Origin of the sequence: Cryobacterium sp. Y29 (assembly GCF_002929825.1) — a bacterium.
Lineage (GTDB): Bacteria > Actinomycetota > Actinomycetes > Actinomycetales > Microbacteriaceae > Cryobacterium.
The window spans coordinates 1-57,671 of sequence record NZ_PJJN01000027.1 but is presented as its reverse complement, the minus strand read 5'-3'; the positions used below and the strand labels follow the sequence as shown (position 1 = coordinate 57,671).

Here is a 57,671-nt window from a genome sequence, read left to right as displayed (position 1 = left end):
CCGCGCCGAACCCATTCGGCACGAATGGAACGTAGTTCTGGGTGTTGATGTAAAAGAATCCAAGAACGATGATTGCAAGGATCAGCAACACCTTGAGCCCGACGGCGACGAGCTCAAAGCGGCCGAAGGTCTGCGTTCCGCGGCTGAGGATGAAGGTCACGAGCACGCAGACCACGATGGCGGGCAGGTTGATCAGGCCACCGTCGAGAGTGTCGGGGGTGCCCTGCATCCAGGTCGGAACGTCGATGCCGATGCCGCTCATGAACTCGGTGAAGTACCCCGAGATGCCGATCGCGACAACGGCGACGATCGCGATGTACTCCAGCAGCAGGTCCCAGCCGATGAACCAGCCAATAATCTCACCGAGGGCGACATAACCGTAGGTGTACGCCGAGCCCGCGCGGGGGATCATCCCGGCGAACTCTGCGTAGCTGAGGGCGGCGGCCGCGCTCGCGAGTCCGGCGATGAGAAATGAGATGAGCACGGCCGGACCGGCGCCTTCGCCGTCGGGACCGCCGTTTGCAACGAGTCCAGCGAGAGTGAAAATACCGATTCCGATGATGCCGCCGACGCCGATCGCGGTGAGCTGCCAGAGTCCGAGGCTCTTGAAGAGACCGTTCTTGGCGGTCTCGTCGCCGATGTCGGTAATGGGTTTGCGCCTCATGACCGAATTGGAATTGCGCTCGTTCATTTAGCCTCCATTGGCTTGGCTTCGACCGTTTTATGCGCGCTTGCGCCTAGTTTCGAGCGGGCTCCGTGCGCACGGCCCGGAGCTCTCACCAGTCCTAAGGGTGGCACATGCGTGAGCTAACGTCATGCAACTCGCGCAAAGAGTAATTTAGCGGACTGACTGCCGCACGGGTCAGCGGATGCAGCAGTGCGGCAAGTGAGAGGCTTTCAGACCTGCCGGTAGGAACTCGGGACCGCGGCCAAATCACGCGCCCAGCGGGTAGGCGAGAGCATTCTGGCGCACCCCGAGGGTTAGCCGGTCGCCGATGCGGGGCAGGTCGGGGGCCGCCACTCGGGCTCGCACGGTGAGGCCTGCCGGGAGGGCGAAGCTCACCAGGGCGTCGTGGCCGGCGTAGGCGATGGCCGTGGTGACGGCACCCGTTTGTCGCTCGGTCGATGGCAGAGCCAGGGTCAGCCATTCCGGGCGAAGCAGCACGAGCACCGGCGTTCCGTCGGCGGGGGCGGATGCCGCGCCCATCCAGTCCGCCGGGAGAGCGCCGAGGGCGCACTCCACCTTGCCGTCCCTCCACTGGCCGTCGAGTTCGACGGTGTCGCCGACGAATCCAGCGACCCAGGGGTCGACCGGGCGCTCATAGACATCCGCTGGGGTGCCGAATTGCAAAATCTTTCCGCCGCGCATCACGGCCACGAAGTCGGCAAGGGAGAGCGCCTCTTCCTGGTCGTGCGTCACGATCACGCTCGTGTTGTGCTGGCCGCGCAGCAGGGCAGCGACCTCGGTACGCAGGGCCGAACGCAGCAGCGGGTCGAGGGCCGCGAACGGTTCGTCGAGCAGTATGAGGTCGGGGCGAGGAGCGAGCGCCCGGGCCAGCGACACCCGCTGGGCCTGGCCACCGGAGAGCTGCGAGGGGGCGCGATCCACGAGTTCGGCTAGGCCCACAAGGGTAGCGAGCTCCGCGATGCGGGCCGCGCGGCTGGTCTGGCGTCCGCGGTCGGGGCTGATCGGTACTGCAGTGAGGGGGCTCGCGTGCGCCGCTGTACCGGCCAGAACGGACACCGGTCGAGCGCGGTTGGCGCGACCACGCCGGGTGAGTCCGGCCAGCAGTCCGCCGACTCCGCCGGAAGTCTCGCCGGGTTCGCAGTAGAGGTCGTCGTTCTGCCTCGTGCGTGGCAGACCGAAGCCGATGTTTTCGCCCACCGACAGGTGCGGAAACAGGGAGGCATCTTGCGGAACCCAGCCCATGCCGCGCTTCTCCGGAGCTCGCAGCACGCCGGGGCCGGTCACGAGGCGCCCACCGACGGTGATCGTGCCCGAGTCGACCGGCAACAGACCCGCAACCGCGCGCAGGAGCGTGGTCTTGCCGCATCCGCTGGGACCGAGGACGGCCACGAGCGAGCCGCGCGGAATGTGCAGGCTGACGTCGTCGAGCACACGCGTGTCACCATAGGAGACGCTCAGCGCCTCGATCGTTACCCAGCCCACTAGTTCTCCCTTGCCGTGCCGCGAATGCCGGACAGCAGCACCGCGGGCACCATCGCCACGAGCACGAGCGCCGCCGCGTATGGCGCCGCAGCGCCGAACTCGAACAGGGCCGTGCGACTCCACAGCTCGGTCGCGAGCGTCGAAATGCCCGTCGGCCGCAGCAGCAGCGTCGCTGGCAATTCTTTCATGGCTGAGATGGCAACGAGCAGTGCGCCGATCGCGATGCCCGGCAGGGCGAGGCGTGCGGTCACCCGCCACCAGGCCTGAAACGGTGATAGGCCGAGCATGCGCGACACGTCGCCGAGGCTGGTCGGTACCGCCGCGATGCCGCTGCGCACGCTGCCGATGGCGCGCGGCATGAACAGGACAACGTAGGCGAAAACGAGCACGAGCGAGGTTTGGTAGAACATCGGAACCGCAGCGAGCGCGAAGAACACGAGGGAGAGGCCCACGACGATACCGGGCAGGGCATGGCCGAGAAAGCCGACGGCCTCGATTGCCGCGACGAGCCTTCCGCGGTATCGGGCGGCGAGCGCGGCGATCGGCAGTGCCACGAGCACCGCGATCACGGCAGCCGTTAGGGCCAGCCCGAGGGTCGCGCCGATCGCCTCGACCAAACGCGACACGTCGATTGCGCGCAGCGTTTCAGCCTCGAGCAGGCGACTGAGCAATCCGACCACCGGAACCACGACCCCGGCGAGCGGCGCGGCGAGGAGCAGCGCGACATAGACGGGCCAGATACGGCCGGGCGAGCGCATCGGCATGGTACTGCGACCGGGAACACTGGAGACTTGGCGGCGGCTACGACGTTCGCCGGCCACGACCACGAGCGCGAGCACGACCAGCACGAGGGCAAGCAGCGCGGCCTGGTTGCGGTCGAAACTCGCACCATACGCGGCATTGATTCCCCAGGTGAGCGTCTGAAACCGTAGCATCGCGACGAGCCCGAAATCGCTCAGCGAGTAGAGGCATACCAGTAGCGCCCCGGCGATCGCGGCCGGGCGAATCTGCGGCCAGGTCGCGGCCGCGAACGCGCGAAACGGGCCACGACCGAGGGTGCGGGCCACCGATTCCAAATCTGCGGATGCGCCGCGCAGCGCCGCCGCGACCGGCAGCGTCACGTAGGGGGTGCAGACCACGGTCATGACGAACCAGCTGGCCCAAAACCCGTTGAGGTGGGGAAACCAGACCAGCCAGCCGTAAGCGGCCAGGTAGCTTGGAACCGCCAGTGGCAGCGCGGAAACCAGCAATAACGTGCGCTGCAGAGGCAAGCGGATGCGCGTGAGAACCCACGCGCAGACCGTGCCGAGCACGAGGCACGACAGGGTGACGGCCGAAGCGAGCAGCACCGTGTTGATCGTGAGCTGCAGCACGCGCTGGCGCATCAGGGTATCGAGCAATTCGGTGAGCCCTGCCTCGGTCGTGCGCGCCACGAGGTAGACCAGCGGTATGGCGGCAGTCGCCGCGCAGAGCGCGGCGAGCACCAGCAGCCAGGGTGGCGCGCCGAAGCGGTGTCGGCCGGGCGCGCGCGGTGGCAGTGGCGCATCCGTTTCGAGCGGTGGAATGAGCAGCTCGGTCACGAGAGACTCCCGGCGCAGGGTAGGGCACGGCCACCGACCCGAGCCCACAACCGCGCCTTCACTACTGCAATGTTAGATCAGGCCGTGCTTGCCGAGCAGGGCCTGGGTATCGGCGAGGGTGTCCAGGTCGGCCAGGTCGAGGTCGGGGTTGACGAGTGAGTCGAGCGCGGGCAGTCCGGCCGGGGCGTCGATGCCGGCGATGAGCGGGTACTCGTAGGTCTCATCGACGAAATACTGCTGGGCATCGGTGCCGACGAGATAGTCGATGAACTCGAGCGCGTCGGCATCCGCTGTGGCACCTGCGAGCAGTCCGGCCCCCGTGACGTTCACGATCGATCCGGCATCGCCAGCCTCGGGATAGGAGAGCTGCGCGCGCATGTTGGCCTCGCCGGTTTCGGCGGCCTGAGCAAACCAGTAATAGTGGTTGATGAGTCCGGCCTCGATGACCCCGTCGTTGACGGCGGCGAGGATCGCGCGGTTGTTGTCGAAGATGACCGGGTCGTTGGCGGCGACGGCGGCGACCCACTTGTCTGCGGCCTCTTCGCCGTTCAGCACCCGATAGGCGGTGACGAAGGCTTGAAAGCTCGCGTTGGCCGGCGCGATGCCGAACTTTCCAGACCACGCGGGGTCGGCGAATGCATCAACGCTTGAAGGCACCTCGGCCGCACTCATCACTTCGCTGTCATAGGTGATCACGCGAGCACGGCCGGTGACGCCAACCCAGGTGTCGTCGGTCGAGGTGAATCCGTCTGGGACCTTGTCGGTGGTTGTTGCGGGCAACGTCGCGAACAGGTCGGCGTTGCTCAGCGCTCCGAGCGCTCCGGCGTCTTGCGCGAGAAACACCTGGGCTGGAGTGGCCTCGCCCTCTTCGAGCAGCAGGGCGCCGAGCTCGGCGGTGTTGCCGTAGCGCACCTCGACGCTGATGCCGCTTTGCTCCTCGAACTGGTCGATGAGCGGCTGGATGAGCGCTTCGTCACGCCCCGAGTAGAGGGTGAAGGCGCCGTCTGCGGAGCTTGCTGCCGGCTCGGCGGCCTGCGTGCACCCGGCGAGGGCGAAAACGGTGGCGCCGGCAACGAGTGCGGCGACAGAGAAGGGAATGCGCATGGGACTCCAGAGACGTGGCGAACGATTGCTAAGGTAAGGCTACGCTAACTTTGTCGACGGGGCGAATCGTGTGTCCATTCGACAAGGGCAAACCGAGGCCTAGCTGGCCACGACGCCCGATGCATGGCGCAGCACGCGGGGAATAGCCCGCGTCAGCAGGCCGTTGGCCCCAATGATCACTGCGAGTCGAGTGCTCGCTGCCCGTCTCGCCTAATTCGAAGGAATGACCATTGTGGATCTAACTAACCGATACGGCATTATCACCGGCGCAGGGCAGGGAATAGGGCGTGCCCTGGCTGTCGAATTCGGATCGAGAGGCGCCCACCTGCTCCTGGTCGGCCGGAAAGAGTCAACGCTCGTCGCGACAGCTCGGCTGGTCGAAGCCGCCGGCGGCACGGCCGAAGTTCTTACGCAGGATCTCACCCTGCTCAATAGTGTTGACCGCGTTGCTGAGGCCGTAGAGTCGTGGGCCACCGTGGACCTGCTCGTGAACAATGCCGGCAACGTGCGCGCCGGGCGGCTCGAATTGACCAGCGAGGCCGACATTCGATCCATGATCGAACTCAACCTCGTTGCCCCCGTGCTCCTGACCCGGGCCCTGCTGCCGCGTCTTCGTGCCGGCGCCGACCGAGACAGCATTGTCTTGAACATATCCAGCGGAATCGCCCTCGTCGGCATGCCATTTTATTCGGTCTACGCCGCGACTAAGGCTGGCCTCGCTCGTTTCGGAGAATCCCTGCGGCGCGAATTGACCGGATTGGGAGTGCACGTGACGACTGTCTACCCGGGCGCGACGGATACCGACATGATGTCATCTCAGAACGCCGGCGCCGACTTGGGCTGGGAGCGTCGATCCCTCGACGACGTCATTGCCGATGTGCTGGCCGGGCTAGAGGCTGGCGACCACGAAATCAACACGGCCCCCGAAGACCGGCGCGGCATGCAGGAGCTCAACATCTCCGACCCCCTGGCCGTCGATGCCGCGATGGCCCCCGGGCTCGCAGATTTGGAATCCGCGGTCCGAGACCACCGCAGCATCTAGGCAAATCGTTCGGGTCGCACTCGTTGTACCTTTGACCTGTCCGCCCGTCTCGAGTCGAGGCCGTCCGCCCCCGTTCAGGAACCGTGAGGCCAATTGTGGCTAACCCCGCTGACTCCAGCGTCGCTCTTGACGCCGTCGGCAGTGCGCGCCCCGCCCTGCTCGGCTGGCGCAATGCCGTATTCGCGGCGTTCTTTGTGTCGGGCCTCGGCCTCGCGAGCTGGATGTCGCGGGTTCCCGCCGTGCGCGACGGTCTCGGGCTCGACACTGCTCAGGTCGGCCTGCTCATCTTTGGACTCTCCGCCGGCTCGGTCATCGGCCTGTTGATCGCCGCGGGCCTGCTCAATCGCCTCGGCGCCCGCCGGGCCATGCTGCTCAGCGTCTCGTTGTCGGCCTCCGGGCTCGTGCTCATGGGCGTCGGTGTCAGCGTCGTGCCCTCGGCACCGTTCGTGTTCGCCGCCCTCGCCGTTTTCGGAATCGGCATGGGATCCGTCGACGTCATGATGAACGTCGAGGGCGCCGCAGCTGAACGCGCCATCGGTCGCACGCTCATGCCGCTCATGCACGCCTGCTTCAGCCTCGGCACGGTGGTCGGCGCACTCGGTGGCGCCGCCGCATCCGCTGGGCAGGTGTCGGTGTTCTGGCACCTGATGATCGTGGCGGTGCTCGTTCTGAGCACGATCGTCGTGGCCGTGCGCTTTCTTCCGGCGCCCGTCACCAACACTGAAGCGGATGCCCCCACACCAGCCTGGCGCAACCGCCTGCGAGATAGTCTCGCCGTTTGGCGTGACCGTAAACTGCTTCTGATCGGCGTCATCGTGCTCGGCATGACCTTTGCCGAGGGCTCGGCCAACGACTGGCTCGCCCTCGCCTCGGTCGATGGTCACGGCCTCAGCAACACCGACGGTGCAATCGTCTTCGGCGTGTTCGTGGCTGCAATGACCGTGGGCCGCGTCATCGGCGGGCCCGTGCTTGATCGCTTTGGCCGGGTTCTGGTACTACGCGCCTGCGCGGGAATCGGCATCGCGGGGCTCGCGCTGTTCATCCTCGCGCCGAACACTCCGCTCGTGATCGCGGGCACGATCCTCTGGGGCATCGGCGCGTCGCTCGGTTTTCCGGTGGGCATGTCCGCGGCCGCCGACGACACCAAGAACGCCGCGGCCCGGGTGAGTGCCGTTGCCATCATCGGCTACTTCGCCTTTCTGGTCGGGCCTCCCGTGCTCGGCCTGCTCGGCGAGGCCTGGGGCATCCTCAATGCCCTGTACCTGATCTTGGCGCTGATGGTGCTGGCCGGGCTGGCGGCCCCGGCTGCGCGGCCGGCGGCATCCACCCCGGTTTGACCGAACGTCTCCAAATAAACCAGTTGGCGGCCGCGCGTGCGGGTCACCAAGCTGGACCGATGGCGAGATCCTGACTGTCACGAACGACCTGAGGCCGTAAACTCGACCAGTGCGCCTTGTAATTGCGAAATGCTCCGTTGACTATGCCGGGCGTCTCAGTGCGCATCTGCCGCTGGCCACCCGCCTGCTGATGATCAAGTCCGACGGGAGTGTGCTCGTGCACTCCGACGGTGGCTCCTACAAGCCGCTCAACTGGATGAGCCCGCCCTGTTCGGTCACCATCTCCGAACCCGACAGTGATCAAGCGGATGCCGGCATCACCGCCCTCTGGACGGTCACCCACGCCAAGACCGCCGACCAACTCGTGGTCAGCGTCTATGACGTTCAGCATGACTCCGCGCACGAGCTCGGCATCGACCCCGGGCTGATCAAGGACGGCGCCGAATCGCACCTGCAGAAGTTGCTGGCCGAGCATATCCATCTGCTCGGTGAGGGCTTCACCTGTGTGCGCCGCGAATACATGACGGCGATCGGGCCGGTCGATATTCTCGCGCAGGACGCGAGCGGCCGATCGGTCGCGGTCGAACTCAAGCGCAACGGTGACATCGACGGCGTCGAACAGCTCACCCGCTACCTCGAATTGATGAACCGTGACCCGCATTTGGCGCCGGTCAGCGGGGTTTTTGCCGCGCAAACGATCAAGCCGCAGGCCCGCAGGCTGGCCGAAGATCGCGGTATTCGCTGCCTGCTGCTCGACTACGACGCCATGCGCGGACTCGACGACACGGCCTCGAAGCTCTTCTAACCCGCCGCGCAGCCCAAGCGGGCACACACTAACCGGGCAAAAGCTGAGAAAAAATGGGCAAATGGGGGAACTACGTGGTGATCGCCTAGGCTCTTTTAAGTGAATCCCACCTTAACGCGCACCTGGAGCGCCATCCTCTTCGACCTCGACGGAACCATCACCGATTCCGCCCCGGCAATCACCAGCTCTCTGGCCCGCACCTTTACGTTGCTCGGCCGCCCCGTTCCCTCGGCTGCCGAACTGCTCGCCTACGTGGGCCCGCCCATGCTCGATGCCTTTCAAGAATACGCGGGCATGACCCCCGACGAAGCCCACGAGGCCATCGCGGTCTACCGCGCCGAGTACCACGGTGCCGCCGCACTGGATACAGCTGTCTTTCCCGGCGTCGCCGGCCTGCTCGAGCGTATCCATGCGGCGGGCATCCCCCTCGCCCTGGCCACCAGCAAGCCCGAGCTGAGCGCGATCGCCATTCTCACGCACTTCGATCTTGCGAAGTACTTCACGGCGACGGTCGGTGCCTCCGCTGACGAGACCCGCAGCCACAAGTCCGACATCGTCGCCGAGGCCCTGGCCCGTCTCGCTGCGACCGGCGTCGACACCAGCGGCGCCGTCATGGTCGGCGACCGCAGCTACGACGCCATCGGCGCCCAGGCCAACGGCATTCCCGCCATTCTCGTGGAGTGGGGCTACGGCTCTCCCGCCGAAGCCGCAGCCGCGACAGCCGTGGTGTACTCGTCCGACCAGCTGGGTCGGTTACTGCTCGGCTGAGCCTGGCGCCTAGGAGTCGAAGCCGAGGCCCAACGCGTCGAGGGTCTTGAGCAGGGCGTTGCGCTTGCCGCGGTCGTGGTCGGCGCGGTTGAGCGCCCACCGGGTGGCCTGAATTCCAGCGGATGCGATCGGCTCCGGCGGAAACGAAAGTGGACGCCCCCGCACCATGGCCAGTTCAGTGCGTTCCGTGGTGCGGCCAGCCAGCTGGTCGAGTACTACCCGGGCGGCGAAGTGCGTCGCGCCGACGCCCAGACCGGTGAATCCGGCGGCGTAGCTGATGCGCCCGCCGCGAGCCTGCCCGAAAAAAGCGCAAAACCGGGTTGAGGTGTCGATGGCGCCAGCCCATTTGTGACTGAACCGCACCCCGGCCAGCTGCGGAAAGGTCGTGAAGAAATGACTCGCGAGCTTTTCGAAGCTTTCGGGTCGGTTCTCGTAGGCACTGCGCACCCGGCGGCCGTAGTGATAGACGGCGTCGTAGCCGCCGAACAGAATGCGGTTGTCGGCACTCAACCGGTAATAGTGAAAGTGGTTGGCCAGGTCGGCGAGTCCCTGCCGGTGCTGCCAGCCGATCGACGCGAGCTGGCCGGCATCAAGCGGCTCGGTCATGAGCACATAGTCATAGACCGGCACTGTGGCGAGCTTGTTGCGCCGGAGCAGAGAGGGAAACACGTTTGTGGCGAGGACCGTCTTGTGGGCGGTCACGGCGCCGCCGGCCGTCACGACCCGGGTGCCCTGCGCCGCGCTGCGCCCGGCCGTGTCGAGAGCCTGTACGAGCGAATGCTCGAAAATCTCGACCCCGAGGTTGGTGGCCACCCGCGCCAGTTCGGCGGCCAGCTTGCCCGGATGCACGAGGGCACTGCTGCGACGATGCCAGACCCCGGCGAGATAGGTTGGCGAGGCTACCTCGGCCTGCACGGCCGTCGCATCGAGAAACACCGTATTCTCGTCGGTGCTCTCCTCGTGCAGCCACTGAACCTGGTGTTCCTCGATGGCCAGGTCGATGGTTCCGGTGCGTTCGAACTGGCAGTCGAGTTCGAGGTCGGCCACCGCCCGCTCAATGTCGTCGAGGTTTTTCTGACCGAGTTCGATCAGCCGGTCGATCTCCAGCGGCCAACGGCGGCGCCCGTTCTCTTCGCCGTGCGTGAGACTCGCCTCGCAGAAACCACCATTGCGGCCGGATGCTGCCCAGCCAACCGTGCGCGCCTCCAGTAGTACGACCCGCGCCGCCGGATTCTGCTGCTTGGCCAGCACCGCGCTCCACAGGCCCAGGTAGCCGCCGCCGACGACCGCGAGGTCGCAGCTGAGGGAGCCCGAGAGAGGCGGATGATTCGCGCGCGGAGCGAGGTCATCGAGCCAGAAGGAGCCCTGCCGGGTACCGACGAACGAATCGCCGATGATGGATGCTGCGGGCCGGGCGCGGTCGAAAATCGTGCTGCTCATGCGTGGCGGCTCGTCATGCTGGAGTCCTCTCGCGGCAACGGTGCCGCCGACTGTCTCGGGTGCCACCAGCCTAGCTGCGCCCACCGACCGGCGGCGCGCCGGCATCCGTTTCGCGCATGAGTGCATTGCGCAGGTAAGCCGGTGCGCAGGTTCGTCTCTGGACGGGGCCCGGGCCCCGTCCACGGGCCCAGTTTATAAACTGGGCCCACGGACGGGGCCCGGGCCCCGTCCGTGTTTGCAGGCGGGTGTGGGCATCCGTTTAACGCGACAGTGCCGCCCCGCAGAAGCGGGACGGCACCAGATTAAACGCTGGGACTAGATGATCGCGGCGCGCAGGGCGGCAGCGGCAGCGGCCGGGTCCTCGGCGCCGTAGATTGCTCCGCCGGCAACGGCAACCGTTGCTCCGGCGCGCTGCACTGAAGAGATGGTCGACAGGTTCACGCCACCCGCGAGGGAGAAGGGAACCTTGGCGGTCTCGCCCTGGTTGAGCAGTGTTGCGAGCGAGAAGCCGGGCTCGGCCTGCTCGTCGAGACCGGCGTGCATCTCCACGAACTGCGCGCCGAGCGCGGTGACCTCGCGGGCACGGGTGACCTTGTCGGCGACGCCAATGAGGTCGACGACGATGCCCTTGCCGTGCTTGGTTGCAGCGGCGACGGCTCCGATGATGGTGCTGTCACCAGCCGTGCCGAGCACGGTCACGAGGTCGGCGCCGGCGACGAACGCGATGTCGGCTTCAAGCTCGCCGGCATCCATCGTCTTGAGGTCGGCAAAGACGATCTTGTCGGGGTGCGCGGCCTTGATCGCGGTGACGGCGCGCAGGCCCTCTGCCTTGATCAGCGGGGTGCCGAGCTCGATGATGTCGACGTACGGGGCGACCTGAGCAGCCAGCGTGAGAGCCGCTTCGGTGGTCAATACGTCCATTGCTACCTGGAGCTTCATGGGTTTCTGCTTTCTTTTAGTAACTAAGGATGGAAAGTTTTTGGAAGGGTGCGCGCCCTATTCGAGGTTGGCGTGACGCGGCCAGAGCTGTTCCGCCGTGGCCCCGCTCGCTTGCCAGAGCGTGTGAAACAGGGAATCGCCAACGAGCAACACGGCCTGCTCAAACAGACCGCCCGAATACTGGGCCGACACCTGTCCGGCATGGTCCTGCTTGGCCGCGGCCGGAATGACCACGATCACCGCAGCAAGCCGCCCGAGCGGCGACTCGGGAGCGGTGGTGAGCGCGAGAATGTTCGCGCCCACACTCTGCGCGGTCTCGGCGGCTCGCACAATGGCGCCCGTCGTCCCGGAGCCACTGGCGACCAGCAACAGGTCGCCAGAAGCGATCGCCGGGCTGGTCACATCGCCGACAACGTGCACGTCGAGTCCGAGGTGCATCAGCCGCATCGCGGTCATCTTCAGCGCCAGTCCGGAGCGACCAGCGCCCAGCACGAATATGCGGGGAGCCGCAGCGAGCGCGGTGGCCGCCTCGTCGAGCGAGGAAGCGGATGCAGACCGCAGCGCGTTCACGACGTGACTGTTCTCGGCAAAAATGAGGCCAAGAGCATCCGCTGCAGAGGGGGTGGTTGTCGATTCGGTCATGGATCAATACTCCACTCCTTCGAGCGGGAGCGCTGCCCACCAAAAGGACGGTTTAACTATCCAAACGGATAGCTACGAGCGGGCATCAGGGATGGCCCGGGTAGGCTGGATTTATGACGATCTTTGCAACCTCCCGAGAGCCCGGCACCCACCCTGCCGGTTCCTCCGCACAGACCGCACAGACCTCGCAGACCTCACGAACCGCGGCGGCCGAACGCTCCAAACTCATCGCCGACCTAACCGACGCGCACGCAACCACGCTGGAAACCCTGCTGGCCGTGCTGCGCTCGAAAAGCACGAGCGACACGGCCGCCCGCCAGAAAGCCACCGAGCTAGCCGCCGCGGCGATGGTCGCACTGCGCGCGGTGAGTGACCTGGATCGCAGCCTTACCGAGGAACCCGTCGCCCAGGCCTTCGAACGCCTGCGCGACGATCTACGCCCGCTCGTACGTTTCGGCGATCTCGACGTGCAGTTCATCGAGCCACCGGTGAATGGGCGCGCCCTTCCCGGTGAGGTCGCCCACGAAGCCCGCGCCATCGTGCGCGGCGCCGTGCTCGCCCTGGTCGAACAGGCCGGGGTCGCCCGAGTGCGTGTGCAATGGGACTGCGACGGCAGCAACCTGCTCATTCACATTCGCGACGACGGACCGGGCGACCTCACGGGGGAGGTTCCCAGTGTGCGCCAGCTCGCCGCTCGTGTCGTCGCGCTCAGCGGCACCCTGAACGTCGAGGCGACCGCCGGCTGGGGGTCCGAGCTGGCGGTGTCACTTCCACTCGACGCGCCCACGGCATCCGTTTCTGCCGCTGCGACCTGGGGGCTCAGCCCGCGCGAACGCGGCGTGCTCGAGCTCGTGGCGTCGGGCGCACGCAACAAAGCGATCGCCGAGGCGCTGACCATCAGCGAGAACACCGTGAAATTTCACGTAGCCAATCTGCTGCGTAAGGTGGGCGCCTCGACCCGCGCCGAGTTGGCCGCTCTCGCGCGCTGAGCGATACCCCGCGCTCGTTCACCGCGCCAGCTATCACTGCTCGCGCCCTCTGAAACTGGCGCGCCCACCCGTATCTGGCGCCGCGACCCGTGCTCCGCGCTATGGTGATCGATTCAGAAGACACACATCACCACGGGAGCACGCACCAGCGAGCTGAGAGAACGGCCAGGGCCGACGACCCGGGCCGGATGGAAGCATCCGCTGCCCATCGATGAAGCGGCGACCCAGCTGGTCTGGGCTCCCGCGGGTAGTATCACGCGTGAAATGGCCTACATCGCCGCCCGCGAGGGCGTTTCAGTTGAGCTCGTGCGTCACGAAGTGGCACGCCGGCCTGTTGCTGCGCTACATGCCACTCACCGCCAACCGAGTCACCGGAATCGTCTCGCGTGGCGGCTCAATCCTGGCCGCCTGGTGCCTCGCCCACCACCAGGTGACCTTTCTCAACACCCACTTCGTTGAGCTATGCGAGATTCTGCGCCGCTACGACGTGACCTTCTCGCTCGGCGACGGCCTGCGACCCGGCTCCATCGCCGACGCCGACGCCAACGACGCGGCCCAATTCGCCGAACTATGCACTCTGGGCGAGCTGACCGAGGTCGCGAAATCCCATGGCGTACAGGTGATGATCGAGGGACCCGGCCAAACAGCATCCGCGTGCCCAGGAACGCGATGACGCCCTCTGCCGGGCCCGGTTCGAGTTTCGTTGGACCGACCCGTTCGCGCTCTCTCTCGACCCAGACACCGCGCAGAGCTTCCACGACGAAACGCTTCCGGCTGGCCCGGCCAAGGCCGCCCAGAAATCGGCCGAGTTTGCCCGATTGAGCAGGTCGGTCTACCTGCCACTCCGGGTGCTCACGACGCACGAACCCTGATGCTGGCTAAAGGCTGATCGCGAAAGCAAGAGCACGCGCATCCGCCTCCGCCTGCGCGTGCGCGTGCTGCTCGGGCTCACCGGGAGCACGTTTATCTCTTGGAGCCGGGCACCACACGGCCCTCTGAGAGGGCCTCCCTCAAATTGGGGGTAAACGTCTACTCCACACGCGGCTACCCCGCCCATCGACACGCGGGCACCATGGTCGTATTCCAACAGTGGAGGTCGTAATGACAACCAGATTCGACATACGAAAACAACCAACCGCGACAACCATGATCCACCTGAACGTGCACGTGTTTGGAAACCTCAGCGTTCGACGGGGGCCGACCGTGCTACACGCTCACCAGCTGGGCGGACCCAAGCCCCGCCAAATCTTCGAAATTCTGCTCGTTCACCTTGGGCTGCCAGTTTCCAAAGACCGCCTGATTGAAATGCTCTGGGGCGCGAATGCTCCGGTCGAGGCGCTGCCCACCCTCGAAAGCTACGTGAGTGTTTTGCGTCGGCATCTGCAGCCGGGCGCGGGAAAATTTGGTCCGCTAAAAACCACGACTGGCGGCTACGTATTGGACCGGGACCTGGTCGACGTCGACCTGGACCAGTTCGACGTACTGTTGCAGCGAGCGCAGAGGGCCGACCCCACCCTCGCGTACCCTCTATTGTTGCGGGCGTTGGACCTCGCCGACGCACCGCTTCTCGGCGACGAACTCGTTCCGGCCTGGGCGTCAGAAGCCCGCAACCTGCACGCCGCTCGCCTAACCAGCGCTCGCATTCTCACCTCGGAAATCGCCGCCGTCCTGCACCGCATCGATGACACCCTCGTTTTCGCGAATCTCGCGCTGTTCGACGAACCACTGAACGAGCGGGCATGGACGGCCCTCATCCTGGGATTAGAGACCAGCGGGCGTCACGCCGAAGGGCTTCAGGCCTATGAGCGGTGTCGCCGTGCCATGCAAGATGAGTTGGGCTGCGCTCCTGGCCCGATTCTGCGCGCCGCCCAGTTGCGGCTACTGCATGCGACAGCCGATGGGGACGGCGACCTGGCCAACGTGCTCTCCGCCCTGATCACGTTGCACGACCAACTCCGAGTGTCATCCGACAGCGGCTCGGCCTTACGCCGTGCCACCACTAATCATCCTCGCCTAGAGCCGGTCGAGGATTCCCTCCGAGAGGCTACTGATGTTGTCACGTCATTTCTGCGACGCGCCGTCGCTCACGCTTGAGCTGGCCGCGCCTGCGTGCGTCGACCTACCATATGGGGGGGCAAAGAGTAAGCCCTCGACAAAAACTGCGCTTCTCCTGATACTAATTTCGTCAATTGGAAAAGCACGGCGTCTTCCCACAGCACGGAAGCGTACGAACGGGCAGAGAGGTCTCCGCAAATGACCGCGCAGATGTCCCCGATCGAACCCAGCGCGCAGGGGACTACCGCTACCGCATCGCTGACGGGATCCATCCCGGTGGTTGAAACGACGACAGGACAAATCCGTATACTCATCGTCGATGACCACACTACGTTCGCCGAGCTGTTCATCGGGTCCCTCAATCGCGAAACCGATTTGTGCAGCGTAGGTTCGGCCAACAGCGTAGCCAGCGGCATCGCCGCCTGTTTAGAGCTGCTCCCCGACGTCGTCGTCATGGACTACCACCTGCCCGACGGCAGTGGCCTCGTCGCGGCCGCCGCCATTCTTGCCCGCGCGCCGAGTACCCGCATTGTCATCCTCACAGGCGACCCTGCCCTCGAGGCCCTTGAGCAGTCCGCCGCGATCGGAGTGTGCGCGTTCCTGCCCAAGGACGGATCGCTCGCGACGGTTCTTGACACCCTGCGGCACGCGCGCAACGGTGGCTTCATCGTGCATCCGTCCCTCGTCGGGCTGCTCAGCGCCCGGCGCCGCCAGCGCAGCGAAGAGATCCCCTTTCCCGAGCTGACCAAGCGCGAGTTCGCCGTGCTTCGGCTCATGGGCGAGGGCTCCGACGTGCGCGCCAACGCCAAAGTTCTGGGCATCTCGGAGAACACCTGCCGTGGCTATGTCAAGGCAATCCTGGGCAAGCTCGGCGCACACTCGCAGTTGGAGGCCGTTGTGATCGCGACCAGACTCGGATTGGTACCGGCCCAGCATGTCTAAACGGCGGCCGGGCTCGTCGCTGCTCAATTGGCACGACGACGCTCAGGCCGCCGAACGCTCCGGGGTTCGCGCCGCGGTTCAGCGATTTCTGCTCATGGGGCTCATCGCGATGGTGCTGGTCGCTGTGCCGGTGTCGCTCTGGGTACGCGCGCAGTCCGCACACAACGCCATGGTCAATGCGGTGCTGCTCACCCAGCGGCTGGCCGACTATTCGATCGGGCCGCTCATCACCGATGCCGTCATTGCCGGCGACCCCGGTGCGCGTCGGCAGCTCGACGAACGGCTGGCCCCGCGCATCGCCGACGGTTCTATGGTGCGCGTCAAGGTGTGGAATACCAGCGGCACCATCGTCTATTCCGATCTGCCGTTGTTGATCGGTCAGACCTTCTCCCTGCCCAGCTGGGCCCCCGAATTACTGGCCGATGGCAAGGGGCGGGCCACTCTGGAGACGCAGACAGCTCCTGATGACCGGTATGAATCCAATTCGGGCGAACTCGTCGAGGTCTACGTGCGGACAATCGCCGCCACCGGCGAAACGTTCATTCTTGAGGCTTACTTCAACGACGATGGCGTGCGTCAGGAACAGGATTCCGTTCTGTTCGGGCTCATCCCGGCGTTCCTGCTTGCGCTGGGTGCCCTGCAACTTGCCCAGCTCGTTCCGGCGGTGCAACTGGCTCGCCGCATCCAAAAGCATCAATCGACCAAGCGTGAATTGTTGCAGCACGCGATCGACGCTTCCGATCTCGAACGCCAGCGTATCGCGCGCGACCTGCACGACGAAGTCATCCAAGATCTGGCCGGTTTGTCTTATGCCCTCGAGGCCGAGGAGATGCACTGCTCGCCCGAGAATCGTCCATTGTTCAGCCAGGCTAGAGCTATCCTCCAGAAGAACGTGCGCACCCTCCGGGCCATGACGACCGAACTTTATCCCCCCGACCTGGAAGAACTTGGGCTGCCCGAAGCACTGGCCCGCCTCACCGCCCCGCTGCTCGAGCAGGGAATTCAGGTGAAGCTACACGTGCCCTCCAGTTGTAACCTTGACCGCGACCGGTCAGCGATGTTCTATCGGGTGGCCAGGGAGGTGCTCGCCAACACTGTTAAACATGCCAAGGCCGGCATTCTCGAGCTCACCCTGATGCAAGACGATGATCGCACCATCTTGCTCATTCATGACAACGGCTGCGGCTTTGATTTGAGTGCCGATCCCCCAGGCAACCATCTGGGCCTGCGCATCATGCGCGACACCGTCCATGTTGCCGGCGGCTCGCTTGAGGTTCGCTCCTGGGCAGGCCGCGGTACCTCCGTCATGGCTACTCTCGATCGTGCAGTTCCGGTTCGCGCGCGTTAGTCGACTGCCCGGCGCTGGCTCGTAGAAAGCGTGACCCCGACCAGCGACGGCTACCTCGAGCGGCTCGGGCTCTGTGGCCATGTCCACGCCGCCTCCACCCGGCGTTCCGGCACCGATCAAACTGCCATAGTCACCGAGATCATCCATTCCGACCAGACCAAGCATACGGAATGCGCCCCGCTGGAGAGCGTCCCTGCCTGATGTCATGACATCTCCTCAAGGCTTTCCACTGATGTTCGTTGTACTGCAGAACATGGGGAAAGCCGGCCGGCGACTGAGATCCAATCGCCGGCCGGCTTCGAGTTGTTACTGGTGGTCGGTTAGAGCGCTGCGCCGGTCGTGAAGGTCCACGTACTCGTCACCAGGGGGTTACCCGCCAGGTCCCGAACGCCCGTGTTGCCGCCGGTAATTGTCACGCGGTATTGAACGTTGGAGCTGAGGCTCACCGAGGGATTGATCGTCAACACGTTGGTGGTGGCATTGAACGCTGCCGCCGATGTGACGACCGCCCCGGTGGAGACCCGCGTAATACGAACCGTGGTGGCGTTGACTCCGGTGATGTCTTCACTGAAGGTTGTGATGACGTTGGCGTTTCGTCGTACCGCGACAGCTCCGGGTGCGGGAGTCCTATTAAGGATCCTCGGAGCCGGGCCTGTGATGAAGGTCCACGAGCTAGCCACCATCGTGTTGCCCGCCACGTCACGGATACCCGAGAGGGTGGCCGTGTAGGTGCGGTCGGCGAGCAGGGTCGCGCTCGGGTTCAGCGTCGCGACCTGAGTCGTGGCGTTGTACGACACCGAGGCGGAGACCGCCGTGGCGCCAAGCCGAAGAACGAACGTCGTGCGGCTGACGCCCGTGACCGGTTCACTGAACGTTGCCGTCAGGTTGCCGGTCTGGCTGACCGAACGAGTATCCGATGCCGGGGTGCGCGTTGTCACGGTCGGCAGCACGAACTCCGTGCGCGGCGTGGCGACAATCGAGCGAGCCGAGGCAGCTCCGGTACCGACCGCGTTGATCGCGGCGACATCGAAGGTGTACCCGGTTCCATTGGCCAGTGACCCGATCACCGCGGTGGTCACGTTCGCCACCGTTGTGGTGCCCGTGGCAGTGGCGCCGGCGCCGATGAAGGTGCGCACCTCGTAGCCCGTGATCGGTTCCGCATTGGCGACCGGTGCCGGGGCAGCCCAGTCCACGGTGACCGACGCATTCCCCGCGACCGAACTTCCGATCGTCGGAGCTCCGGCGACCACTTGGACAACCGGCGCGGTTGGCGTGACGACCACCGACCGAGCTGAGGGCGCTCCGGTACCGACCGCGTTGATCGCGGCGACATCGAAGGTGTAGCCGGTTCCGTTGGTTAGCGACCCGATCACCGTGCTCGTGACATCAGCCACGGTCGTGGTGCCGGTAGCCGTCGCGCCCGCTCCGATGAAGGTACGAACGACGTAGCCGGTGACCGGCGGGGCGTTGGGAACCGCGCCCGGTGCCAGCCAGTTCACGGTGACCTCGGCATTGCCAGCGACCGAGGTACCGATCGTTGGTGCGCCGGGCACGACCGGCACGACCGGAGCCGACGGTGTCACTGCGTTGGACGAAGCCGAGAATGCACTTGTTCCTTCCGCGTTGGTCGCCGACACTTGGAAGGTGTAGCTGGATCCGTTGGTCAGCCCGGTCACAATCAGGGTGACCGCTGTTCCGGCCGCGGAACGCAGTGCGCCCACCTGGTTTCCCGCCGCGTCGAGCACCTTCACCGAGAAATTGGTAACGGTGCCGCCAGCTGCCGGGTTCCAGTTCACCGTCGCCTGCCCGTCACCGGCAGTGGCAGCACCGATGGTCGGGGTTCCCGGGGCCACGGTGTCACTGAACTGCAGGCGATCGATGTTGCGCAGGGTGTCGGTTCCGTCGATGCCGGCACCGTTGTGTACGACCGTCGTCGTCGATCCGGACGAGCCCAGAGCGGCGCCGACCGGGGTCGTCGTGACCGTGTAGTTCGCCGCGATATCGGTGAACTGCGCGGTATCGACGGCCGACCCGTTAGCCGGGGTGAGAATCTCCCGGACGATGCGGAGCTGCCCCGGCTTGATCGTGCCCGCGAGGACACGTGCCTGAACTCCCGCCATGGTGTCGACGCTTTCGATCTCGACGGCGCTGTTGGCCGCGTCGCGCACGCTGATGCGTACGTTCAGGTAAGCATCGCCGTCGATGATGTCATCGCCGCCGCGACCCTCGATCAGGTCGCTGCCGGCACCACCCATGATGATGTTGCCGCCGGTGAACGACGTGGCACCAGAAGGGAGCAAACCAGCCGCGCCGTCGACCCGTGCAATACCGGCCGCATTGAGTTCGTGGCCGACCATCGCACCAGCGTCACGCGAGTCGCCGCGCAGGACGTCATTCTTGTCCCAGCCGGACAGGCTCTCCACGACGTCGAACCGGTCCCTGTTGGTCTCCACGCTCGGGGGGAGCAGACCGGTGACCAACATGTCGGAGTCCGCCGCCGTCGGGTCGGCCTTGTGAGTGACCCAGTCGAAGCCGAGCATGCCCTCGTTGCGCTGGAGGCCCGGACCGGCGAGCATGATGTCGTCGCCACCCTCTGAGTCGTAATCCTGCTCACCGCCGTAGCCAATCAGCACGTCGTGGCCTCCCGTTGCGTCGTCCTGGAACGGCGCGCCGTTATCGCCCTGGAGCAGGTTGAAGTTGCCGCGGCCGGCTTCGAGCCAGTCGTTGCCTTCATCCCCGAACACGGTGTCGTCCGCATCGCCAGCAAAGACGAAGTCATCGCCGTGCCCCGCGAACGTCTCGGTGATGTCGTTGCCCCCGGCGATGAAGTCGTTGCCACGGCCACCCTGGTTGAGGTCCCCGCCAAAGCCCTGACCGGACGACAGGACGTCGTTTCCATCGCCGCCCTTAAGGGTGTCGTCACCGGCCGAATCGAGAAGGGTGTCGTCGCCGAGTCCTCCAATCAGGTTGTCGTTGCCGTCACCGCCCTGCATCCAGTCGCTGCCGTCGTTACCTCTGACGGTGTCGTCACCCTCGCTCGACCACACGCGGTTGTTATCCGCGGTGCCGTTGAAGACGACGTGCGCCGGCCCGCCGTAACGAATGGTCCCGTTCGACATCCGGATGAGCAGTGTCGATTCGTTGTATTCCGTCGTGGCAGGGTCGTCCAGTATCGGACCGCTGGTCCCGAGCGCACCGACGTCGAAGACGAGGTCCGGCCGGGAGAACGAGTCGGCCGGCAGGCCACTCACGTCCGTGTTGCGCTGGATCAACTCAGAAAACGAGTTGCCCTCGAGCTGGGTCAGCATGTTCAGGCTCACGGTGCGCGACAGGTAGTAGAACCGGTCACCGTTCTGCAAGTCCTCCATCTGCTGCTCAAACACGTGGTTGAAGGTTGAGCCCAGGAGGCCGCCGAAGACCATCTGTTTCTCGGCCAAACCGCCCGTCCAGAGGTCGATCGTGTCAACGCCCGTGGTGGTCACACCGTTGGCACCGCTGGCGAAAGCGCCGATGCTGTTGAGGAAGTCCTCACGGTCCGTCGGGATAGTCCCGGTGGGATTGTCGGCTTCCTCATTTTTGGGTGTGACCGGATTATCCACCAGCACTCCGTCTGCGCCGACGTCGCCGTGCACCAGCGCGACCGCCGCGTTCCGCTTGCCGGCCAGGGTCGACTGGGCCGTGATCAGGTCGTGCGTGCCATAGGCCGCAACGAAGTTGACCAGCGACGACTTGTTCTTGAGGTTGAAGTTGAAGTCAACCCAGCTTTCGTAGGGCGTCAGGGCGGAGTTGTTCGTCGACGCGTAGAACAGCCGCCGAGCCGCGTTCAGGCTCGGGGTGCCGGTGTCACGCGCACGCGCTATGTTGAGTGCTGGAAGATCGAGGGGCAGCCCCAGCAGCTCGTTACGCACCGCCTCGGTGACGAATTCATCGATCTCGTTGCCAACCTGCCGGGTCATTCCACGGACGACGTCGCCCGCCGCTTGCTCCGCAGTCTGGCCCCCCGTCATGAACGACGGCGGGTTGAGGAACGCGTCCAGCAAGGGGATATCCCTGCGAGCGCCGGTCGCGCTGATCCGGTCGACGGACTCGTTCAGCATCGAGTGCCCAAAACGGTATACCGCGTTGGCGAACTCTCCGCGGATCGACGGGTTGATGCTGGTGTTGTATCCGGTACCGCCCTCGCCGAAGAGGTTCACCATCGGCTGGACCTTGCGAGTGAACTCCTCGAAGGCCAGGTGCTGGTACTCCATTTCGGTCACGAACCGGGCCGCCTGGAACAGGCGCTCGCCGTTCCACTCTCCGTCGGCGCGCTGCCAGTCGGAAAGCGCGAACATCGGGTTAGTGGCGCCCGATGCCGCATAGTCCCGAATGACGGTCTTGAGGTCGCTCTGGTCATCGGTGTCGGCCTCGTTGAGCAGTCGGTTGTGCTCGGCGTGGAAGACGTGGTGCACCGAGGTCAGTCCGATGTTCTCGTTGACTCGTCCGTCTCCGGCGATGAAGTGGGCCCCGAGCATCTCGTCGTCGTAGGTCGCCGGGTTATTGTCGTTCGTTGTGCCCGGGTCGGAGTCGGCGGTCAGCGGGCCCCTGGGCAGCGGGCCGTGGCCATCGGGGTCACCGACGGGAACGGCGGTGTGCGCGATGTCGTCGAGGAACGCGGTGCCCGTCGGCACGGCGTTCGCCGTGGTGATCGGAGCGAGTGGGTTGCCCTCGACCAGCACGTTGCCGGTCTTGACCATCTGCGGGTAGCCGTTGGGACCGCGGGTGAACTTTCCGTAGGTGTCGGTCGCCAGGAGCGGAACGCTAAGGACGTCCGCGTCGGTGAGGGCGATACCCAGTTCGGTCAGCGCCTGTGCCTTGACGGTGGTCCAGTCAGCCATGCCGCCCCCCGGGCCGGTGATCAGCTTGCCGGTTGCTTGGGGCTTGCTCGCTCCGTCGTTCGCGTAGTCGCGCAGGAAGACCTGGTGCGACGGGTGCGAGCTGTAGGTCTGGCTCTGGTCGACGAACGAGGACGTCTGGTTGATGATATTTCCGGACCCGTCGGTCGTCGCGCGGGTGAGCACCATGAAGTTGGGGCCATCGTCGGCGTTGCCGGCGATATTGTCCGCGCCGTCGTTGAACAGGGGGTCGTCCGTCTTGAGCGGAACGAAGACGCTGCCCCGACCGCCCTTGCTGGTCAAGTCGAGGCCATGGTCGAAGAACTGGCCAAATAGGGTGAACCAGGAGTTGTACGGCGCGGACAGTCCGACGTCGGGCGCCACGTTGGGGATGCCGAAGGCCCCGGACGGAGTCACCGTCGGGTTCTCACCGGCTGCCTCGACGGCCGCCGGGTTGCCTGCCGTCTGGTCAACGACGAGGTTGCTGATGATTCGCGGCTGGCTGTCGAAGACGACTCCGCTGTTCTGGGCGTAGCTGGTCGCGCCGCTGGGTGCCGGGCCGGGGCCGTCGGGATCGCCGGACTCGGCCGGCTTGAACACCGGGGCGGCCAGGCGCGGGAAGGCCTTGCCGGCCGTGCCGAAATATTCCTGGCCGGCGAGGAGGTTATTGCAGGAACCGTCCACGCTGCGCAGGCCCCAGGGGAGCTCGACGCCCTGCCCGGTGCCAGGAATCTGGTCGGGTCCGCTGCCCAGCAAGGTCCCGCACGGGTTCGCCGCCGTCGCTGTCGCGGCGTGCCGCTCGGCAATCTTGATCTGCTTGAGGATGAAGCTCAGGTCACGGGCATCAACGTTGAAACCCTGGCCGACCGGGGCAACGGCGGCCTGGGCTGGTAGTGCGGCCGATAGGCCGAGCCCGGCGTAAAGCACGGCGGCCATGCCTGCGGCGAGCACGCGCATGGGTTTTCCAAAGACGTGCGGGGGTCTTCCACCGTCCTGGGGAGGTGGACTACCTCGCATTCCGCTGGCAGTGCTGTTGCTGCGAACGATTCCTTTGCCTTCGAACCTGCTCATGACGGACCTATCTCTTCAGGGTGAGCGAATGCTGTAAGCGTGCGACGCGTGCCTTGGGGAAACCTTGTGCCTTGGCCAGTCGGCCGTTCCTCGATTCCTTCCGCTGATTCCGTGCTAATTTCGCCAGACCATGTCTGATCCGTCTGCAGTCTCCGCGCGACCCGATTTCACCCTCCCGCTGGCTGCTCGGCAGGCGGAGGCCCGCAGCCGCGTCGACGTCGCTGACATCGCCGTTCGCCTGTTTCAGGCCCAGGGCTACGAAGCCACGAGCACCGCCCAGATCGCCGCCGCTGCGGGGGTGTCCCGCAGCACCTTTTTTCGTCAATTCAGGTCGAAGGACGACGTGATCTTCGCCGACCACGATGAATTGCTCGAGCAGATCACCGACTATTTCACCGCCAGGCACGATGATCCGTGGCTGGCCGTGTGCGAAGCGGCCACACTCGTGTTCGCACGGTTTCAGGAGCGCCTCGAGATCGTGCGGGTGCGAGATCTGGTCGTGCGCCAGACATCCGTTCTTCGTGACCGCGAAACGGTGATGGTCTCGCGCTACGAAAAGACCTTTGCGGCATACCTGCGGCTTCAGCTGCCCGGGGTCGACCCGGTTCTTGCGATTCAGTTCGCCGCGGCCGTGACGGCCACACACAACTATGCGCTTCGCCGCATGATCCGCGCCACCAAATCGACCGAGCTGCTCGATTCGGCAGGCCTGGCGGCCCAGCTGCACGCGGTGCGCCAGCGGTTTGCTCCTACCGGTGCGCACCGTGCATCCGCGCCCGCCAGCGAGTTGCTGGTGGCGGTGTTTCCCGCCTCGACCCTGCCCGCAGATGTAGCTCGGGCGATCGAGAACCGGCACCGCTCCGCAGCAAGCTGACACCTTGTGTCACTTGACCTGAGACTCAGTGTCAGATAGAACTGATACCACCCACGCTACCGCGAAAGGCACTGATGCCCGATTACGATGTCTCGGCCCCGCTCGACACCGATTACTACGGCGTTTTTGCCGATGTGCCCGAAACTGATCGAGCGTTCTGGAGCCGGGCACGTACTTTTGCAGTGGAGACCCTCGACGAGCTGAGCGAAGCCTGGGACAAAGCGGAGTACCCGCTGCACCTGGCTCGCCGGTTGGGCGAACTCGACCTACTCACCGACGGCGTCGAGGGGCCAGGGCTCACCCCTATGTCACCGCTCGCCGCCGGCCTGGTGAACATGGAGATCTCCCGCGGTGACGGTTCAATGGGCACCGTCGTCGCCGTGCAGGGCGGACTCGCCCTGCGCAGCATCGCCATGTTCGGCAGCGATGAGCAGAAAGCCACCTGGCTGGTGCCGCTAGCCCGCGCCGAGAAACTCGGCGCCTTCGCCCTGACCGAACCCGATCACGGCTCGGATTCGGTGGGCCTCGAGACCACCGCCCATCGCGACGGCGACGAATGGGTCATCAACGGCGAGAAAAAGTGGATCGGCAACGGCTCGGTCGGCGACCTGACCGTAGTCTGGGCACGCGACGACGACGACAACGTGCGCGGCTTTTTGGTGGACCAGTCCCTGCCGGGGTACCACGGCGAGACAATGCTGGGCAAGGGCTCCCTGCGCGCGGTTCATCAGGCCCGCATCACGTTGACGGACGTACGGATTCCGCTCGATGCTGTACTACCCGGCACCCACACGTTCAAAGACACGGCCGCCATTCTGTTCGCCACCCGGCTCGGTGTGGCCTGGTCGGCACTTGGACACGCCACCGCGGTCTTCGAAGCTGCCCTCAACTACGCGCAGCAACGTGTGCAGTTCGGCAAGCCGATCGCCGGTTTTCAGATCGTGCAGGAACGCCTCACCCTCATGCTTTCTGAGCTCACGTCGATGCAGTTGCACTGCATGCGCCTGGCCGAACTCGACGCGGCCGGAACCCTGAGGCCCATCCAAGCCAGCCTCGCCAAATTTCACAACACCCGCGCGGCCCGTTCTCTCGCCTCTCTCGCCCGCGACATGCTCGGCGGCAACGGAATCCTGCTCGAAAACCACGTCATTCGACACCTGGCCGATATCGAATCCATCCACACTTACGAGGGCACAGAGAGTATCCAGTCTCTGCTCATCGGTCGCGATCTGACTGGGTTCAGCGCCTTCCACTAGATTCGACGTGTTTTCGCTATACCCGACACGCTTTCAGAGAAATTTCTTTGGACAGAGCAGTCCCAGGTGACTGAAACGACGAACATACCGACCGGCTCACCCAACAACTCACCGCTGACGCCGAAGTGGTTTTCAGAGCACAGCGCCGAAATATTCTCGTATAAGAATACGATCGTCTATGGCGCTCGTCGCTACATCTACCGCGAGTTCGCGCAGGCAGCCGAGGAGCTGCTTCCCGCCATTCGTTGACGCATCACGCCGGGCCCCTTTTGCAAGTTTGTGGCACGGCGCCTGACGCACTCCGTCTGTAGGACGACAGGCGGGACGAGAACCTGACCTGAATTCGATTCTCCGATACCCAAGCGGCGCAGCACCGAACGAACTACTGTTACTTGGATGCTGATGGAAGAGACGAATGATCCCGCTCCAGCCGCCCGGCCCGGAAATGCTTTCGTGCGCGTGCGCGGGGCCCGCGAGAACAACCTGCGCAATGTGAACGTCGACGTACCGCGGGACGCCATCGTGGCTTTCACCGGGGTCTCGGGTTCGGGCAAGTCCTCGCTCGCCTTTGGCACCATTTTCGCGGAGGCGCAGCGCCGTTTCTTCGAGTCGGTCGCGCCATACGCACGGCGGTTGATTCAACAGGGGCACACCCCGCACGTCGACGAGATCACCGGGCTGCCACCGGCCGTTGCCCTGCAGCAACGCCGCGGAACGCCGAGTTCGCGCTCGAGCGTCGGCACAGTCACGACGCTCTCCAATTCCCTGCGCATGATGTATTCTCGTGCCGGCATATACCCGGCGGATGCAGACGGTCGCCTCGAATCCGACTCGTTCTCACCCAATACAGCCATGGGAGCCTGCCCGCGGTGCCACGGCCTGGGTATGGCCCACACCGTCAGCGAGGAGTCGATGGTGCTTGATGCCACGCTGAGTATTCGCGAGGGCGCAATCACTGCCTGGCCAGGCGCCTGGCAGGGCAAGAACCTGCGTGACATCGTCGCCGTGCTCGGCTACGACATCGATGTGCCGTGGCAGGAACTGTCCCGCGCCGACCGGGACTGGATTCTGTTCACTGAAGAGCAGCCGGTAGTCGAGGTGGTACCGCAGCGCGATCGCATCGCCAAGCCCTATCAGGGCCGATTCTGGAGTGCGAAGAGCTTCGTGCTGCACACGCTCGCCGACAGCAAAAGCCCAAACGTACGGCAACGTGTGTTGCGCTTCGTCGACACCGGCCCCTGCCCGGTCTGCGGCGGCAGCGGGCTGAAGCCCGACGCTCTCGCCGTGACAGTGGCCGGGCACTCCATTGCCGTTCTGAACGCCCTGCCAATGACTGCCCTCGCCGACGTTCTGCGGCCGATCGTAGCGGGTGGCACGGCGTCGGAGGTGGCCATGACCCTGGCCAGCGACCTGCTGCGCCGCATCGACGTGCTGCTCGAGCTCGGTCTTGGCTACTTGGCCCTCGGCCGTTCGACCCCCACGCTCTCTCCGGGAGAGATGCAGCGGCTGCGCATCGCCACACAACTGCGCTCGGGGCTGTTCGGCGTCATCTACGTGCTCGATGAGCCCTCCGCCGGCTTGCACCCGGCCGACGCGGAGCCCCTGCTTCTCGTGCTCGAACAGCTCAAGCTGTCGGGCAACTCGGTCTTCGTCGTCGAACACAATATGGACGTGGTCAGCCGCGCCGACTGGGTCGTCGACGTGGGACCACGGGCCGGTGAAGGTGGCGGCGACGTGCTCTATAGCGGGCCGACCGCTGGCCTGGCCGAGGTGGAGACTTCTGTGACGCGGCGGTACCTGTTTGCGGACCACCGCAATCTGGCGCCGCGAGGAAAGTTGCGGCATCCGCTGGGGTGGCTGGGCCTGACCAATATCACCCGGCACAATCTGCGAGGGCTGGACGCGCAAATTCCGCTCGGGGTACTCACTGCCGTTACCGGCGTTTCGGGGTCAGGCAAGTCGACCCTGGTCAGCCACGTGCTCGCCGAGGCCGTGGGCCTGCATTTGCATCCGGCTCTCGACGATGAGCCCGCGCTCGACCTCGGCGACCCGGATGCCGCTGGAGAAGCCGCAGCAGAAGCGGCTGCTGATGCGGCGTCCGGCGAGCGAATTTCCATCGCTCAGGTCACCGGACTGGAGACCATCGACCGTTTGGTCCAGGTCGATCAAAAGCCGATCGGGCGCACACCGCGCTCAAACCTCGCCACCTACACCGGGCTGTTCGATGCCGTTCGGGCAACCTTTGCAGCCACGGACGAAGCACGTCAGCGCGGTTTCAACGCCGGTCGATTTTCCTTCAATGTCGCTGGCGGTCGCTGTGAAACCTGCCTCGGTGAGGGCTTCGTAGCCGTCGGGTTGCTGTTTCTACCGGGAAGCTACGCCCCCTGCCCCACCTGCGGCGGGTCACGCTACAACCTCGAAACCCTCCAGGTTACCTACCATGGCAAGAACGTCGCCGAGGTGCTCGGCCTCACAGTGGATGCCGCGCTGGTCTTCCTCGCCGACGTCGCCGTCGCCGCGCGCAGCCTCGAGACCCTGCGCGAGGTAGGACTGGGCTATCTGCGTCTCGGCCAACCGGCCACCGAGCTTTCCGGCGGCGAGGCGCAGCGCATCAAGCTTGCGACCGAACTGCAACGCGCACGGCGCGGCCACACGCTCTACCTGCTCGACGAGCCGACAACCGGGCTGCATCCGGCCGACGTGGAATTGCTCATGCAGCAGCTCGGGCGCCTGGTCGACGCAGGCAACACCGTCGTCGTGGTCGAACACGAGATGGACGTGATCGCCGCCGCCGACTGGGTGATCGACCTCGGCCCCTCCGGTGGTGACCAGGGCGGCCGCATCATCTCCGCCGGCACTCCGGCGACGGTAGCGGCCCATCCCACCAGCCGCACCGCCCCCTACCTGGCCCGCCGCCTCGCCTGACATCTCCACACCTCATTGGTTTTCCCGAGGCTAATTCCGATGAATAGTGCCTGAACGAGCGGCGAACGGTCAATTCTGGTGCGGCGGAATAATTCACACCCGGCAAAACGCTGCACCTGGAGGCGCCCACAGCGTGCCATCGCGGGGGCTCACGAGGCGGGCGATCCGCTCATTTTCGCACGACCGTCAGGATCAGTTATGACCACAACAGCAAGCGCGCCCACCACCAAGGCCGACGTGCACCCGGACGCCAAGCGCACCCAGCTGGTGATCCGGCTTCTGTTGGTCTCGGCCTTCGTTGTAATTTTGAACGAGACCATCATGGGCGTGGCGCTACCGCACCTCATGGACGACCTCAACATCACGGCGATCGCGGCGCAGTGGCTGACCACAGCATTCATGCTCACGATGGCCGTCGTTATTCCGATCACCGGTTTTCTGATTCAGCGCTTCAACACGCGGCCGATCTTCATCGCCGCGATGACTCTGTTCAGCACCGGCACCCTGATCGCCGCTGTCGCGCCCGGCTTTGAGGTGCTTCTGGTTGGTCGCATCGTGCAGGCTACCGGAACGGCCATCATGATGCCGCTGCTCATGACCACCGTCATGACGCTCGTCGCACCCGCTTCCCGCGGCAAGACCATGGGAAACATCTCCATCGTCATCTCGGTTGCCCCAGCCATCGGCCCCACCATCTCCGGCATCATCCTGAGCCTGCTGGACTGGCGCTGGATGTTCCTTATCGTGCTGCCGATCGCTGTCGGCGCGCTCATTCTCGGTGCCTCGCGCATGCAGAACGTGACAACGCCGCGCACGGTTCCCCTCGACGTGCTCTCCGTCATCCTCTCGGCCTTCGGCTTTGGCGGCTTCGTCTACGGACTCAGCAACCTCGGCGCTGCTTCTTCGGCCGGATGGCTGCCGCTTGGCATCGGCCTGTTCGCCCTGATCGTTTTCGTGTTGCGCCAACTCCAGTTGCAGCGCACCGATCGGGCCCTCCTCGATCTGCGCGTGTTCACCGCGCGCACGTTCACCCTCTCGATCTCGATGCTCGGCATCAGCATGATCGCCCTGTTCGGCACCATCATTCTGCTGCCGCTCTACATGCAGAACGTGCTCGGCCTGACCGCACTCTCCACCGGGCTGTTGCTGCTTCCGGGAGGGCTGACCATGGGGCTGCTCGCGCCGTTCGTCGGCCGCATCTACGACCGCCGCGGCCCGACCGTTCTGCTCGTTCCCGGGTCGATCATCGTCAGCGGCGCCTTCTGGGCGATGACCATGATGGGCCAGACCACACAACCGTGGATGCTCATGGTCAGCCACATCGGCATGAGCATCGGCCTGTCGCTGCTGTTTACGCCGCTTTTCACGTCGGGCCTCGGATCGCTCCCGCCAAACCTGTATTCCCACGGCAGCGCCGTTGTCGGCACCATCCAGCAGCTGGCCGGCGCCGTCGGCACCGCACTGTTCATCGCCGTGATGACCTCACGGTCGGCCGCTCTCATGACCCAGGGTGCTTCCGAGGTCTCGGCGACGGCATCCGGTATTCACGATGCGTTCCTGTGCGGCGCGATCATCTCGCTGTTCGCGATTCCAGCGGCGTTTTTGGTACGGCGTCCACCGATCGGTGCGCCGGCACCCCTCGGGCACTAGCTCGCGCACCTGCACGGCACAGCACGCCGGTTCAGCGGATGCGCTGGGCCAGCGCCGCGGGATGGTCCTCCGGCAGGCCGTGCCGCCGTCCGCTCTGTAACAGCGCCACGTTCTTCGTCTCCCAGTCGCCCAGCGCTTGGCGCAGGGGGTCAATCGCGGCGCTCTCGGCGCAGCTGCCGGCCGTGCGCCCGCAGGAACACTTCTGCATTGCTGAGTCGTGGTGCAGCGTTTCGATGCGCCAGATGCCGGCCATGGCCCAATCGATCTGGCGCCGGGCCAGGGCGGTGTTGCGTTCAGCCCGCTTGACCAGGTCGTTCTGCAGCAGACCGCGCACCCCGTCGATGCCGGCCGTGAACTGGCCCGCCACAACGGCGCTGAGCTCAGCGACCTGATCGCGCAGTGCAGTCAGATCGACGTCGCGGGCGACGAGCAGGGCATCCGTTTCGGTGACGTAGCCGGCGTGGCCGGTCTCGGACGCCGCCCACCGAGCGGCCCACAACCGCACGTGCTCGAGATCGCGACGTTCTGATTTCTCGGCCCCCAGGTGGTGGACGCACAGCGCGCAGACCACCTGGTCACTCAGCGAGGTGAAGTGAAAGAGCTGCGGCGCGAGGCAGCACAGGCACGGCACCTCGAGGTCGACATGCAGCCGATGCGCGTGCGTCACGACTGCCCCCTTTCACTGTTGTTCCCTCGAGAATACCGGGTACAGGGCACGGAACCGAGGCACGCACCGGAACATCGAATCGCTACGGTCGCTCCGTCCCGCCGCCGGCTCGCCGCGTGGGCCGCCGAAATCACCGACACCCCGGGGCGAAACGGGCGGTTCACGGCAGCCCGGCCCGGCAGACCTCGCGCTAGGGTTTTAGGGTGCCGCCTTCGACGAGTCCCAGCGCCTCACGCGAGTTCTTCGCCGGGGCCGGTTTTCTCGGTCGCGGCCTCAAACTGTGGGTCACGTCACCACGCCTCATGCTGCTCGGCGCACTTCCGGCGTTCATCGTCGGCATTGCTTACCTCGCCGGCATCGTGGTGCTGCTCATCAACCTCGAAGCCATCGCCGTGGCCATCAGTCCGTTCGCAAGCAGCTGGGGGGAGCCGTGGCGCACGGGTATGCGGGTCGTAGCCGCCGCGGCGGTCACGGCCGCCGGCATCCTCTTGTTGGCGTACACGTTCGTGGCCGTGACCCTCGTCGTCGGCGACCCGTTCTACGAGCGCATCTGGCGCGCGGTCGAAACCAACCTCGGCGACGCGCCGGTCGAAACCCCGCGCGGCCTACTGCGTTCCGTGGTCGACGCCCTGAAACTGGTCGGCCTCGCCGTTCTGGGCGCTCTCGTACTGCTGCTCTGCGGCCTCATCCCCGGACTCGGCCAACTGCTCGCGCTCGTTCTCGGGGCGCTGTTTGGCGGCTGGATCCTCTGTCTCGAACTCACCGGTTTCGCCTTCGATGCGCGCGGTTTCACCTTGAAACAACGACGACGGATGCTTCGCGCCCGCCGCCCCCGCAGCCTCGGTTTTGGGGTGCTCACCTACCTGTTGTTCCTGATTCCCGGCGCGGCCGTCATCGTGATGCCCGCAGCGGCGGCCGGCGCGGCCATGCTCAGCCGGGACCTGCTCGCGTCGAAACGTGCCGCGGGTTAGCGCTTCCGGTGAATGATGCGGCCGCTGCGAGCCGCGATTGCACGCACGACCGCCGGACGCGCGCCCACCCAAATTCCGGCCGTGACCAGCAGGGCGGCAACGACGATCCAGACGCCGGTCCATCCGTCATCATTGCGCGCGGCATACATGTGGTTGAGGTTTGCGCGGGCACCGGTCGTGAGTACGAGCGTCACGTGAATGGCAATGAACGCCACGAAGAAGATCAGCACCGCAAAGTGCAGTTTGCGCGCAACGGGCAAGGGAAAGACGCGATCCAGGCGGCGAAACCGGGCGGACAGGCCCGGTGACATGCGCAGGCCGGTCACGAGCGCGATCGGCGCCGCAAGGAACACCACGACGAAGTAGCTGAGCAGCTGGAGGGCGTTGTAGTACACCCAGCCGGTGCCGGTCGGCCAATTGAGCGAGGCATACTGCAGGCCGGCCGACACCGCGTTGGGGAAGACGTCCCAGTTGGTGGGCACCAGGCGCAGCCATTGACCGGTCGCAAACAGCAGAACATAGAAGACTATGCCGTTGACAGCCCAGAGGGTGTCGAAGACGATGTGCTGCCAGAGGTTGAGGGTGATTCGAATCGGGGGATTCTTCGTGCGGAACAACCCGGTGTTCGTACGCGTCCAAAAAATGGACGGACGTTTCGTCGTACGCACCTGCCAGCCGGTACGAATGACGAACAGAATGAAGAAGGCATTGAGACCGTGTTGCCAGGCCAGCCAGGCCGGTATTCCCACCGGGGTGGCGGCGAGGTGCGTCGAGACTCCAGGGTAGCTACGCAGAAACGATTCGACTTGCGGAAGGCCCCGAATCCCATTTGCCGCGAGCACAACGAGTGCCAGAGTGACGAGCACGGCAGGCACAACCCAGGCGAGCCAAAACCACCGGTTCGGCCGAACCAGGCTCAGCCGAGAGGCACCCGTCGTCATGGTGATCCGTTCCGCGCTCGGGCGGATTCCCACAGCGTCCCCGTAAGGTTACTGGCCAGTCTGCCTCCGGTGTCGATCACTGACGCGGTAGGTCATATTGTCGGCGACGAGGGCTCTTTGCATGCGGACCGCCTGGTTCCTTAACGACTCAGGGCCTCCGATTTCTCGAAGGCCCTGACTGTTCGCATGGATTGTGCAGCTATCCGCACCCATCCGCTGTGGGTGTTTCAGCTTATTTGGGAGGCCTTGTTACGACTGGGGACTTTCCGGTCTTCATCTGGGCCGTTCCAGGCTAGGGACGAAATCGTTCCAATCGCCTACTACCCGTGAGGCACTGTCTTGTCGTCGGCGCTTGCCCAGCCAGCAATCGGGATCTTGGTATCCGGCTGTTCATATATGAACTTTTCAATTGCAAACGGTTTGTGCACGATCGCTTCCGCGAGTAGCAGCTGGGCGAAGACGACTTCAATAATGGGGCGTACAAACCCAGTCAAGTTGCTGCTCAAACGAACTATCGTGAGGTTCGGGTGCCCCTCGTTCGGCACCTCATGTGCTGTCGTAATAACGACGACGTGAACGCCGGCATCGAGGATTGAACCAGGGATGGCCAGTTCGCGTTCGTCTCCGAAGATGAGCACGACCGTTCCCGCGGAGGCAGATTCCATCGGTCCGTGAAGGAATTCGTACGTTTCAAAAGATCCCGTGGGAATTCGCAAGCCCTCGCGAATCATGAGCGCGGTCTCTAGGGCCGACGCAAACGAAGTGCCCTGGCCGATCACGTCAATGGCGGTCGCTTCGGCCACCAGGCTCGAGATGGCTCGGGCCACGGGTGCCAGTTCCAAGAGCGCGTCCTTAACGATCTCAGGAATGCGCGGCACGTTGGGGTCGGCGGGGAGTACCCCGACCTTTTCGAAGAGTAATGCATACGCCATGAGCGTCGCTGTGTAACCAGCGGTGTACACCGGGGAGTCCTCGAAGCCGCCAAGGCCGAGCGCCACGTCGATGACCTCGGCAATTTGAGCCTTGGGAAAGTTGCTGATTCCGACTCGTGATCCCGGTGTCAGACGGCGAGCCGCTTCGATCGTTTCGGGGCTTCGCCCAGACTCCGACACGATGATGTAGTGCTCTGCCGGCTGAAAGCCAACCGCCCCCCGGAGCACGTCTGAAGCTGTCAAACTCACCGCACGGTAACCAGCCTGGGACAGGAGCGACACGACTGCCTGACCGGAATGGCCGGAAGCACCCATCGCGATCACCGCTATGGTTTCGTCCGCGTGCCAACGGGACAGGTTGCCCTGTTCTAGGTCGGCGATGAGAGTGTCATACGCGAGTTGCAGGGTTGTGGGTTGCTTCATCATTGCGTCGACGAATGGTGCTTTGCCTGACATGCAGTTTCCTATCCTTTGACGGCGCCGGAGGCCATGCCACTGACGATATAACGCTGAAAAATCACGGCCACGATCAGTGGCGGAAGTGCCGCAAGAATGCCGCCCGCTGCGACCAGCCCGAAGTCTGTGGTGTAACGACCGGCGAATTCGCTGAGCGCGACGGGCAGCGTTTTGGCGACATCCGACGACGTGAAGATGAGTGCGTACATGAACTCGTCCCACGCCAGAAGGAAAGCGAACATGATTGCGGCAAACAATCCGGGCTTGGCGGCGGGCAGGACCACCCAGAACAACGCCCCCAGCCGGGTCGTGCCGTCGATCCGCGCAGCTTCTTCCAACTCCTCGGGGATGGTCATGAAGTAGTTGCTCAGCACCCAAAGCACAAAGGGAATTACGATCGCGCAATCCACCAGGATCAGACCCGTCTTCGTGTTCAAGAGGCCTGCGGTGTTGAGGATGAGATACAGCGGAATCAGTAGGGCAATCTGCGGCAGCATGTACGACGCCAGAAATGTCATGAGAATGGCGCGCCGAAAGCGAAACTTCAAGCGGGCGAATGCGTAAGCGCCCAGAATGCCGACGATCATCGAGATTGTGACGGTTCCCACGGCCACAATGATGGAGTTCAACATGGCGGCACGAAACGTTGCCCCGACGCCCTCAGAGCCGCCGGTAAAGATTTGCACGTAACGACTGAGGTCTAATTCGTCTGGAATCCACTGCAGCGGAGTTGTGATGAGGATTCGCTGTGGCGTGATGCTCGCCATGACCATCCAGAGGAACGGGGCAAGAATGACGACTGAGGTGACGATGGCCGCCACATGCACCAGAACAGAATTGCGCTGGGCCCGCTTCACAGGAGACTCATTTCCGACCGGCGAAGCAGTCGAAGATAGATTGCGCTCAGTGCGAGGATGACGATCACGATCACGTAGGACAAGGCCGACCCCACCCCGAAGTTCTGATCTGAGAACGCCGTTGTATAGGCGTAGTAGGCGATGGTCTGGGTTCCGTTGACCGGGCCACCTCTTGTCATGACATAAATGATGTCGAACACTTTGAAGGCTTCAACTGTGCGCAGCACCAGCACAATAGAAATTGACGGGATGAGCATCGGCAACACGATCGATCGAAAGATGCGCGGCCAACTTGCCCGATCGAGCTTTGCCGCTTCATACAGTTCATTCGGGATGGCCGTGAGTCCGGCGAGCAAAAAGAAGGCAACGAGCGGAGTGGATTTCCAGACATCCGCCAGAATCACCATGTTGAGGGCGGTTGTCGGATCGCCCAACCAGGCCTGGTACTGGTCGATGATTCCGAGTTGGCTGAGCATCGCGTTGAGGGGGCCGTACTGGGCGTTGAAAACACCCTTCCACATGGCCGCACTGACGATCGTGGGGATGGCCCATGGGATGACCACGATGGCACGAAACAGCCAGCGGGCACGAAGCTTCGCGTTGAGCAGCCCGGCCAGAAGGAGGCCGAGGCACAACTCCAGTGACGTCGATATCAAAGTGAAATAGAGCGTGCGCCCCATTGACGCCCAAAACGTGCTGTTGGAGAGAACCTCCAGATAGTTATTGAACCCCACGAACGGGGTGTCAGTCGCCAACGCCGAGGTGACCTCGAAAAAGGAGATTAACAGGGTTCGAAGGATCGGGTAAACGATCACCCCGAAAACTGCCACGCCCGCCGGAATGAGTAACCAGAAAGCTAGTCGTGCCTGGTTCTCTCGCTTCGACCGTACCATGCGAACCCGTCGCAACGGTGCGGCCGGAGGGCTTGGGGGTGTTTTGGCGTTGGCGACTGACATGTTCACTAGCCGATGGTCGCGTTAGCGGCCTCGACTGCGTCGTCCATCGCCTGCTGCGGCGTCTTCTTGCCGAGCAGCGCATTCTGGATCTCGACCTGCAGAATCTGCGACACCGAGTTGTAGTTGGCCACCGTCGGGCGCAGGATCATCGTGTCGTACGCGACGCCGGCGGCGGCGAACACCTCAGGGTTTGAAGCGGCGAGGTCAGTCTTGGTGTAGCTCGACTTCCAGTTCGTCATCGAGCTCGTCACATACTGTTCCTGCACGCTTTGGCTGGTCATGTACTCGATGAACTTCCAAGCTGCCGCTTGGTTCGTGGATTGGGCTCCGATTGAGAGCGCCATCGAACCATTCACGCCAGGGTGCTCGCCCGTCGGACCTGCGGGGGTCGGAAGAACGCCGACCTTGCCGACAACGGTCGAGATCGACGCGTCGTTTGAGTCGCGAAAGGTCGACTCCCAGTTGAGTGCCATCGCGGTCTTTCCCGCGGAAAGGGACTTGCTGACGTCATCTTCCAGGAACGTGATGGAAGCGGGATCGGTCAAGCCGTCGTCGATGGTCTTCTTCATCCAGGTGAGTGCTTCTACCCCGGCCGCGTCGTTGACAACGAGCTTGCCATCCGCATCGGTGAAGGCTCCCCCGAAGGCGCCGAGAAGCTGCGCATAATCGCAGATGAGAGCTTCAGCCTGTGACCAGCTCCATGAGAAGGGGTACTCAGCCAGTCCGGCAGCCTTGATCTTGGTGGCCACGGCGAGGGCGCCGTCCCAGGTTGTGAGGTCGGCCTCGGTCGCCCCAACGGCGGCAACCATCTCTTTGTTGAAGTAGAAGAGCTTGGTCGAGGGCCCCCACGGAGCGCCGTAGTACTTCCCCTGATATTCAGCGGACGTGAGTGCCCCGCCCAGCATCTCGTCGGTCCACGTAGCCGGGAATCTGTCCGTAACGTCGGTGATTAGGCCCTTGGAGGCGAAATCGGCGGGCCAGATCACGTCGAGGTGAACGACGTCATAGGTTCCGGCCGGGGCCGAGGTGACGATCTTGTCGTGCAACGCCTCATAGGCTACGAAAGTCGGTTCCACGGTGATGTCCGGGTTCTTGGACTCAAAGTCAGCGATCATGGCATTGACGTTGTCTTCGGAGTAGCCCGCCTGCTTCATGAAGAGGGCGTTGATGGCGCCGGTTCCGTCCCCTTCCTTCGACTCATTCGACGTGCTCGCTCCGGTGAGGCTGCAGCCGCTGAGGAGAAGCGCGCCCAACGAGAGGAGACCGATGCCAACGGTGAGACGGTTAGTGCGTGCGTTCTTGATGATCATGTGTTCCTCCGTGTTTCGCCGAGCTGATTTGTGATTGGGATCTGTAAGGGGTGCATCCGCCGTGCGATCGCAATGGCGCCGGCAACGGGAGCAACCTGAAGCAGGCGCAGGGTCAAGGTGCGGTCAAGATTCGCGATGTGCCGCTCAAGGGCGCCAAACAGGCGTGGCTGGTTCGAGATGACCCCGCCGGCACAGACGATGTCGGTGCCCACGGCGCCTCTCGATCGCACCAGGCCAACCGCCGTGGCGAGTTCCCGCGCCGCTTCATCAACCACGGTTGCCGCCAGGCGGCTTCCCGCATCGGCGGCCGTGAACAGCAAGGGCGCAAGCGCTCCCCAAGTGGTGAGCCGAGAATCGGCGGCAAACTCGTAGGACATCGCAACTTCATCGTCGACGCCGAAATGTTCCATGAGAGCGTGGCTCAGCAGGCCAGGAGCGCAGCCTTCATCGCGTGCCCAGAGCACGGCCCGCACAGCATCGCGCGCCAAGGCCGGGGCGCTTCCCGGGTCGCCCAGAAAGTGACCATATCCCCCCGCCGAGACCACCGCGCCGGTGACATCGTGCGCGACAATCCGAGAGCCGGTTCCGGCGATCACTGCAATTGCCGTGTCGTAGCCCGCTGCCGGGCCAACCAGCTCCACGTCATTGACTGCACGTACCGGACCAGGCCGTTCGCAGGTCAAACGCGCCTCAAACTCAGCGCACTGCCAGGCGCTGTCCAGCCCGTGGGCGCCCAGGGCCAGAGGCGCGGTATCGGACTGAGGAACTGTGGCGAACAACCCGAGAAGTCTCGTGGCGTTGCCCACGTCATCGAGCAAGCCGCCCCGTCGCCAGGAACTCGTGAGCACGGTGGTGTCCAACACGGTTTCACCGTTGGCCTCGACGCGGGTGTGCGTTTTGGTTCCACCGATGTCGATGCCAACGTACATTCTTCCCCCACCCCCGCGTGAAGTGAGCCGATGTGCTGGCCCGTCGACAACTTTCATATCATAGTGATAAGAAGTTGTTTAGAACTTATCCACAACCGCCCTCGCCTGTCAAGCGAATCCTCCCGATAGCACCCGGACTGAAGCCGGCGGCATTATGAGCCCATGCGCAATCGCGCCCCGTCTGGCTCCGGAATGGCAGCAGTGATCGCGAACGGCTAACCCGCCAGGTAGGCAAACCCGTTGACTTCAGCAGCTGCCAGCTCGGCCGCACCGAGAATGACGGAATCTTCCCGTCTGGTCGCCGCCTCCAGCCGCGGAACGCGGATGATTCGCCCGGTGAGTCGTTCCTGGATGCCGGGGATCACACGGTTCGTCACGCCGACCAGTCCGCCGCCGACGACCACCAGTTCCGGGTCAAGAATGATGACGATCGCGGCAATCGCTATTGCCACCATGTCGAGGATCTCCTCGGCGATCTCCCGAGCGGCAACGTTGCCGTCATCGGCAATCCCGAAGATGTCGTCGGCCGTCATCAGGCCCGTGGGAGGTATCGGTATGCCCTTGTCACGTGCTCTTCGGGTGAGCGCGCGTGGGCCGATTCGATCCTCGAGATCGCCCAACTCGGGGTGGGCCTTCGAATGCGTCAGGGACGCTCGATCCATCAGCAGGTATCCGATTTCACCGGCTTCGCCGAGGGCACCCCGGTGCAGCTCACCGTTTGTGATGATTCCGGCGCCAAGGCCATTTTCAAGAAAGAGAGCGACAAGACTTTGCAATCCTCGGCCGGCTCCCCGGTGGAGTTCCCCGAATGCCAACGCGTTGGCATCATTCTCGACGACCACCGGTACTGCTGATCGTTCACGCAACAAGCGCCCCAATGGCACGTCAGACCAGCCGAGCTCCGTTGTGTGCCCGACCGTACCGTGAGGTCCGGAGACAACTCCCGGTACGGCCACACCAACGGCAAGGCATGGAGAACCCATGCTTTTGGAGGTGGCGATCAGATGATCGAAGAGGTCGAGGGTCGACTTGAGATGCGCTTCGCGATCAGCCGGGATCGCCGTTGCGTCATCGGTTGCGTCGCCACCGAGCGGGAACTGCCGTGGCCTGAAGAGCGCTTCGCGACGATAGACGACTTTCCCGTCAAAATCCATGAGGAGCCCCGCGGCGCGGTCCGGATGCAGCTGTATGGCTGCGACCAGCTTCGATCCCCCGGCGTAACTCAACAGAATGGATGGCCGACCACCCGTGGAAGGCTCGTGTCCTGCCGCGCGAACGCTGCCCTCCTCGATCAGCACTGCCGTGAGCCTATTGATCGTCGCGGAACTCAGACCTGTCCGGACTGAGAGTTGCTGCCGGGAAAGTGCGCCTGATTTCCGTAACTCCTCAATGATTGCGGTTTGATTCACTCGTGCAACCGCGCTCGTCACAGCTGTGTTTTTCTTGCGATTGGACACGGAACTCCACTGCTCACTGGTGGGCACTCATATGTGCTGGATCTTTTCTATCACACTGCACTATTTTCTGCGTACTAAGTCGACCCTGAACGCCCGTCGGAGACGAATTTCCGTCGTTTTTTTCCAAGGGGAACGGGCTCGTGCTACACCGATGATTCCGTTCCGCGCCGTGGAAACCGCCGACGTGCACGTCCGCGCCGGCGACGGTCCGAACCCACTGGGCGGCCATATCCTCGTCGCCGGCAGGTAGTGAGCCACCTGGACGCCCCAGAAGTTCATCGCCGCCGCCAATGAATACAGCTACCCGCCCATCCCGAAAAGTGTTGACCGCTCACCACGCACGCTGCTTCGCTGCTGCATGAACACCGAGCCGGTTCAACGGTTCATTCTTTTGATCGGCCCGAGCCGGCCGACTGGCCAGATTCGTGCCAGTTCTTCTCGCCTGCCATTACTCGTGAGCGATCTGATTCCCGGGCGGTCAGACGGTTCTGTTTCCTCGTCACGGCTATTTCGATCGGGATGGACGCGTCTCCTGTTGCTCGGCCATGATGCTGATGAACTCGTAGGCGAGATTTGCCGCTGCCACCGAGGTGATCGCTGCGTGATCATAGGCTGGTGCCACTTCCACGATGTCTGCCGCGACGATCTTGTTGTGCCGAAGACCACGCACGACGGCCAAGAGTTCACGACTGGTCATCCCACCTGCTTCCGGTGTTCCTGTCCCCGGCGCGTGTGCCGGGTCGAGGACGTCGATATCCACGGAGACGTAAAGAGGGGTGTCGCCTACCCGTTCGAGGACACGTTCGAGGATGCCATCCACTCCGATACGGTCGAAATCACGGCAACTGACGATCGTGAAACCCAATTCCTTGTCATCGATGAGGTCTTTTTCATCGTAGAGCGAGCCACGCACGCCAACATGAACCGAGCGGTCCTTGCGAATGAGGCCCTCTTCGGACGCACGACGAAAAGGAGAGCCATGTGTGTACGGCATTTCGAAGTAGGTGTCCCACGTGTCAAGGTGCGCGTCGAAATGGACCAAGGCGAGCGGACCGTGCTCGCGGTGGGCAGCGCGGAGAGCGGGCAAGGCGATCGTGTGGTCACCGCCGAGTGAAACCACGGGGGCTCCGTTTGACATGAGTTCAGCCAGCCCCGCCTCGATTTGTGACAGTGCCTTGGGTATGTCGAACGGGTTGCAGTCAATGTCTCCGGCGTCCACCACCTGTGAATCAGAGAAAGGTCTGTTTTCCAGGGCAGGGTTGTAGGGACGCAGCAGTCGCGATGCTTCCCGGATCGCGGACGGTCCGAATCTCGCTCCGGGCCGAAATGTGACCCCGGCATCGAAGGGGATCCCCACGACTGCGATGTCAAAGTTCTCGACATCCTCGCGTCGAGGGAGTCGGGCGAAGGTGGTCAGCCCGGCGTATCGCGGGGATTCCTGCCCATTTACCTGACCGATGATTTTGTTCATACTAGAAGACTCGATTCGTATGCGGGGCACTGTTCACCCCGGTTGTCGTGACGATGACAGTGTTCAGATCACCGACTGAAGCGTTCATTGGATCGTGAGGGTGCGAACTCGGGGTCCGAGGCGTGCTCCGATTTTCGTGCCGCCCTGTCTTACCGTGGTCGCGGCCAGTGGCGACTCGGTCTCGGGCGGTGAGCCGCTCCTGACCGTGCGGTGCGTGTTATCGCAGCTCTGCCACAGGGGTGCCTGTAACAATGCTGTCCGCTACGGGGAGAGCGACAGTCAGTTTTCTCGTCGCCAACACACAGCCTGCAGCGACACCAGAGAACACCGCGAGGTAGCAGAAGATCAGCCAGGGTGAACCACCAGCGATGCCCAGGAGAGTGGGAAGAACAATCGGTGTCAGCACTCCAGCGGTCAGCGCCGCACCCTGGTAGGCAAATGAAGTGCCGGTGTAGCGCACGTTGACCGGGAAGATAGACGACAGAATGCTCGCCATCGGGCCATAGTTGCATGCCGTGAACAGGGCGGTCATTGACAGCATGACCGTGATGACGAGCATTGAGCCGGTGTGCGACAGCAGGTACAGCGGAACGGCGATCAATGTGATTCCGACCAATCCGACGATGACGACGTATTGGGGTTTCCACTTGTCGCCCAGAAGGCCGGCCAGTGGCATGAACGCCATTTCGAACAGGCCCGCAACGATCAGAGCATTCAGGACAAGCGCCACTGGAACGCCAGCCTGCTCCGTGGCGTAGGCGAGGAAGAACGATGACGTCACGTAGTACCCGCCCGTGGCCACAAGCATGGCACCGATGCCAATGAGGAGTCTCTTGGGCATTTTAGTGAGCACCACGCGAGCCGGCGCCTTTGTGATCTCGCCTTTCACGACTGCGCGCACGAACTCAGGGGACTCGCCGACCTGAAGACGAATGACCAGTCCGATGATGAGCAGGACCGCAGAAGCAACGAAAGGAATTCTCCATGAACCCGCGACCAGGCCATCTCCGATCATCTCTGAAAGGGCGAACATGGCGGCTGAGAGCGTCGCTCCGACGGCTGATCCAAGCTGTACGAACGAACCGAAGAACGTACGACGATTTGCGGGGGCATGCTCGACAGCCAAAAGGGCAGCGCCGCCCCATTCTCCGCCCATGGCAACTCCCTGCAGCAGTCGCAAAGTGATCAGGAGGAGAGGAGCGAGTGGGCCAACTGTCTCGTAGCTCGGCAATAGGCCTATTCCGACGGTGCCGAGCCCCATGAGCATGAGTGTGGCGACCAGCACTGGCTTACGGCCGATCCGGTCACCGAGGTGGCCAAAGATGAATGCACCGATTGGGCGCCCGAGATAACCAAACGATGTCGTTCCGAAAGCAACGATCGTGCCGATAACCGGATCCATATCCGGTGGGAAGAAGACTTGTCTGAAAACCAACGCTGCTGCGGTGGCATAGATGAAGAAGTCGTACCACTCGATGCTCGTGCCGGCGAGTGCGGCGAAAGCAGCTTTGCGAGGCCGTGCATGTGAGGCTTTCGTATTCATGGACCTTGTCCTTACTCGGTTCTTATATCGAAGGCTTGCTTCGTGGAGTTATCCTCTAACGAATCAACATTGATTCATTCGAATATAATGCGAAACAATAGCGTTCCGCCTGCCCAAATTCGACACTAATCCATTTATTGCCAACAGAGCAAAATAATCGACATGCGCTCAGAAAGACTGCATTTAGCTGCAAATCTGAAATATGTTACTTGAGAAATTGTCGCCGACTGGGGCTTCCAATCTCATTTCCCTGCGTCTTTGCTAGTTCAATTCCAATAGAGTTGCAACATTTTCTTTCATGATAAGCGCACGCATTCCGGGCTTTATCGCAAACTCCTGAAAGTCCGTAATCCATTGATCCGCGCACAGCAGCGATTCATTCAACCCCCGCGCACCGAAAGCTTCATCGTGCCCAGCTGCAGGCCCGTTCGCGTGTGAAAGCCTGATACAGGCTGATCGAGGAGCCCGCGTTCTCACTGTCGGCGATGTCGAGCCCAAGGAACCTCCCATCGGTCATCCGGGATCACGCGGATTGTGATGATGGCCGCCTGCGCCGCCGACGAAAATTCCCAATCCGTCGGTCGAGCGGAGCTGAGACCGCAAGAGGACTGCCCTCACCCACCTCCAAGACATAGTGGTGCTCGCCCTGACAACCAGATGCAGCGCCCAGTGCCGGTCCGGCAACAAGACACAGCCTTGACGTACCCGAGGCCGTGGGTGCCGACCAGCCAGCAAAGAGATGGAACGGCCTGGCGGCTGCAGACCCAGCTTCAGCGATCAAATCCGATGAGACCATGACGGCCGCCACACACGCGGTGACGGCCGCCATCAACAAACGGAAGCCAGAGGGGTACCGCCCAGTAGCAGCTACTCGATTATGTCCATGTCCTTTATCTTCAGGCGCCCACCGAAGTAGCCGCCCACCGAGGTGATCAGGGCGACGACGGCGAGGATGGCCGCCGCGGGCCACGAGGCTCCATCCGAGAAGCTGAGCATGGCGAGGGCGAGGAACGGCAGAAACCCACTGAGAGCGCCGGCAATGTTGTAGCCGAGGGCCACGCCGCTGTATCGCAGCCGGGGTGGAAAGAGCTCGGTCAGCAGGGTGCCCGACACCGCATAGGCGGTGGAGAGCAGCGCTATACCGAGCGTGATCGCGAAGATCACGGCTAGGGGGTGGCCGGTGTCGATGAGCCAGAAGATCCGGTAAGGCTGCGACGGCTGTGGCGATGCCGCCCCACATCGTGACTCGTCCGGCACCGAAGCGCTCTGCCACGCGCCCCATCATCAAAATGACGCCGATCTGTACGACTGCCGCGATCAGGGTGGCGTTCACGAGCAGAGCCCGATCCAGTTCCAGAACGCTCACGCCATAAGTGATGGCGAACGTGGTCATTACATGAAACCCGGGACGGTTCACCTATGCCCACCAACGATCACAGAGCGGGCGGGATACGCACGTGGAATCGAAGGCTGGCTTGGACCGCATCACCTCAGTCATTTGAGATCACACCAGAACCTGGAGGGAAGCGTGGCCAGCGAGCTAAATGACGACGCGAGCCCGACGCCATCACTAACCCGCCGAAGGGATTCATGTCCCTGAAAGCTCCTGATTGTCGAGACATGTGGGCGATCAGAAGGTTCCCTGCCACCAGGCTTCGCCATGAGTCCGGAGTGCAGCGCGCCGCCACCGATGTTCAGTGGTCGTGAACGGTTTCGAATATCGCACCATTGGCGCTCTGCTCGGCGACGATGTCACGCACATCGGAAAGCATGTCCCGAGCATTGAAGACAGCACCCGCCTTCATCGTCAAAGTGACACCGCCGACGGCACTCCTACCGCCATCGGCTTCTTCTGCGCTGTGACCGTGCCCGTACAGCACCTTCAAGTTCTTCAGAGGGTTTTCTTGGACGATGAGGAGGTCCGCTCGCTTACCCACTTCTATACTTCCCGTGACGGTGTCGATGCCTGCAATTTTGGCACCACCAAGCGTTGCAATCCCGATGACCTCAAGTGCGGAGACACCTGCTTCACGTAGAAGCTCCAACTCTTCGATGAGGCCAAATCCATACACCTTGTAGATGAAGCCAGAGTCACTGCCTGCGCCAAGGAGTCCGCCCCTGTCATAGAAGTCTCGAATGAAACTCATCCACAATGAGTAGGAGCGACGCCATGAGACTTCCTCCTCGGTTCCCCAATTCTCAAAGAATGAACCATGCTCTCCTGAGTTAGGGGAGAAGAATGCTTTCAGCTCACGGGCCGTATAACGCGGGTGCCACTCCGAGGTCCTAACTCGGGCGGCGTCTCTGGCACCAATGTAGACATTGAATGTAGGGACCAATGCGGTACCGAGGGAAACGAATTCGTCGATCGTATCGTTCCACCGTGCACTACCGGGCGGCGCCGCCGCCTCCCACAAACGCCCAGCTGCGGCGAACCGGTCGGCCTCGTTCACGTAGTTGTAATCGCTCGGGTAGTCCTGCACTCGTCGATCGGTAAACATAGCCTCGGGAATTCCGTACCAATGTTCTACACTCTTGAGTCCCCATCGCGCGGTATCGAGTGCATTCGCGCCGGACACATACTGCTGGGCGTGGTGGCATGCTGTCTGAAGGTTATGGGCCTGGGCTTCCTCAAGCGTTGCTTTCATTACGTTGGGGGCCAGGCCGAAGAGCTTGATACCTTTCGCGCCATGAGCAGCAACGGTTCTGACCCAGGCGCGCGCTTCGTCTGGATCAGAGATCCAATGATCTGCGCCCCACCCAAAATACACATATGGAACGATGTCTGGCGCAGCAATCTCGTATCGGTTGCTGAGCCGGGCCTGTTCCAGTGTGAAGTCAAGGCCGTTGTAGATCGAGCCAAGTTCCCGCACTGTGGTGACCCCATGACCCAGCCATAGCTTGTGCACATATTCGGCACTTGGCACCTGCGCGGGGCCGCCAATATGCGCGTGCGCATCTACGAGGCCAGGCAGGATATAGCAGCCGTCAAGATCCAAGACGGCATCTTCCGGACCGGGCACCAGTCTGACGGGTGACTGGTTCTGCCAGGGTGACGTGCCATATTGCACGATCCGTGTGATCGTGTCCATCTCTATGACAATGTCGGCCGGCCCAAAGGGTGGTCCTCCAGTGCCGTCGATGACTATCACTCCACGGAGGATTAGTCTTTTGTGCGGTTTTCCGGTGGCTACATAGGCCAGCTGGATTTCATCAAGAAACGCGTTCACAGCGGAAGATTCCCTCTTTGGATGTCGCGGTGGGCTGGATGGTGGGGCTCGAAAGCAACGGGCTAAGCGGGATGAGGACCGTTGATCCGCATCGAGTCCGACTGTCCGTAGAGGTCCGTTCGCACCAATTCTTCATAGAGATCGGGCCGACGGTCCTGCACCAAGTTGAGCCCGAAGAAGCCGTTCGTCCTGCTCCGAACGACCTCGGCCTCAAGGTCTGCCGTGTGAACAACAACCCCCTCCTCATCGTCGAGCGCAGCAACAACGTTGCCGAACGGGTCCACGATCTGCGAACGACCCCAGTAGTCCAGTCCCGTACTGTAAGCCCCCTTCTCGCAGTGGTTGGACGTAACCAACCACATCTGGTTGAAAAATGCATTCGCTCGGGCAGCAAGGTCATGGGAATACCCGTGATAGTCCGTTTCTCGGTCGTGTCCTTTCATCGGCCATGCCGTGGACTTCAGCGCGAGATTGGCACCCTTCAGGGCAAAAGTTCGCATCACCTCCGGGAACGCTAGGTCATAGCAAATCAAGCTTCCGGTCCGGGCGAACGGAAGATCAAAGACCGGTAGCTCCTGTCCAGGATTGAAGTACGGGAACTCGAACTGGTTGTGGGTTTTGCGGTACACATTCACGACACCTTCAGGTCCGATGACGGCCGCCGCATTTAGAATCACGTCACCCCGAACAGCCCTCTCAGCCAAGCCGAGCTGGATGTACATGCCATGCTCTGCCGCCTTAGCAGCGATGACATCCGTCGCTGGTCCTGGAACGGTTTCGGCGTTTCGGTAGTAGTACTGCTTTTGGGCTACGCTGCTGGTGCTCCCTAAAGCAAATGCTAAGTCGGCGTAGCCTTGGAGCCCCACCTCAGGCAACACGAGAATGTCCGCCCCCTTGGCCGCAGCCTCATCGATCATTTCAACAAACTTCCCCAGGTTGCGACCTTTGTCTTGCTCTATGCGGACGTTTGCGGTCGCGAGAGTAGTAGTAGGCATTTCACTCCTTTTTGTGCGTTATTGGCTGCGCAGAACAACTGCATTAGACCTGCTTCTTGTGAAGGCCAAAAGTTTCTTCCATGAAGAAATCAATGTCCGTCGAGTTCGACGGGTCTATAACTCGGGCGATTTCACCAACTCGCAGCAGTGCCATCCGGTCGGCCACTTGGGCGGCGCGGGTAACGCTCTGCTCCACCAGCACAACACCCATTCCTTGCGTGCACAGGCGCGAGACGTGGCCGTAGATCTCATCGATTACCGATGGGGCCAAGCCAAGCGCAGGCTCATCGAGTAACAGGTAATCCGGTTGACGCAACAGCGCCCTAGCAAGGGCAACCATCTGTTGCTGGCCACCACTCAGAAGTGATGCCGCTTCACCCGTGCGGCCCTTCAGCGCCGGAAACAAATCCAGAATGTCGTCGAGCTGCTTGCGTTGGGCCCGCGTTGTCCCCAGAACGATATTTTCTTTTACCGTCAGATCCGCGAGCAATCCTCGTCCCTCGTGAACGACAGCGATTCCGTTTGCACGCACGCGTCGATGAGTGGGCAGCCTACGAATATCACGCCCATCGATGCTGATCAACCCCGTAGTGGTCACCAGGCCAGCAATGGCGCGGAGCGTCGTTGTCTTACCTGCCCCATTGGTCCCGAGTAATGCGAGTGTTTCCCCGCGCGCAACGCTGAGGTTTACGCCAAAGAGAACCTGAGTTGTGCCGTACCACGCCTTTACAGATTCAAGCGTGAGCATTAGCTGCCCTTCCGAAATAGGCGATCTGAACCCGCGCGTCCGAAAAGACCTCTTGCGGCGTCCCGGTCATGACGTGACTACCCGAATCCATGGCGATCACGCTCCCGCAAAGTCGCGTGACAAAATCAATATCGTGCTCAACTACCGCCATTGTCAGCCCGGTTTGTTCGTGCACTCGGACCAATGCTCCCGCCAGCTCAATCCGCCCACGTTGGTCGAGACCGGCAGCCGGTTCGTCCAAGAGCACAACTGGTGGTGCGCTGATAAGCACTCGCGCAACTTCAACCAGCCGTCTGCTAGCGAACGGAAGAGAGTCCACGGACCGGTGAGAGTCCGAGCTCAGCCCGAGGAGCTCAAGCACGTCGGCGGCCTTACTTCGAGCTACCGTTCGCCATTTCCAATGTGCAGGGAGGCCAAGTATCTGCGAGCAATCTGACGGTTGATGCAACCGTTCAGCGCCGAGGAGGACGTTATCTAGAACGCTTTCCCGCTCCAGTAGACGCACTGTCTGGAAGCCCCGGATTACCCCCGCCCGCGCTCGTCGGTGCGCAGCGAGTGTAGTCACGTCCTTCTCCTCGAGGTACACGACGCCGCTGTGCACGTCCGTAAAGCCGCTGAGCGCGTTGAGCAGAGTAGTCTTCCCAGCCCCATTTGGACCAATCAATCCAGTAATGGCGCCGGCCCGAAGCCCAACACTCACCTCACTAAGTGCCGTGAAGGAGCCGTAACGCACAGTGAGCTGATCCGTCCGCATCGCATAACCAGTCGCGTTCATGCTCGGTCCTCCTGTGCTCGCATGCGGGTAATCAGGGACTTGATATGGGCGAAGACTCCAGAAAAACCATCGGGAAGCAGCAATGCCGTTGTGGCCAACAGCAATCCGCCCGCAAGGGCATACAAGTTCGGCTGTCCGATCAGATTGAAGCCTTCTGGCAGCAGCACGATGAAGGCAGTGCCCATCCAGGCACCCGCCACGCTCCGTGATCCACCGATGACCACTGCCGCAAGAAGGAATACGGAAGCGAAGAGATCGAAATCTGGCGGGGCGATAAAGCCCGTCGTGGCGGAGTAGAGCCAGCCGCCGATGCCGCCGAACACGGCGCTCAGCACGAAGGCGATGATTTTTGTCTTAGGTATGAACACCCCGACAGAAACGGCTGCCATCTCGCTGTCGCGAATTGCCATCATCCGTCGTCCAAGGTGGGTTTGCCCAAGGTTGAGTGCAAAAAGCGTCAGTGGCACCGCAAAGGCGAGTGCCACCAAGTAAGCATCCAGGGGATAGCTCGTGTCGAAACCAAAGATGATCAAGGGCTCTACAGGCGCCCCTTGACTGCCGCCAGTCCATTCCGTGGAATTTATGAGCAGCCAGTTGAAGAGCTCGCCAAATGCAAGAGTGACAATCGCGAGCCGAAGCGGGGACAATCTAAGCGTCGGCAGACCGACAATGAGAGCCACAAGAGAAGCAGCCCCGATCACCGCCAGCAATTGTATTCCCGGTCCTAGGCCGCTTTGGGCTACTAGATAGCCGGCGTAGGCGCCTACACCCATGAACGCGCCTTGTGCCAAAGACATCAGTCCGGCCCGCCCGTAGAGAATCTGGAGCCCCATAGCCGCAATACCAAAGGCGAGGATTTTAGCGGCGACGAACATCCAGTAGTCCCCGAAAAAAACGAGAGGAACAGCCGCAATGAGACCGACAATTACTACTGTCGACAGGTGAGGCCACCGGGCAGGTGGCGGGCTCATCATGGATGGGGTCGCGGGCAGTTGTCGAATTTGAGTGGTCATGCTCGAACCTCGTGGCGGGCCGCAGTGAATCGCTTGGGCATTACTGCCAACGCAATAATGATGAGAAGGAAGACCGCCGGCGTTCCGGCGCTCGATCCCCAGATGAAGATCGCGAGCGCCTCGTAGACCCCGATCCCGATGGCGATCACGAGTGGGGCAAAGAACCGATCCATCCCGCCGATCATCCCGGCAACAAATGCCTTGATGAGTACCGGAGTCATGTAGAACGCATCGACGGAAAGCCGGCTGGCAACAAGGACGGCTACCAACGCCGCGAGCAAACCAGCAAACGTCCAAGTACCGAGCCGCAGGAGACGTACGTTTACCCCTGCTGAGGCGGCGATGTCCGCGTTCTCCGCGCTCGCACGTAGTTCCATACCAAGGGTTGTGCGGCTGAAAAGTACGTAGACGCCCCCTATGACAAAAACCCCCAAAACCATGATCGCCACGTCGTTGGCATTGACAACAACGCCGCCAAGTACCGTCCGTTTATCTCCCCCTAAAGAAGGGAAGGCGTGAGCATTTGCGTCAATGAGTAGCTGCATTACGGCCGTGAGAAAGAGAAAGATACCCAGGGTGACCACTAGGTCAAGACCTGGTCGTCCAGCAGGAATCTTGGTGATAACGATTATCCCGATCGCACTGTTGACAACCACGGCCAGAATTGCCCCTATCCCAATCGCGACAGGAAGCGGCAGTCCGAGTGATGACCAGAAGAACCACGCTGAGAATGCGGCAACCATTCCCACTTGGCCAAAGGCGAAGTTCACGGTCTTACTGACCTGAAATACGACCATAAAGCCAAGAAGCAGGAGGGCGTACAGCAAGCCCGAGGTTAGACCTCCCAATATGAGCTGCCCGAACGGATTGCTTGATTCCACCGTGATCCACCGTTCCTTTCGATTGGTACTCTTCATTCGCGGCCGAGCAGGATTGGTCAGGAACCTTCCTTACCCGGCCACGAGCGATTCAAGGGTGAGTCGCGCTGAAGTTGACGGCTGGCCGAGAGGAAGCCCCGAGGGCCACCGTGCCGGCGACTACTTGACGTCCTGAAGAACCCTGAGCGTGGTTCCTTCAATGACGGCCACGCCGACAGACTTGACGCCGTCGCGGCGGTCAGCCCCCCAGGTGATAGGGGGATAAATGCCAGTCTCGAAACCATTGAAGCTCTCCAAGGATTCGATGACGCAGGGACGGGAAAGTCCCTTCGCCTTCTTCAAAGCCTCGGTCGTGATCATTGCTTGCACCCAACCCTGCTGGTTGAACTTGGTCGGGGCCTTGCCCGTCAGGTCTGTATACGTTGCAATGAAGTCAGCCGCTGTCGGGTCTTCGGTCGACAAGTTCGCGGTCTCCAGTGCAACGAGCATCCCTTGCGACACATCGCCATACTCTTCGATGTATGACTCGTCGCTCATTCCGCCCCACGCTACCGTCGTTGGGGTGTATCCGACTCTGTCCATCGCCTTTAGTAGGCCACCTGTGTCGGCGTTGGTCAGGACCAGATAGACGTACTCCGCACCGGCCTGGGTCAGCTGCGTCACAATCGGCGTGAAATCGGTCGTCCCGGGTGTCTCAGGGATGTAGAGCAAGTCGATTTCCTTGTCGCCAATCGCCTTCTTGATACCCGCCTCAGAGTTCTCACCGACGTTGCCAGCGACTGCAACAAGGGCGACCCTACTCGGGGAATCGTTCTGCAAAATGTAGTTTGTTACCGATTCAAATTCGGTGATGTAGTCGACGGCAGCCATAAAGATATGAGGGTTCTTCATATTTCCCAGTTCGTCACTGGGGGCATACGGTGCGATCGCCGGAACCTTGTTGCGCTCGAGATAGGGGACTGCCCCAAGGAAGTTAGGTGTTCCTTCGCCCCCGGATACAACAAAGATCTCCTCCTGTTCAACCAGCTGACGCATGCGGCTCTGTGCTGTCGAGGGGTCGTATTCGTCATCGAGAACCATCAGTTCGATCTGTCGTCCCTGCACTCCACCGTCAGCGTTAACCATGTCGTAGTACGCCTGCTGGCCGTCCCGAGTGGCCATACCTGTCGCCGCACCGGATCCACTTAGCGGCATGGTCGTTCCGACCTTGATCACCGAGTCAGTCACGCCAGGCCCGACCTCCGTAGGTACGCAAACTCCACTGACGGCCAGATTCGAGCCAGAACCGGAAGCGGTTGCAGCGCATCCGGTCAACAACAACCCGACTGCGGCAATACCCGCAAGCGCGCGTGCGCCCGTGAAGAGAGGTGAATGTGCCATTTATTTGCCCTTCTGATGTGATTACTGGGTTTGGTATAGATCTAGGAAAGCAGCGGCAATGTCGAGCGCGATATCCGCCGCATTCACTGTTGGGACCGAAACGGGCTTGCCCTCAGATAAGGCGCAAAGTTGGAATTCGCCAGCGGCCGGGGAAAAGTCAGGGACAGCAGGACCCAGGATCGCGGCGGCCATTGGCCGCACGATCTTGTCAGCGCTCCGGCTCCAATGAAGTCCCACTCGGAAATGATCAGCCTTTTCAAGATCGGCGAGCATTCCTACGTGGCAGTCCCAGAAATCAATTGCGTCAATAGAAAGCGCAACCCAGTCCCAAGACGCGCCGGCGTCATTCAGTCGTTTCGCATTTGGCGAATCTGAGGTTAAAAGGTTCTGCCCTTCGTGCACAAGGATGCGCGTATCGAGACCAGTGCACCTGGGCCCGCATCTCAGACGCTGCGCCAGCTTTTCCACAGAAGATTGCACCTTGCCAGCCCCCCACTTCTGGTAACGGACCATGCGGTCCGTTCGAATACTTCAGACTGTAGCCCAGGGCTTGCCGGGAGCGCTAGCTTTGTGACGGAACTTATTTAAGATTATTTGGAGGGGATCCCGCTGGCGAAAAAGAAACGAATGTTCGACGACACTCGAGCAGGGATACTCAAGCTCAGTGCATCGTGGATTGCGAAGGAGAGCTACCACGGAACTAGCCTTTCTGAACTCCTTCGAATGACCGGAATCGGAAAGGGAGGTTTCTACTATCATTTCGCCAGCAAAGAGCAGCTGCTCCTTGAAGTGATGCTGGCCCCGATCGAGCGGGTTCTCGACACGGGGCAGAAGATTGTGGCCCATGACGGGCCTGCAGCCGATCGACTCATAGCTCTGGGAAACGACCTAGGATCGTCAGTCGACGACGACCTTGACTCATGGATGGCCTTTCTGCGCGAGTACAGCGCACTCAGCGACGAATCAAAGTTCCGCGTGCTGGAGCGCCGGCGAGAGTATCTGGAGCTTTGGTACGCAATCATTCGTGATGGTCAGGCCAATGGCGAGTTTCGTGAAATGGACCTAGCTTTCGTCGAGTCACTTCTCGGCGTGTACGTCTACACCTTTGTTTGGGCAGAGGGAGGCAAGTCATCGCAGGAATTGATTGGTTCGGTCATGGAAATGCTGCTCCACGGTGTCAGGAGGTAATCCGTCATCATCGTGGTCCACTTGGATGACATTAGGGAAGAGCTTGAAACCTTGTGACCCCCGGGTGAGTTCCGCACGGCGTGATCATGGCCTTGTGTCTGATACTAGGATTCTTCAGAAAACTACTGATTTTCAAGACAAACGGGCGCCCGACCTTCATTGGCATCATTGCCAATCAGAGCGGCAACTTCGAATGTCTCGACAAGTCATCCCATCCTTCAGACGTCTCGGATTCGCCCCGTGGGCCAAATGAGACAGGCGGTCTCACGGACGTTCTCGGACGGCCGAATCTCGGTGTGCAAAATGCATCGGCGCACTGTGGTCATGGCACTCCTCGGCTACACGCGCATGAGCACTGCCCACCAGGACGCGCAACTTCAGACTGACGCCCTCCTGGCTGCCGGCGTCCACCCCGAACACCTCTTTCCAGACGTCGTCTCGGGTAGCAAAGAAGCTCGGATTCGGTCAGGCATGCAACAGCTACTGGCCTTCGCCCGTTCCGGCGACACTGACCTGCTGCGTGTATTTTGGACAGCGGAATTGGTGGATTTTTCTACGCTGCCAGTGCTGGCTGTTGATAACCATAGTGGACTTCGTTGGGCCGGCGACATCCGAGTGCGGAGTGCCGGCGGCGGCTGTTATAGAACCCTTCGATATATCGGATGACGTCGTTGCGAGCTTGTGATTTTGTAGCGTATGCGGTGCGATGAACACGCTCGTTCTTGAGCATCGAGAAAAAACTTTCGGCCATGCTGTTGTAGCCACATTAACCGGCTAATCGAGGTCAATTCTCTGGCGAACGATCTTTTGATGGTTAGGAGTTGGTCCCGGTCCTGCGTTCTCGTTCGAGGTGGCGGAGGCGTTCCTCGTGGTGGCGGAGGCGTTCCTCGTGGTGGCGGACACGGTCAGAGATGGCCTCGATGCCGAGGCGGAGGTGCATCACGAACCGTCCCGGATTCTCTGCCGCTTTCTTCCTGCGGATTGCTGCCCTCCATGTCCCACCTATGGTCGGCCGGTGGCCGATAACGTTCGATTATGTCCGGTTCAGTCCGATCGACCGCGTGCACCGGAAGGCCGCATCCCATGCGCGGGCGGCGGGCAGCCATCTCCACGTTTGATGGCGCGGCTCCGAGCTGCGCTACATCGTCACGACTGTGACTTCCCAAATTGACTATCACGAGAAGAATTCGTAACCTTTTTGAGGTACGGAGCACCACCCCCGACGGAGACGCTGACTCGTCATCCTGAAATGAGCGGGTCAAGGAACATAACTCTCGCTCCAGTGAACTCATAGTTTTATCCAGCCAGCCCACGATCATCCCGACTCGAGTCAGCGAGCTTCGAAGGAAATCGTGTTCAAAAACCGCTTATCTCCTGACAACTCTCGCTTGCGCCAGTCGGTGACCGGCGAAAACTTCACTGCCGCCGACCGACATGCTCGCGCCTGCTGGAACAGCGGCTTGTCCGTCCTTCCCCCGGCGTCCCCGGACCAGCTCTGGTTGGAGGGACAGTTCCTGTGGGCACTTTCCAGCCTGAAATTCGTGGGGCGGGGGCGGAAGCGTGCCGATGATTACGAGCTGCTTCGAGTGGAGCCCCACGCGGATCACCTCGTCATCAAACTCGATCCTGCGCGGGAACTCTCCTACCTTGCGGCGCGGGTCCTTCCTGCGGTGGACGAACGGTCCGGGTACATCCATGGAATCCCGGGCCTTCGTTTCCGCATGCACCCCCGAGGACTGTCCCTGTACGTTCCCGGCACCAACGCTCATATGGTCCTCAATCGGGTCTCTGAGAGAGCATGGCGGCGCGCCGTGTCTAACGCGTTTGTCGATCTAGACCCCCGCCTTCATCTCTGGTCTCAGTCACCGGCAGACGTGACGCAGGCAGAGTCCGACCGTTGGGACGAGTACCGTAACGCGCGCGGGGATGATCTAGTTAGCATTCTGTTGCGACGCGTCCGAGCACTCGAAATTCTCCAGCCGTCGATGGTCGACACATGGTTCGTTACCGAGCGGAACCTTCACGTTGATCTCTGGGTGACGGACCACAATCGAGAGCTAGCGAACGCTTTCATCGCGACGATGACGGACGTTCGGCTAACTCCTCATCTGGCGTTCCTCGGACGGGATGGAACGTGGTTGGAGTTCGGGAGTGCCTCCGGTGGCAGGATCGTGGTCCGCGTGGAGCTCCACCCGACGTCGCCGTTCATCGGCTCTTCGCAATTAGGAGTGTTGTTGGGGTCGGAATCCGCCAGCGTCAAGGAGCGAACGGGGATGTCCTTGGCGTACGTTCAGGCTGTGACAAGTGGATGCGAACAACGTGACACGCTATGCAGCCCGGTGTCGGTGGAGAGGTGAAGGATGCATTTATGGAATCGCTCATTGAATTAGACGTTCATCACGCCGTTGGAATCTTCCGCGTGGAGACGCAATCCGGCACGGCGTATGTGGTCAGCCGGGCCATCGTCTCGGACGCGTGGTGGGTCAAACGACTGCCGGGTCCTGACGCGGAACCATTGTGGCTGGACCTCGGCGGTCCGATCGCTCGGCTGGAATGCCGAGTTGGGGAGAGCGCCCGGTTTGACACCGAAGCGGGATCGTCCAGCATCGAGCTGTGGGCGGTGAGCAGTCCCGTAATGTCAATCCGGCAGATGCCCGGCGAGTTGAACATGGCCGATACCGCTTTTGTCCGAACCTACGGTGGCTTGAACTGGGATGGCAGTTCTGATGGTGGCGTGGAGTATGCGGCGGCAGTTGACCGTGCGCGCCGCGCCTCCGCGGCCGCGCAGCCTGTCACCGTGAAAGCACTCGGCGAAATCCTCCACGTCACGGGGGCGAGCTTCGCTTGGCGAACGAATGGCGATCTCGCACTTATTATGAATACGCCACAGCCGGATTTGGCCAAGAGCGATGGAGTACCAATGACGCCCTGGGCGTGGCTCGCCGAACATCACGATCCGAGCGCTGTGCTCGATTTGCTCGAGAACGACGTCGAATGGTGAACGGGTCTATCGTCTACATCACCGCGGTGAGGGTGCATGAGAACTGCACCTGGGATGCGCGTTAGACGCTTTGGTCGAGCGCCGGCACGGCCAACGCTAGGAGATTATCTCCTTGTCGTAATCCGTATACTTTTCGGCTTCGAACCATGTGCGAGAAAGGCTGAGCGCGCAGCTCGACGAGCTGACAGCGCAGTACTCCGTCATCACGACTGTCGGTGGGCACTGCAACACTGGCCTTTGGTTCATTGATGACAAAGAGGAGTCCGAGGCATGGTGGAGCATCAAGAGAGCACCGTGGTCGGATTCGCGGGCGACTGGCACGGGAATATCAGTTGGATCGGCCGCGCGATACCGGCGCTTCGACGCGCCGGCGTGACCACCCTGTACCACGTGGGTGATTTCGGCATTTGGCCCGGTGAAACCGCATTTATCTCCACCGTCGAATATTGGGCGAAGCTGGCTGCACTCACAATTTGGGTCACCCCGGGCAACCATGACGACTACGACCAGATCGATGCTCTCTTCGCCGGTAATCCATACAAGCCTCAGCAGCTGTCTGAGCACGTCTGGGTTCTGCCCCGCGGCCATCGCTGGACCCACGCCGGCCGATCATTCGTATCACTGGGCGGGGCCGCGTCGACCGACGTCAGCGGCCGAATCCCCGGTAAGACATGGTGGCAGCAAGAAGAGATCCGTCCCGAAGACGTTGCTCGAACGATCAGTGGCGGGCACGCGGAAGTCATGATCTCCCACGACGCCCCACTCGAAGGAACGTCGGCAGTAGCACGCCTTCGCCACGAGAACCCGAACGTGCTCTCCACTGACGCCTTGGCATACGTTCAGGCGGGGACAAATCGTCTCACTGAAGCGGCCGAAGCGATCCGACCAACAATTCACGTCCATGGGCACTGGCACGCACCGGATGAGATCCAGCTAGACCGTGAACGGCGCGTGTATTCGATGGGCATGGACTTCCAAACTCGAAATCTTGCAACTCTCGACCTGACTTCCCTGCGGTGGTCATGGCTCGACGACCCTAAGCTCAGGGTGTAGCGGCAAGCCGAAGGGCCTACTGACGCGGACTCTCTGCGCCTGCTCTTCGAACCTCAGCTCGGCCGTGAAGGCCCGACGACAACTGCTACCACTTCTCTCGCCTCAAAGCTTCGCGTTAGCCACGTCCACATATTGACGGATACAGAACACGTCGACAATGAACCAGATGACTGCTGCGACCAGCATGACAACTCCAACACCAACGCCCGTCAGCGCCCACCCACCCCAGTACAAAGCGAGGAAGCCGATGGCCGGTCCAACGCGGCCCAGATAGAAGTTGTGCGCCGAGAAACCGCCCAAGAACCAGAAGAACAAGTACGCAATCCCGCTCGTCTTTTCGCCGGGTCGCGCGGACAGGTATACGACCTGCGGCGGCGCGCCCGGCGCGGCGACCTTGGGGGTGGCGTGTTCCGTCCATCCGGAGCCGTCCCACCAGCGGTTCACCGTCGAATTGTCTGGGCTCGTGTACCAACCTGCTGGTGGCTGTTGCGGCGTCGCTGCTATTTCATTACTCATCGTTCCCCCGTTGATTCGATCTCAGAGTACCGCCCGCACGGAGTGGACGTCACTCGTCACGAATAGGCTGAACCTAATACGGAATTGGGGAGCTCTACAAACATGGCTGACAACAACAACGGGGCATTCATCTGGTCGATCGCAAATCTGCTCCGCGGCGTCTACAAGCAGGCCGATTACGGCAAGGTCGTGCTCCCCTTCACCATCCTGCGCCGCCTCGACGCCGTACTCGAACCCACCAAAGACGCGGTGCTCGCCGAGTACGAGAAACGTAAAGATGGCAGCATCCCCGTCGAGAAGCTTCTGCCCAGCATCTCCCAGCATGACTTCTACAACACCAGCCTTTACACCGTCGACAAGCTCGGCGGTGACCCCGCCAACGTGCGCGCAAACCTCCTCAACTACATCGACGGCTTCTCCGCCAACGTGCGCGACATCTTCGACCGCTACGACTTCCCCGCCCAGATCGCCCGCCTCGACGAAAACGACCTGCTCTACCTCGTCGTACAGAAATGACCTGCCGCGGATATCTCGGACAGTGGGCCCTCTTAAAATGAGGGATCACTGAAAGTCGAGATCAGCATGACCGCAGC

Annotated in this window: 47 protein-coding genes and 3 pseudogenes (1 of these 50 running past the window's edge); 21 read left to right on the top strand and 29 right to left on the bottom strand. The window is 62.4% G+C overall.

Translation table 11 applies throughout. The features are described from left to right. From CXY74_RS03790 to CXY74_RS03775, 4 genes are all read right to left on the bottom strand, one after another. On the bottom strand, positions 1-691 hold the beginning of the coding sequence (locus CXY74_RS03790) for an amino acid permease (RefSeq protein ID WP_104199199.1). 761 nt of this gene lie to the left of the window's left edge; the window shows 691 of its 1,452 coding nt (coding positions 1-691); its start codon is at positions 689-691; its stop codon lies off the left edge, out of view. Between the two features lie 243 nt (positions 692-934). Next, positions 935-2,170 carry an ABC transporter ATP-binding protein gene (locus CXY74_RS17875; RefSeq protein ID WP_233193195.1) on the bottom strand — a complete coding sequence of 412 codons (1,236 nt, stop codon included), beginning with the start codon at positions 2,168-2,170 and terminating at the stop codon, positions 935-937. Continuing rightward, positions 2,170-3,750 carry an iron ABC transporter permease gene (locus tag CXY74_RS03780; protein WP_199183136.1) on the bottom strand — a complete coding sequence of 527 codons (1,581 nt, stop codon included), beginning with the start codon at positions 3,748-3,750 and terminating at the stop codon, positions 2,170-2,172. The genes CXY74_RS17875 and CXY74_RS03780 overlap by 1 nt, the downstream gene beginning before the upstream one ends. A gap of 72 nt (positions 3,751-3,822) precedes the next feature. Next, positions 3,823-4,854 carry an extracellular solute-binding protein gene (locus CXY74_RS03775; protein WP_104199198.1) on the bottom strand — a complete coding sequence of 344 codons (1,032 nt, stop codon included), beginning with the start codon at positions 4,852-4,854 and terminating at the stop codon, positions 3,823-3,825. 232 nt (positions 4,855-5,086) lie between these two features. Here CXY74_RS03775 and CXY74_RS03770 point away from each other — a divergent pair, with 232 nt between their 5' ends. The 4 genes from CXY74_RS03770 (at position 5,087) to CXY74_RS03755 (ending at position 8,806) form a co-directional block, all read left to right on the top strand. Continuing rightward, the gene (locus CXY74_RS03770; RefSeq protein WP_158252294.1) at positions 5,087-5,896 is read left to right on the top strand and encodes an SDR family oxidoreductase; all 810 of its coding nucleotides are present in this window, start codon (positions 5,087-5,089) and stop codon (positions 5,894-5,896) included. A 95-nt stretch (positions 5,897-5,991) separates the two neighbouring features. Further along, entirely contained in the window at positions 5,992-7,233 is a 1,242-nt protein-coding gene (locus tag CXY74_RS03765; protein ID WP_104199196.1) for an MFS transporter, read from the top strand. 109 nt (positions 7,234-7,342) lie between these two features. Further along, positions 7,343-8,038 (top strand): endonuclease NucS, encoded by a 696-nt coding sequence (gene nucS, locus CXY74_RS03760; protein ID WP_104197220.1) that lies wholly within the window; start codon positions 7,343-7,345, stop codon positions 8,036-8,038. Positions 8,039-8,137: 99 nt separating this feature from the next. After that, positions 8,138-8,806 (top strand): HAD hydrolase-like protein, encoded by a 669-nt coding sequence (locus CXY74_RS03755; RefSeq protein ID WP_104199195.1) that lies wholly within the window; start codon positions 8,138-8,140, stop codon positions 8,804-8,806. Positions 8,807-8,815: 9 nt separating this feature from the next. On the opposite strand, the gene CXY74_RS03750 is transcribed toward CXY74_RS03755, so the two are convergent. The 3 genes from CXY74_RS03750 to hxlB form a co-directional block, all read right to left on the bottom strand. Further along, a complete protein-coding gene (locus CXY74_RS03750) occupies positions 8,816-10,246 on the bottom strand; it encodes an FAD-binding oxidoreductase (protein WP_104199194.1) in 1,431 nt (476 codons plus the stop codon). 315 nt (positions 10,247-10,561) lie between these two features. Continuing rightward, on the bottom strand, positions 10,562-11,185 hold the full coding sequence (gene hxlA, locus CXY74_RS03745) for a 3-hexulose-6-phosphate synthase (protein ID WP_104199193.1): 624 nt from the start codon (positions 11,183-11,185) through the stop codon (positions 10,562-10,564). A 57-nt stretch (positions 11,186-11,242) separates the two neighbouring features. Beyond that, on the bottom strand, positions 11,243-11,827 hold the full coding sequence (gene hxlB / locus CXY74_RS03740; RefSeq protein WP_104199192.1) for a 6-phospho-3-hexuloisomerase: 585 nt from the start codon (positions 11,825-11,827) through the stop codon (positions 11,243-11,245). A gap of 113 nt (positions 11,828-11,940) precedes the next feature. Here hxlB and CXY74_RS03735 point away from each other — a divergent pair, with 113 nt between their 5' ends. From CXY74_RS03735 to CXY74_RS03715, 5 genes and pseudogenes are all read left to right on the top strand, one after another. Further along, positions 11,941-12,816 (top strand): response regulator transcription factor family protein, encoded by an 876-nt coding sequence (locus CXY74_RS03735; RefSeq protein ID WP_104199191.1) that lies wholly within the window; start codon positions 11,941-11,943, stop codon positions 12,814-12,816. A 322-nt stretch (positions 12,817-13,138) separates the two neighbouring features. After that, positions 13,139-13,610: pseudogene (locus CXY74_RS03730) on the top strand (phosphomethylpyrimidine synthase ThiC); the annotation flags it as partial. A gap of 307 nt (positions 13,611-13,917) precedes the next feature. Then, positions 13,918-14,910, top strand: coding sequence for a BTAD domain-containing putative transcriptional regulator (locus tag CXY74_RS03725; protein ID WP_104199190.1), 993 nt, complete (start codon positions 13,918-13,920; stop codon positions 14,908-14,910). Positions 14,911-15,069: 159 nt separating this feature from the next. Beyond that, positions 15,070-15,813: a response regulator gene (locus CXY74_RS03720; protein WP_104199189.1), complete on the top strand. Its 744-nt coding sequence runs from the start codon at positions 15,070-15,072 to the stop codon at positions 15,811-15,813. After that, the gene (locus CXY74_RS03715) at positions 15,806-17,161 is read left to right on the top strand and encodes a sensor histidine kinase (protein WP_104199188.1); all 1,356 of its coding nucleotides are present in this window, start codon (positions 15,806-15,808) and stop codon (positions 17,159-17,161) included. The genes CXY74_RS03720 and CXY74_RS03715 overlap by 8 nt, the downstream gene beginning before the upstream one ends. Before the next feature lie 320 nt (positions 17,162-17,481). On the opposite strand, the gene CXY74_RS03710 is transcribed toward CXY74_RS03715, so the two are convergent. After that, positions 17,482-22,992, bottom strand: a complete 5,511-nt coding sequence (locus CXY74_RS03710) for a peroxidase family protein (RefSeq protein WP_104199187.1) — start codon at positions 22,990-22,992, stop codon at positions 17,482-17,484. A 244-nt stretch (positions 22,993-23,236) separates the two neighbouring features. Here CXY74_RS03710 and CXY74_RS03705 point away from each other — a divergent pair, with 244 nt between their 5' ends. The 5 genes from CXY74_RS03705 to CXY74_RS03685 all read left to right on the top strand — a co-directional run bounded on the left by CXY74_RS03705 (position 23,237) and on the right by CXY74_RS03685 (position 29,811). Next, a complete protein-coding gene (locus CXY74_RS03705) occupies positions 23,237-23,980 on the top strand; it encodes a TetR/AcrR family transcriptional regulator (RefSeq protein WP_104199186.1) in 744 nt (247 codons plus the stop codon). Positions 23,981-24,054: 74 nt separating this feature from the next. Continuing rightward, complete coding sequence (locus tag CXY74_RS03700) at positions 24,055-25,236, top strand: acyl-CoA dehydrogenase family protein (RefSeq protein ID WP_104199185.1); 1,182 nt, start codon at positions 24,055-24,057, stop codon at positions 25,234-25,236. Positions 25,237-25,302: 66 nt separating this feature from the next. Next, positions 25,303-25,485, top strand: a complete 183-nt coding sequence (locus tag CXY74_RS03695) for a hypothetical protein (RefSeq protein ID WP_104199184.1) — start codon at positions 25,303-25,305, stop codon at positions 25,483-25,485. Between the two features lie 147 nt (positions 25,486-25,632). Continuing rightward, positions 25,633-28,161, top strand: a complete 2,529-nt coding sequence (locus tag CXY74_RS03690) for an excinuclease ABC subunit UvrA (RefSeq protein ID WP_158252293.1) — start codon at positions 25,633-25,635, stop codon at positions 28,159-28,161. Positions 28,162-28,359: 198 nt separating this feature from the next. Continuing rightward, the gene (locus CXY74_RS03685) at positions 28,360-29,811 is read left to right on the top strand and encodes an MDR family MFS transporter (protein WP_104199182.1); all 1,452 of its coding nucleotides are present in this window, start codon (positions 28,360-28,362) and stop codon (positions 29,809-29,811) included. Between the two features lie 31 nt (positions 29,812-29,842). Here the strand turns inward: CXY74_RS03685 and CXY74_RS03680 are convergent, their stop codons facing one another. Continuing rightward, the gene (locus tag CXY74_RS03680; RefSeq protein ID WP_104199181.1) at positions 29,843-30,478 is read right to left on the bottom strand and encodes a hypothetical protein; all 636 of its coding nucleotides are present in this window, start codon (positions 30,476-30,478) and stop codon (positions 29,843-29,845) included. 203 nt (positions 30,479-30,681) lie between these two features. Between CXY74_RS03680 and CXY74_RS03675 the strand changes: the two genes are divergently transcribed. After that, complete coding sequence (locus CXY74_RS03675; protein WP_199183135.1) at positions 30,682-31,449, top strand: EI24 domain-containing protein; 768 nt, start codon at positions 30,682-30,684, stop codon at positions 31,447-31,449. Here CXY74_RS03675 and CXY74_RS03670 read toward each other — a convergent pair. From CXY74_RS03670 to CXY74_RS03585, 18 genes are all read right to left on the bottom strand, one after another. Further along, complete coding sequence (locus CXY74_RS03670; RefSeq protein WP_104199274.1) at positions 31,446-32,390, bottom strand: cytochrome b/b6 domain-containing protein; 945 nt, start codon at positions 32,388-32,390, stop codon at positions 31,446-31,448. The two genes, CXY74_RS03675 and CXY74_RS03670, sit on opposite strands and share 4 nt — an antisense overlap. A 320-nt stretch (positions 32,391-32,710) precedes the next feature. Beyond that, entirely contained in the window at positions 32,711-33,778 is a 1,068-nt protein-coding gene (locus CXY74_RS03665; RefSeq protein WP_104199180.1) for an SIS domain-containing protein, read from the bottom strand. 8 nt (positions 33,779-33,786) lie between these two features. Next, the gene (locus CXY74_RS03660) at positions 33,787-34,635 is read right to left on the bottom strand and encodes a carbohydrate ABC transporter permease (protein ID WP_104199179.1); all 849 of its coding nucleotides are present in this window, start codon (positions 34,633-34,635) and stop codon (positions 33,787-33,789) included. Beyond that, positions 34,632-35,591 (bottom strand): carbohydrate ABC transporter permease, encoded by a 960-nt coding sequence (locus CXY74_RS03655; protein ID WP_104199273.1) that lies wholly within the window; start codon positions 35,589-35,591, stop codon positions 34,632-34,634. Before CXY74_RS03655 ends, CXY74_RS03660 begins: the two co-directional genes overlap by 4 nt. 5 nt (positions 35,592-35,596) lie before the next feature. Beyond that, positions 35,597-36,901, bottom strand: a complete 1,305-nt coding sequence (locus tag CXY74_RS03650; protein WP_104199178.1) for an extracellular solute-binding protein — start codon at positions 36,899-36,901, stop codon at positions 35,597-35,599. Further along, a complete protein-coding gene (locus CXY74_RS03645) occupies positions 36,898-37,830 on the bottom strand; it encodes an N-acetylglucosamine kinase (RefSeq protein ID WP_104199177.1) in 933 nt (310 codons plus the stop codon). Before CXY74_RS03645 ends, CXY74_RS03650 begins: the two co-directional genes overlap by 4 nt. Before the next feature lie 215 nt (positions 37,831-38,045). Beyond that, entirely contained in the window at positions 38,046-39,239 is a 1,194-nt protein-coding gene (locus CXY74_RS03640) for an ROK family transcriptional regulator (protein WP_233193194.1), read from the bottom strand. A 553-nt stretch (positions 39,240-39,792) separates the two neighbouring features. Continuing rightward, entirely contained in the window at positions 39,793-40,758 is a 966-nt protein-coding gene (gene speB, locus CXY74_RS03635) for an agmatinase (RefSeq protein WP_104199176.1), read from the bottom strand. A gap of 217 nt (positions 40,759-40,975) precedes the next feature. Then, positions 40,976-42,301, bottom strand: coding sequence for an MFS transporter (locus tag CXY74_RS03630; RefSeq protein ID WP_104199175.1), 1,326 nt, complete (start codon positions 42,299-42,301; stop codon positions 40,976-40,978). Between the two features lie 867 nt (positions 42,302-43,168). Further along, the gene (locus tag CXY74_RS03625; protein WP_104199174.1) at positions 43,169-43,465 is read right to left on the bottom strand and encodes a hypothetical protein; all 297 of its coding nucleotides are present in this window, start codon (positions 43,463-43,465) and stop codon (positions 43,169-43,171) included. 530 nt (positions 43,466-43,995) lie between these two features. Then, positions 43,996-45,531 (bottom strand): amidohydrolase family protein, encoded by a 1,536-nt coding sequence (locus CXY74_RS03620; protein ID WP_233193193.1) that lies wholly within the window; start codon positions 45,529-45,531, stop codon positions 43,996-43,998. Positions 45,532-45,593: 62 nt separating this feature from the next. Then, positions 45,594-46,526, bottom strand: a complete 933-nt coding sequence (locus tag CXY74_RS03615) for a carbon-nitrogen hydrolase family protein (protein ID WP_104199173.1) — start codon at positions 46,524-46,526, stop codon at positions 45,594-45,596. A gap of 43 nt (positions 46,527-46,569) precedes the next feature. Then, on the bottom strand, positions 46,570-47,274 hold the full coding sequence (locus CXY74_RS03610; protein WP_104199172.1) for an ABC transporter ATP-binding protein: 705 nt from the start codon (positions 47,272-47,274) through the stop codon (positions 46,570-46,572). Beyond that, positions 47,261-48,028 (bottom strand): ABC transporter ATP-binding protein, encoded by a 768-nt coding sequence (locus CXY74_RS18355; RefSeq protein WP_370446120.1) that lies wholly within the window; start codon positions 48,026-48,028, stop codon positions 47,261-47,263. Before CXY74_RS18355 ends, CXY74_RS03610 begins: the two co-directional genes overlap by 14 nt. Positions 48,029-48,045: 17 nt before the next feature. After that, entirely contained in the window at positions 48,046-49,062 is a 1,017-nt protein-coding gene (locus tag CXY74_RS03600) for a branched-chain amino acid ABC transporter permease (RefSeq protein ID WP_104199170.1), read from the bottom strand. Continuing rightward, positions 49,059-49,943: a branched-chain amino acid ABC transporter permease gene (locus CXY74_RS03595; protein WP_166789814.1), complete on the bottom strand. Its 885-nt coding sequence runs from the start codon at positions 49,941-49,943 to the stop codon at positions 49,059-49,061. The genes CXY74_RS03600 and CXY74_RS03595 overlap by 4 nt, the downstream gene beginning before the upstream one ends. A 156-nt stretch (positions 49,944-50,099) precedes the next feature. Continuing rightward, the gene (locus tag CXY74_RS03590; RefSeq protein WP_104199168.1) at positions 50,100-51,320 is read right to left on the bottom strand and encodes an ABC transporter substrate-binding protein; all 1,221 of its coding nucleotides are present in this window, start codon (positions 51,318-51,320) and stop codon (positions 50,100-50,102) included. A 21-nt stretch (positions 51,321-51,341) separates the two neighbouring features. Further along, on the bottom strand, positions 51,342-51,833 hold the full coding sequence (locus CXY74_RS03585) for a hypothetical protein (protein WP_104199167.1): 492 nt from the start codon (positions 51,831-51,833) through the stop codon (positions 51,342-51,344). Between the two features lie 114 nt (positions 51,834-51,947). Here CXY74_RS03585 and CXY74_RS03580 point away from each other — a divergent pair, with 114 nt between their 5' ends. Together CXY74_RS03580 and CXY74_RS18160 are read left to right on the top strand one after the other, a co-directional pair. Then, complete coding sequence (locus tag CXY74_RS03580) at positions 51,948-52,508, top strand: TetR/AcrR family transcriptional regulator (protein ID WP_104199166.1); 561 nt, start codon at positions 51,948-51,950, stop codon at positions 52,506-52,508. A gap of 249 nt (positions 52,509-52,757) precedes the next feature. Then, a pseudogene (locus tag CXY74_RS18160) lies at positions 52,758-53,021 on the top strand (recombinase family protein); the annotation flags it as partial. Between the two features lie 40 nt (positions 53,022-53,061). Here the strand turns inward: CXY74_RS18160 and CXY74_RS17865 are convergent. Further along, a pseudogene (locus tag CXY74_RS17865) lies at positions 53,062-53,274 on the bottom strand (IS3 family transposase); the annotation flags it as partial. Between the two features lie 586 nt (positions 53,275-53,860). Here CXY74_RS17865 and CXY74_RS03565 point away from each other — a divergent pair. The 3 genes from CXY74_RS03565 to CXY74_RS03555 all read left to right on the top strand — a co-directional run bounded on the left by CXY74_RS03565 (position 53,861) and on the right by CXY74_RS03555 (position 56,562). After that, complete coding sequence (locus tag CXY74_RS03565) at positions 53,861-54,865, top strand: hypothetical protein (RefSeq protein WP_104199165.1); 1,005 nt, start codon at positions 53,861-53,863, stop codon at positions 54,863-54,865. A gap of 11 nt (positions 54,866-54,876) precedes the next feature. Next, positions 54,877-55,509, top strand: a complete 633-nt coding sequence (locus CXY74_RS03560) for a hypothetical protein (RefSeq protein WP_146070047.1) — start codon at positions 54,877-54,879, stop codon at positions 55,507-55,509. Between the two features lie 270 nt (positions 55,510-55,779). Next, positions 55,780-56,562 carry a metallophosphoesterase gene (locus tag CXY74_RS03555; RefSeq protein WP_104199163.1) on the top strand — a complete coding sequence of 261 codons (783 nt, stop codon included), beginning with the start codon at positions 55,780-55,782 and terminating at the stop codon, positions 56,560-56,562. A gap of 102 nt (positions 56,563-56,664) precedes the next feature. On the opposite strand, the gene CXY74_RS03550 is transcribed toward CXY74_RS03555, so the two are convergent. Next, positions 56,665-57,078 (bottom strand): DUF2510 domain-containing protein, encoded by a 414-nt coding sequence (locus CXY74_RS03550; RefSeq protein WP_104199162.1) that lies wholly within the window; start codon positions 57,076-57,078, stop codon positions 56,665-56,667. 102 nt (positions 57,079-57,180) lie between these two features. Between CXY74_RS03550 and CXY74_RS03545 the strand changes: the two genes are divergently transcribed. Further along, entirely contained in the window at positions 57,181-57,594 is a 414-nt protein-coding gene (locus CXY74_RS03545; RefSeq protein ID WP_104199161.1) for a type I restriction-modification system subunit M N-terminal domain-containing protein, read from the top strand. Positions 57,595-57,671 lie beyond the last annotated feature (77 nt).

Excerpts from the sequence above, each read along its gene's own strand:
- CXY74_RS03775 (WP_104199198.1), bottom strand. The coding sequence starts at position 4,854 with ATGCGCATTCCCTTCTCTGTCGCCGCACTCGTTGCCGGCGCCACCGTT.
- CXY74_RS03750 (WP_104199194.1), bottom strand. The coding sequence starts at position 10,246 with ATGAGCAGCACGATTTTCGACCGCGCCCGGCCCGCAGCATCCATCATC.
- hxlA (WP_104199193.1), bottom strand. The coding sequence starts at position 11,185 with ATGAAGCTCCAGGTAGCAATGGACGTATTGACCACCGAAGCGGCTCTC.
- hxlB (WP_104199192.1), bottom strand. The coding sequence starts at position 11,827 with ATGACCGAATCGACAACCACCCCCTCTGCAGCGGATGCTCTTGGCCTC.
- CXY74_RS03735 (WP_104199191.1), top strand. The coding sequence starts at position 11,941 with ATGACGATCTTTGCAACCTCCCGAGAGCCCGGCACCCACCCTGCCGGT.
- CXY74_RS03725 (WP_104199190.1), top strand. The coding sequence starts at position 13,918 with ATGACAACCAGATTCGACATACGAAAACAACCAACCGCGACAACCATG.
- CXY74_RS03720 (WP_104199189.1), top strand. The coding sequence starts at position 15,070 with ATGACCGCGCAGATGTCCCCGATCGAACCCAGCGCGCAGGGGACTACC.
- CXY74_RS03715 (WP_104199188.1), top strand. The coding sequence starts at position 15,806 with ATGTCTAAACGGCGGCCGGGCTCGTCGCTGCTCAATTGGCACGACGAC.
- CXY74_RS03710 (WP_104199187.1), bottom strand. The coding sequence starts at position 22,992 with ATGCGCGTGCTCGCCGCAGGCATGGCCGCCGTGCTTTACGCCGGGCTC.
- CXY74_RS03705 (WP_104199186.1), top strand. The coding sequence starts at position 23,237 with ATGTCTGATCCGTCTGCAGTCTCCGCGCGACCCGATTTCACCCTCCCG.
- CXY74_RS03700 (WP_104199185.1), top strand. The coding sequence starts at position 24,055 with ATGCCCGATTACGATGTCTCGGCCCCGCTCGACACCGATTACTACGGC.
- CXY74_RS03690 (WP_158252293.1), top strand. The coding sequence starts at position 25,633 with ATGCTGATGGAAGAGACGAATGATCCCGCTCCAGCCGCCCGGCCCGGA.
- CXY74_RS03685 (WP_104199182.1), top strand. The coding sequence starts at position 28,360 with ATGACCACAACAGCAAGCGCGCCCACCACCAAGGCCGACGTGCACCCG.
- CXY74_RS03670 (WP_104199274.1), bottom strand. The coding sequence starts at position 32,390 with ATGACGACGGGTGCCTCTCGGCTGAGCCTGGTTCGGCCGAACCGGTGG.
- CXY74_RS03665 (WP_104199180.1), bottom strand. The coding sequence starts at position 33,778 with ATGTCAGGCAAAGCACCATTCGTCGACGCAATGATGAAGCAACCCACA.
- CXY74_RS03655 (WP_104199273.1), bottom strand. The coding sequence starts at position 35,591 with ATGTCAGTCGCCAACGCCAAAACACCCCCAAGCCCTCCGGCCGCACCG.
- CXY74_RS03650 (WP_104199178.1), bottom strand. The coding sequence starts at position 36,901 with ATGATCATCAAGAACGCACGCACTAACCGTCTCACCGTTGGCATCGGT.
- CXY74_RS03645 (WP_104199177.1), bottom strand. The coding sequence starts at position 37,830 with ATGTACGTTGGCATCGACATCGGTGGAACCAAAACGCACACCCGCGTC.
- speB (WP_104199176.1), bottom strand. The coding sequence starts at position 40,758 with ATGAACAAAATCATCGGTCAGGTAAATGGGCAGGAATCCCCGCGATAC.
- CXY74_RS03630 (WP_104199175.1), bottom strand. The coding sequence starts at position 42,301 with ATGAATACGAAAGCCTCACATGCACGGCCTCGCAAAGCTGCTTTCGCC.
- CXY74_RS03615 (WP_104199173.1), bottom strand. The coding sequence starts at position 46,526 with ATGCCTACTACTACTCTCGCGACCGCAAACGTCCGCATAGAGCAAGAC.
- CXY74_RS03610 (WP_104199172.1), bottom strand. The coding sequence starts at position 47,274 with ATGCTCACGCTTGAATCTGTAAAGGCGTGGTACGGCACAACTCAGGTT.
- CXY74_RS18355 (WP_370446120.1), bottom strand. The coding sequence starts at position 48,028 with ATGCGGACGGATCAGCTCACTGTGCGTTACGGCTCCTTCACGGCACTT.
- CXY74_RS03600 (WP_104199170.1), bottom strand. The coding sequence starts at position 49,062 with ATGACCACTCAAATTCGACAACTGCCCGCGACCCCATCCATGATGAGC.
- CXY74_RS03590 (WP_104199168.1), bottom strand. The coding sequence starts at position 51,320 with ATGGCACATTCACCTCTCTTCACGGGCGCACGCGCGCTTGCGGGTATT.
- CXY74_RS03585 (WP_104199167.1), bottom strand. The coding sequence starts at position 51,833 with ATGGTCCGTTACCAGAAGTGGGGGGCTGGCAAGGTGCAATCTTCTGTG.
- CXY74_RS03580 (WP_104199166.1), top strand. The coding sequence starts at position 51,948 with ATGTTCGACGACACTCGAGCAGGGATACTCAAGCTCAGTGCATCGTGG.
- CXY74_RS03560 (WP_146070047.1), top strand. The coding sequence starts at position 54,877 with ATGGAATCGCTCATTGAATTAGACGTTCATCACGCCGTTGGAATCTTC.
- CXY74_RS03555 (WP_104199163.1), top strand. The coding sequence starts at position 55,780 with ATGGTGGAGCATCAAGAGAGCACCGTGGTCGGATTCGCGGGCGACTGG.
- CXY74_RS03550 (WP_104199162.1), bottom strand. The coding sequence starts at position 57,078 with ATGAGTAATGAAATAGCAGCGACGCCGCAACAGCCACCAGCAGGTTGG.
- CXY74_RS03545 (WP_104199161.1), top strand. The coding sequence starts at position 57,181 with ATGGCTGACAACAACAACGGGGCATTCATCTGGTCGATCGCAAATCTG.